The 56,928-nt window shown below is 60.6% G+C and carries 48 protein-coding genes, 6 tRNA genes and 1 riboswitch (1 of these 55 only partly in view); of the genes, 24 read left to right on the top strand and 30 right to left on the bottom strand.

What is annotated here, in order from left to right:
• The 11 genes from ACB034_RS14285 to ACB034_RS14235 all read right to left on the bottom strand — a co-directional run.
• Positions 1-1,071 carry the 5' portion of a ferric reductase-like transmembrane domain-containing protein gene (locus ACB034_RS14285; RefSeq protein WP_371173100.1) on the bottom strand. The gene continues 213 nt to the left of window position 1, outside the view, so only the first 1,071 of its 1,284 coding nucleotides appear in the window; its start codon is at positions 1,069-1,071; its stop codon lies off the left edge, out of view.
• Between the two features lie 237 nt (positions 1,072-1,308).
• Positions 1,309-2,652 carry a M12 family metallo-peptidase gene (locus ACB034_RS14280; protein WP_371173099.1) on the bottom strand — a complete coding sequence of 448 codons (1,344 nt, stop codon included), beginning with the start codon at positions 2,650-2,652 and terminating at the stop codon, positions 1,309-1,311.
• A 21-nt stretch (positions 2,653-2,673) separates the two neighbouring features.
• A complete protein-coding gene (locus ACB034_RS14275) occupies positions 2,674-3,336 on the bottom strand; it encodes a hypothetical protein (protein WP_371173098.1) in 663 nt (220 codons plus the stop codon).
• 462 nt (positions 3,337-3,798) lie between these two features.
• On the bottom strand, positions 3,799-4,113 hold the full coding sequence (locus ACB034_RS14270) for a hypothetical protein (RefSeq protein ID WP_042070494.1): 315 nt from the start codon (positions 4,111-4,113) through the stop codon (positions 3,799-3,801).
• Positions 4,100-5,350 (bottom strand): poly-beta-1,6-N-acetyl-D-glucosamine synthase, encoded by a 1,251-nt coding sequence (gene pgaC, locus ACB034_RS14265; protein ID WP_223379840.1) that lies wholly within the window; start codon positions 5,348-5,350, stop codon positions 4,100-4,102. Before pgaC ends, ACB034_RS14270 begins: the two co-directional genes overlap by 14 nt.
• Positions 5,347-7,305, bottom strand: coding sequence for a poly-beta-1,6-N-acetyl-D-glucosamine N-deacetylase PgaB (pgaB, locus tag ACB034_RS14260; protein WP_371173097.1), 1,959 nt, complete (start codon positions 7,303-7,305; stop codon positions 5,347-5,349). Before pgaB ends, pgaC begins: the two co-directional genes overlap by 4 nt.
• Entirely contained in the window at positions 7,305-9,692 is a 2,388-nt protein-coding gene (gene pgaA / locus ACB034_RS14255; protein WP_371173096.1) for a poly-beta-1,6 N-acetyl-D-glucosamine export porin PgaA, read from the bottom strand. Before pgaA ends, pgaB begins: the two co-directional genes overlap by 1 nt.
• A gap of 802 nt (positions 9,693-10,494) precedes the next feature.
• Entirely contained in the window at positions 10,495-11,544 is a 1,050-nt protein-coding gene (locus tag ACB034_RS14250) for an HlyD family efflux transporter periplasmic adaptor subunit (protein WP_342010931.1), read from the bottom strand.
• A complete protein-coding gene (locus ACB034_RS14245) occupies positions 11,544-12,884 on the bottom strand; it encodes a glycosyltransferase (RefSeq protein ID WP_342010932.1) in 1,341 nt (446 codons plus the stop codon). The genes ACB034_RS14250 and ACB034_RS14245 overlap by 1 nt, the downstream gene beginning before the upstream one ends.
• Positions 12,877-14,220, bottom strand: coding sequence for a diguanylate cyclase domain-containing protein (locus tag ACB034_RS14240; RefSeq protein ID WP_342013311.1), 1,344 nt, complete (start codon positions 14,218-14,220; stop codon positions 12,877-12,879). Before ACB034_RS14240 ends, ACB034_RS14245 begins: the two co-directional genes overlap by 8 nt.
• A gap of 460 nt (positions 14,221-14,680) precedes the next feature.
• Positions 14,681-16,534 (bottom strand): M3 family metallopeptidase, encoded by a 1,854-nt coding sequence (locus ACB034_RS14235; protein WP_371173095.1) that lies wholly within the window; start codon positions 16,532-16,534, stop codon positions 14,681-14,683.
• A 281-nt stretch (positions 16,535-16,815) separates the two neighbouring features.
• Here ACB034_RS14235 and ACB034_RS14230 point away from each other — a divergent pair, with 281 nt between their 5' ends.
• Positions 16,816-18,504, top strand: a complete 1,689-nt coding sequence (locus tag ACB034_RS14230; protein WP_371173094.1) for a methyl-accepting chemotaxis protein — start codon at positions 16,816-16,818, stop codon at positions 18,502-18,504.
• A 265-nt stretch (positions 18,505-18,769) separates the two neighbouring features.
• A riboswitch (cyclic di-GMP riboswitch) is annotated at positions 18,770-18,854 on the top strand.
• 64 nt (positions 18,855-18,918) lie between these two features.
• Positions 18,919-20,343, top strand: a complete 1,425-nt coding sequence (gbpA, locus tag ACB034_RS14225; RefSeq protein ID WP_371173093.1) for an N-acetylglucosamine-binding protein GbpA — start codon at positions 18,919-18,921, stop codon at positions 20,341-20,343.
• 61 nt (positions 20,344-20,404) lie between these two features.
• On the opposite strand, the gene cbl is transcribed toward gbpA, so the two are convergent.
• The 6 genes from cbl to ACB034_RS14195 form a co-directional block, all read right to left on the bottom strand.
• Entirely contained in the window at positions 20,405-21,352 is a 948-nt protein-coding gene (gene cbl, locus ACB034_RS14220; protein ID WP_224210939.1) for an HTH-type transcriptional regulator Cbl, read from the bottom strand.
• A gap of 96 nt (positions 21,353-21,448) precedes the next feature.
• Positions 21,449-22,507 (bottom strand): sulfate/molybdate ABC transporter ATP-binding protein, encoded by a 1,059-nt coding sequence (locus tag ACB034_RS14215; protein ID WP_371173092.1) that lies wholly within the window; start codon positions 22,505-22,507, stop codon positions 21,449-21,451.
• 22 nt (positions 22,508-22,529) lie between these two features.
• Positions 22,530-23,420, bottom strand: a complete 891-nt coding sequence (cysW, locus tag ACB034_RS14210; RefSeq protein ID WP_371173091.1) for a sulfate ABC transporter permease subunit CysW — start codon at positions 23,418-23,420, stop codon at positions 22,530-22,532.
• The gene (gene cysT / locus ACB034_RS14205) at positions 23,417-24,256 is read right to left on the bottom strand and encodes a sulfate ABC transporter permease subunit CysT (RefSeq protein ID WP_371173090.1); all 840 of its coding nucleotides are present in this window, start codon (positions 24,254-24,256) and stop codon (positions 23,417-23,419) included. The genes cysW and cysT overlap by 4 nt, the downstream gene beginning before the upstream one ends.
• Positions 24,257-24,516: 260 nt before the next feature.
• Positions 24,517-25,092 (bottom strand): RBBP9/YdeN family alpha/beta hydrolase, encoded by a 576-nt coding sequence (locus ACB034_RS14200; protein ID WP_371173089.1) that lies wholly within the window; start codon positions 25,090-25,092, stop codon positions 24,517-24,519.
• Positions 25,093-25,147: 55 nt separating this feature from the next.
• Positions 25,148-26,146: a sulfate ABC transporter substrate-binding protein gene (locus ACB034_RS14195; RefSeq protein WP_371173088.1), complete on the bottom strand. Its 999-nt coding sequence runs from the start codon at positions 26,144-26,146 to the stop codon at positions 25,148-25,150.
• 207 nt (positions 26,147-26,353) lie between these two features.
• On the opposite strand from ACB034_RS14195, the gene ACB034_RS14190 reads away from it, so the two are divergent.
• From ACB034_RS14190 to ACB034_RS14175, 4 genes are all read left to right on the top strand, one after another.
• On the top strand, positions 26,354-27,616 hold the full coding sequence (locus ACB034_RS14190; protein ID WP_026458095.1) for an MgtC/SapB family protein: 1,263 nt from the start codon (positions 26,354-26,356) through the stop codon (positions 27,614-27,616).
• A gap of 77 nt (positions 27,617-27,693) precedes the next feature.
• Positions 27,694-28,284: a sugar O-acetyltransferase gene (locus ACB034_RS14185; RefSeq protein ID WP_061476502.1), complete on the top strand. Its 591-nt coding sequence runs from the start codon at positions 27,694-27,696 to the stop codon at positions 28,282-28,284.
• Positions 28,281-28,616: a DUF1294 domain-containing protein gene (locus ACB034_RS14180; RefSeq protein ID WP_026458094.1), complete on the top strand. Its 336-nt coding sequence runs from the start codon at positions 28,281-28,283 to the stop codon at positions 28,614-28,616. The genes ACB034_RS14185 and ACB034_RS14180 overlap by 4 nt, the downstream gene beginning before the upstream one ends.
• 122 nt (positions 28,617-28,738) lie before the next feature.
• Complete coding sequence (locus ACB034_RS14175) at positions 28,739-28,951, top strand: hypothetical protein (RefSeq protein ID WP_026458093.1); 213 nt, start codon at positions 28,739-28,741, stop codon at positions 28,949-28,951.
• A gap of 69 nt (positions 28,952-29,020) precedes the next feature.
• Here the strand turns inward: ACB034_RS14175 and yrfG are convergent, their stop codons facing one another.
• The gene (gene yrfG, locus ACB034_RS14170; protein WP_223379825.1) at positions 29,021-29,689 is read right to left on the bottom strand and encodes a GMP/IMP nucleotidase; all 669 of its coding nucleotides are present in this window, start codon (positions 29,687-29,689) and stop codon (positions 29,021-29,023) included.
• 146 nt (positions 29,690-29,835) lie between these two features.
• On the opposite strand from yrfG, the gene nudE reads away from it, so the two are divergent.
• From nudE to ACB034_RS14155, 3 genes are all read left to right on the top strand, one after another.
• Entirely contained in the window at positions 29,836-30,444 is a 609-nt protein-coding gene (gene nudE, locus ACB034_RS14165; protein ID WP_026457221.1) for an ADP compounds hydrolase NudE, read from the top strand.
• Positions 30,445-30,485: 41 nt separating this feature from the next.
• Entirely contained in the window at positions 30,486-31,307 is an 822-nt protein-coding gene (gene cysQ / locus ACB034_RS14160; RefSeq protein ID WP_371173087.1) for a 3'(2'),5'-bisphosphate nucleotidase CysQ, read from the top strand.
• A gap of 402 nt (positions 31,308-31,709) precedes the next feature.
• On the top strand, positions 31,710-32,981 hold the full coding sequence (locus ACB034_RS14155) for an aromatic amino acid transport family protein (protein WP_371173086.1): 1,272 nt from the start codon (positions 31,710-31,712) through the stop codon (positions 32,979-32,981).
• 62 nt (positions 32,982-33,043) lie between these two features.
• Here the strand turns inward: ACB034_RS14155 and ACB034_RS14150 are convergent, their stop codons facing one another.
• Both ACB034_RS14150 and metJ read right to left on the bottom strand, forming a co-directional pair.
• On the bottom strand, positions 33,044-33,382 hold the full coding sequence (locus tag ACB034_RS14150) for a tRNA-binding protein (protein WP_026457224.1): 339 nt from the start codon (positions 33,380-33,382) through the stop codon (positions 33,044-33,046).
• Positions 33,383-33,625: 243 nt separating this feature from the next.
• On the bottom strand, positions 33,626-33,949 hold the full coding sequence (metJ, locus tag ACB034_RS14145) for a met regulon transcriptional regulator MetJ (protein WP_026457225.1): 324 nt from the start codon (positions 33,947-33,949) through the stop codon (positions 33,626-33,628).
• A 205-nt stretch (positions 33,950-34,154) separates the two neighbouring features.
• On the opposite strand from metJ, the gene metB reads away from it, so the two are divergent.
• Entirely contained in the window at positions 34,155-35,318 is a 1,164-nt protein-coding gene (gene metB, locus ACB034_RS14140) for a cystathionine gamma-synthase (RefSeq protein WP_371173085.1), read from the top strand.
• Positions 35,318-37,789 carry a bifunctional aspartate kinase/homoserine dehydrogenase II gene (locus tag ACB034_RS14135; protein WP_371173084.1) on the top strand — a complete coding sequence of 824 codons (2,472 nt, stop codon included), beginning with the start codon at positions 35,318-35,320 and terminating at the stop codon, positions 37,787-37,789. The genes metB and ACB034_RS14135 overlap by 1 nt, the downstream gene beginning before the upstream one ends.
• A 79-nt stretch (positions 37,790-37,868) precedes the next feature.
• Here the strand turns inward: ACB034_RS14135 and ACB034_RS14130 are convergent, their stop codons facing one another.
• Both ACB034_RS14130 and ACB034_RS14125 read right to left on the bottom strand, forming a co-directional pair.
• A complete protein-coding gene (locus tag ACB034_RS14130) occupies positions 37,869-39,134 on the bottom strand; it encodes an inorganic phosphate transporter (RefSeq protein WP_042026730.1) in 1,266 nt (421 codons plus the stop codon).
• Between the two features lie 25 nt (positions 39,135-39,159).
• Complete coding sequence (locus ACB034_RS14125; RefSeq protein ID WP_026458279.1) at positions 39,160-39,840, bottom strand: TIGR00153 family protein; 681 nt, start codon at positions 39,838-39,840, stop codon at positions 39,160-39,162.
• 169 nt (positions 39,841-40,009) lie between these two features.
• Here ACB034_RS14125 and ACB034_RS14120 point away from each other — a divergent pair, with 169 nt between their 5' ends.
• Complete coding sequence (locus ACB034_RS14120) at positions 40,010-40,975, top strand: inorganic triphosphatase (RefSeq protein WP_371173083.1); 966 nt, start codon at positions 40,010-40,012, stop codon at positions 40,973-40,975.
• A 74-nt stretch (positions 40,976-41,049) separates the two neighbouring features.
• Here the strand turns inward: ACB034_RS14120 and dapA are convergent, their stop codons facing one another.
• Entirely contained in the window at positions 41,050-41,922 is an 873-nt protein-coding gene (gene dapA, locus ACB034_RS14115) for a 4-hydroxy-tetrahydrodipicolinate synthase (RefSeq protein ID WP_042026733.1), read from the bottom strand.
• Positions 41,923-42,223: 301 nt separating this feature from the next.
• Here dapA and rsmC point away from each other — a divergent pair, with 301 nt between their 5' ends.
• From rsmC to ACB034_RS14075, 8 genes are all read left to right on the top strand, one after another.
• Positions 42,224-43,252, top strand: a complete 1,029-nt coding sequence (gene rsmC, locus ACB034_RS14110) for a 16S rRNA (guanine(1207)-N(2))-methyltransferase RsmC (RefSeq protein ID WP_371173151.1) — start codon at positions 42,224-42,226, stop codon at positions 43,250-43,252.
• A 151-nt stretch (positions 43,253-43,403) separates the two neighbouring features.
• Complete coding sequence (gene glgC, locus ACB034_RS14105) at positions 43,404-44,621, top strand: glucose-1-phosphate adenylyltransferase (protein WP_371173082.1); 1,218 nt, start codon at positions 43,404-43,406, stop codon at positions 44,619-44,621.
• A complete protein-coding gene (gene glgA, locus ACB034_RS14100; protein ID WP_371173081.1) occupies positions 44,611-46,071 on the top strand; it encodes a glycogen synthase GlgA in 1,461 nt (486 codons plus the stop codon). The genes glgC and glgA overlap by 11 nt, the downstream gene beginning before the upstream one ends.
• A 128-nt stretch (positions 46,072-46,199) precedes the next feature.
• Positions 46,200-46,285, top strand: a tRNA-Leu gene (locus ACB034_RS14095).
• Between the two features lie 55 nt (positions 46,286-46,340).
• Positions 46,341-46,426, top strand: a tRNA-Leu gene (locus tag ACB034_RS14090).
• 45 nt (positions 46,427-46,471) lie between these two features.
• A tRNA-Leu gene (locus ACB034_RS14085) sits at positions 46,472-46,557 on the top strand.
• 71 nt (positions 46,558-46,628) lie between these two features.
• Positions 46,629-46,714, top strand: a tRNA-Leu gene (locus ACB034_RS14080).
• 109 nt (positions 46,715-46,823) lie between these two features.
• Positions 46,824-47,096: a late competence development ComFB family protein gene (locus ACB034_RS14075; protein ID WP_042070529.1), complete on the top strand. Its 273-nt coding sequence runs from the start codon at positions 46,824-46,826 to the stop codon at positions 47,094-47,096.
• On the opposite strand, the gene ACB034_RS14070 is transcribed toward ACB034_RS14075, so the two are convergent.
• Positions 47,091-47,300, bottom strand: a complete 210-nt coding sequence (locus ACB034_RS14070) for a hypothetical protein (RefSeq protein WP_124238699.1) — start codon at positions 47,298-47,300, stop codon at positions 47,091-47,093. The two genes, ACB034_RS14075 and ACB034_RS14070, sit on opposite strands and share 6 nt — an antisense overlap.
• Positions 47,301-47,599: 299 nt before the next feature.
• On the opposite strand from ACB034_RS14070, the gene nhaC reads away from it, so the two are divergent.
• Entirely contained in the window at positions 47,600-49,009 is a 1,410-nt protein-coding gene (nhaC, locus tag ACB034_RS14065) for a Na+/H+ antiporter NhaC (RefSeq protein WP_026456435.1), read from the top strand.
• 115 nt (positions 49,010-49,124) lie between these two features.
• Here nhaC and erpA read toward each other — a convergent pair whose 3' ends face one another.
• From erpA to clcA, 3 genes are all read right to left on the bottom strand, one after another.
• On the bottom strand, positions 49,125-49,475 hold the full coding sequence (gene erpA / locus ACB034_RS14060) for an iron-sulfur cluster insertion protein ErpA (protein WP_026456436.1): 351 nt from the start codon (positions 49,473-49,475) through the stop codon (positions 49,125-49,127).
• Between the two features lie 84 nt (positions 49,476-49,559).
• Positions 49,560-50,261 carry a DUF6776 family protein gene (locus ACB034_RS14055; protein ID WP_026456437.1) on the bottom strand — a complete coding sequence of 234 codons (702 nt, stop codon included), beginning with the start codon at positions 50,259-50,261 and terminating at the stop codon, positions 49,560-49,562.
• 87 nt (positions 50,262-50,348) lie between these two features.
• Entirely contained in the window at positions 50,349-51,740 is a 1,392-nt protein-coding gene (gene clcA, locus ACB034_RS14050) for a H(+)/Cl(-) exchange transporter ClcA (RefSeq protein ID WP_371173080.1), read from the bottom strand.
• Between the two features lie 241 nt (positions 51,741-51,981).
• Here clcA and hemL point away from each other — a divergent pair, with 241 nt between their 5' ends.
• Both hemL and ACB034_RS14040 read left to right on the top strand, forming a co-directional pair.
• Positions 51,982-53,268 carry a glutamate-1-semialdehyde 2,1-aminomutase gene (gene hemL, locus ACB034_RS14045; RefSeq protein WP_225633453.1) on the top strand — a complete coding sequence of 429 codons (1,287 nt, stop codon included), beginning with the start codon at positions 51,982-51,984 and terminating at the stop codon, positions 53,266-53,268.
• A gap of 182 nt (positions 53,269-53,450) precedes the next feature.
• The gene (locus ACB034_RS14040; RefSeq protein WP_371173079.1) at positions 53,451-54,263 is read left to right on the top strand and encodes a hypothetical protein; all 813 of its coding nucleotides are present in this window, start codon (positions 53,451-53,453) and stop codon (positions 54,261-54,263) included.
• Here the strand turns inward: ACB034_RS14040 and ACB034_RS14035 are convergent.
• Together ACB034_RS14035 and ACB034_RS14030 are read right to left on the bottom strand one after the other, a co-directional pair.
• Complete coding sequence (locus ACB034_RS14035; protein WP_026456441.1) at positions 54,181-55,080, bottom strand: sulfite exporter TauE/SafE family protein; 900 nt, start codon at positions 55,078-55,080, stop codon at positions 54,181-54,183. The two genes, ACB034_RS14040 and ACB034_RS14035, sit on opposite strands and share 83 nt — an antisense overlap.
• Before the next feature lie 287 nt (positions 55,081-55,367).
• Positions 55,368-56,117: a DsbA family protein gene (locus tag ACB034_RS14030; RefSeq protein ID WP_042070538.1), complete on the bottom strand. Its 750-nt coding sequence runs from the start codon at positions 56,115-56,117 to the stop codon at positions 55,368-55,370.
• 196 nt (positions 56,118-56,313) lie between these two features.
• Between ACB034_RS14030 and ACB034_RS14025 the strand changes: the two genes are divergently transcribed.
• Positions 56,314-56,401 (top strand) — tRNA-Ser (locus tag ACB034_RS14025).
• Positions 56,402-56,837: 436 nt separating this feature from the next.
• On the opposite strand, the gene ACB034_RS14020 is transcribed toward ACB034_RS14025, so the two are convergent.
• Positions 56,838-56,914 (bottom strand) — tRNA-Asp (locus tag ACB034_RS14020).
• Positions 56,915-56,928: the final 14 nt, after the last annotated feature.

Genomic DNA, 56,928 nt, shown 5'->3' with positions numbered 1-56,928 from the left:
GGCTCCTACCTTGTCGGGTGCACACTGGATCAGGGTGATCCCCTCGCCGCGCTCACCGCGGGCCACCATCGCCTCCAGCCAGGCGACGAAGGGGGTGATGCCGATCCCGGCTCCCAACCAGAGTGACCGGCCGCGGCCAAGGGGGGCGACGAAGGCGCCGTAAGGGCCGGTCACCCGTACCGGATCCCCGACCCGGGCCGCCGCCACCAGCTCGCGGGTATGATCCCCGAGCGCCCGCACCGCGATCACCAGTTCGCGCCGATCCGGCGAGACCCGCACCAGGGTGAAGGGGTGCGGCCCCTCTTTGACATCGAATTCGAAGAAGGCGAACTGGCCGGGGCGATAGTGGGCGAGTGGTGTCTCAAGGGCCATGGTCAGCTCACAGATCTGATCCGCCAGCTCCCGCACGGCAACCAAGCGGCCGGCATGTCGATCGCTGGCCCCCACCCGTCCCAGCAGGGAGTAAAACGCACCGAGGGCCGCCACCCCGCCGGGCAGCCAGATGGCGATGCCGAGCGGGCTCAGCCAGCCAATGTTGGGCAGCAGACAGAGCCCGTGGATCCAGCCCGCCAGATAGATGAGGGGCGCCAGCCGATGGATCAGGCGAAAACGCCCGTAACTCACCAGCGCCAGCAGGCTCACCACCACCAGGGCGATCAGCAGATAAAAACCCCACTCTCCCAGGTCATTGCCCAGCGCATGGAGGGAGGCCCCCCCACCGTTGCCACCACCCGCGCCACGGCGGGCGGGGCGCGTCAACCAGCCGGCCGAGACCGCCCACTTGGGGGCCTCCACCAGCAACCAGTGGCCGGTCAGGGTCAGGGCCGCCGCAATGGCGCTGTGACGATGCAGTCGCAGCATCCGATCCAGCCCGCCACACCAGGCTTCCAGCTGCGGCAGGCGCAGCGCCAGCACCAGCGAGATCGCCATGTATCCCATCCCCAGCAGGCCGGTCAGCAGCAACATCTCATGGCGCCAGGGCCAGAAATTGCCGGCATCCCCCCCATAGCCAAGCCACCAGATGGCCACCGCCAGCAGTTGCCATCCCCACAGCATCTGTTTGCCCGTCATCACATGCTCCTTGGTTTGCATACCACAGGGCCTCGTCTCCCTGTCCATGGTTTCATTACAGACCCATCAGGTCACAAGACTTTGCCAGCAGGGGGAAAGTTTGTGGCAATGTGTGACAAGCACAGACAACGAAGGGGCCCGCAGGCCCCTTCCCCCAGAGATCGAACTGCCCACGGGGCGGTTCGGTCTCCCGGTGTCAATCACCATGCCCGGGCCGGCAAGCCCGGGCATGCCTTGTCAGGCTGGCAACACCTCGGCCGGCTGGCGCAGCAGCGCCAACTGGTATCTGTGCTCGGCCAGCTCCACCTCGCGGCGGGCTTCCTCCACCTTGCCATCGGCACTCTTCACCGCCGCAATCAGCTGGTTGTAACGATCCCAACTGCCGTTGTACTCCTTCACCTCGTCGTTATAGCGCTGGCTGATCCCGTTGTACTGGCGGATCAGCTCGTTGCTCTCGCTGCGCAGCTGGTTGATCTGCGCCAGCAGGTCGTTCTGGATGACGCGGATCTTCTGGTACTCGGCGAGGCTGTAACGGCCGTTGTAGCTGTTGTACTGCTGCACCAGCCGGTTGCTCTCCTTGATCGCCTTGTTGCTGCGCTGGTTGAGATCCGCCTGCTCGCGCTGGTAACGCTCGAAGTTGGCCAGCAGCGTCTCCTGCCGCTCCTTCAGGGCAGTCTGGGCCGCCAGCTGCTCACTATAGTGAGTTCGTGCCGTCTCCAGCTCCTGACGACGCTGCTCGAGGGTGCGCTCCAGCTCGCCCAGATCCGGCACCTCCTCCGTCACCATGGTGGGATAGAAGGCGGCGATCTGCGGCGTAGTGACCTTCAGGGCTCGCACCGCGTCGGCTCCATTGGCCGCATCGAGGTGATCCACGCCGCAGGGTTGGCCCTTGCAGACCAGGTCGGGGCTGGAGAACTTGTACTCGTGGCTGAAGACCCCGAAGCTGGAGGGATAGGCCATCACGGTGGCGAACGATCCCTTCACTCCGTGGCCCAGCGCATAGTGATAGGTGCCACCCGTGCCATCCTGCAGACGGGAGTGGTTGAGCCCCATGTTATGGCCCAGCTCGTGAGCCAGCACCACATCCCCGCAACCGGTGGCGGTGACATGGCTGAACATCTTGCCCGCTTCCTTGGAGAGATCCCCGTCGGCGTAGACCTTGCGACCGTCGGCATAGGTCACCGAACCGCCGACCCAGGCCAGACCGCAACTACCGTGATTACCGGTATCGGGACGCAGCAGCGCCACCATGTCGGCGCCATAGCGGGTGCGCAGGGTCGGCACCTCCTTGAACGCCTTGTGGGTCTGTTTGGTCACGGCATTGAGCGCCGCGTTGTCGGTGCCACCATCCGGATAGTCCACCTCGACGCTGTGCACGGCGCGCACCGTCAGATCCAGGCCGCTGGCAGCGTAGATCTGGTTGGTGACGTTCACCATGTGCTGGATCCGGGTCTGGGCATCCCCCTGATAGCGGGCGGCCAGCCCGGGGGTGTGCAGCACCATCAGATCGATGGTATTGGCCACTGCCGGTGTAGCACCCAACAAGCCTGCGACCACGATTCCCAATGTGGTTCTTTGCATGTGATTTTCCTTTTTCTGTTGTTATTGATGTGTCGGGATCAGGCCGTCATTGTCACCATGACCCCGATCCAGTGGCGGGTTCTTGTAAACCCACCCTTTGCCCCCCAGGGTTTCGACGGAATAACTGCCTTGCGGCGTGCCGATAAACCCGAAGGTGGCCTGCTTGCCGACGGTGAAATTGACCGGATAGCGGCCACCGTCGATCTGCACTTCACCCTGCCAGTTGCGCTCACCGCCCCGTTGCAACTGCACCTTGGTCACCCTGGCTTTCAGGGTGCTGCCATCGGGCAGCGGCAGGGTCACGCTGTCACCGATCTGGGCCCGTCCCAGCTCGTCACCCTGCAGGGCGATGGGTTGAAGCAGCTCAACCCCCTCGCCCGGCTCAGCCAACGGGAAGTCGGCATCTACCTCGGCGGCCTGCCAGGGCTCATCCAGTTCATAGCCCCCCTGCGCGCCGAGCCGACCGGGCTTCTCTGCCACCGGCATGGGTTTGATCTCCGGTACCGGCAAGGCAGCCGAAGCCACGGGTTCGGCCAATACCAGAGGCTCCATGGCGGTTTCTGCCTCCACACCGATGGCAACAGTGTCGTTTGTCTCTTTGGATTGCGGTCCCCTGACCCACCAGGCCAACCCCGCCATCAGAGCACACACAACCAGCACACCAACCCATCTCTTTCGGTTCATACTGATATCCATGTCAAAAACAACCTATAAAACAATGACTTAAAAAATTTAGAGCTGGGATACTAAACATGAACCACAAGGGATGGCAATAGTCTTTTGAAACCCTTTCTAGATGGGGTGTCGCCACAACACTGAGCGAGATGACAAAGAAACAGGGTTCAAGAGGAGCTTTTTAAAGGAAGGAGATCCCCTCGCGGCACTGACCAGGACAGGAGAGTAAGCGGGTTGCAATCGGGTGCCGGGAGCCACCATCAGCGCCTCGCTCGCGACAATCTGCGTCGGCAGCTTCAGCAAAGACGCCATCAGCCCCTGATGGCCCTCAGGTTTATCAACGTGAATGCGCCGGGCGGCGGACTGGCATTTTCTCTGGTCACATCCACGGGAGATCCCGGCACCGGCAACTTTTATGGATGGCCCTGTGCGGCTACCAGAAACGGCAGAGGGGCCCATGGCCCCTCTCGCTTACTTGTCCTGTTGCGCCGCCCGCTTTCGCATCAGGCGGTACAACAACTTGTTGTATTTGGCCCAGGAGTGGATCAGCAAGAAGATGCCGAACAGCAGCGCCAGAAACAGCTGCCCTACCTCCACCATATCGAGCGAGCCGATGAAGTTTCCCTCCGCCCCCGTTTCCAGGTAGCTGAACCAGGGCTGCAACACCAGAAACAGCCAGCCACTCCAGGTCACCAGCAGGATCAACATATCCCGCATACGGTAACGCCAGCTACGCCGGGTGCCATTGCGGATGATCATCTCCTGCGCCAGCTTATGCTTTGTCACGGAACGACTCTCCTCTGTCGGGGCTTTCCCAGACCGCCAACTGACCACGGCGGCGCAAAATGGCCTTGGGCACGGCGACGATCACAGTCACCAGGTTGAGCAGCCAGTAGATCAGGGGATACCAGACACACCAGATGAAGCTGCGGGCCATGCTCTTGTCGTAGTGGCTGTCGATGAAGATGCTGACGGAGAACTGCAGCAGGCAGATGCCGGTCATCATCACGCCTGTCCACTGGAACAGGTGCCCCCTTGCCAACCCCTCCAGCTCGGGGTTGAGCAGCCAGCTCACCGCCAGCATCAGCATGCTGTAACACCAGGTGACGCTGGAGAGATACTCCAGCAACAGCAGCCAGAAACGGCGATTGCGCCAACGCAGCGCCTGCAGGCCATAACGCAGAAACACCTCGGCCCCGCCCTGGGCCCAGCGCAACCGCTGCTTGTAGAGACCCCGCACCGTTTCTGGCATCAGCACCCAGCACAGCGCCTGGGGCTGGTAGTGGATGAGCCAGCCCGCGAGCTGCAGCTTCCAGCTGATGTCGATGTCCTCGGTCACCATGTCGGTGCTCCAGCCGCCGACTGCCTCCACCGCCGACTTGCGAAACGCCACCACCACGCCGGAGACGGTGAAGACGGTGCCATAGATGCGCTGGGCCCGCTTGATGAGGCCTATGATGGAGCTGAACTCCCCGGTCTGGATCTTGCCGATGATGGTGGAGCGGGTGCGCACCCTGGGGTTGCCGGTGACGGCGCCGACCTTGGGACTGTCGAGAAAATGCTTCACCATCCAGCGAGCGGCTTCATGGTCGAGCACCGCATCGCCATCGATGCCGATCAGTATTTCCCCTTTGGCCAGTGCCAATCCGTTGTTGAGGGCCATGGCCTTGCCCTGGTTGGGCTGATGCAGCACTGTGAGGCGCTCATCTTGCCTGGCCAGCCGATCCAGCCGTTCGCCGGTGTCATCCTTGCTGCCGTCATTGATGGCCAGCACCTCGAAGTCGGGATAACGCTGGCGCAGCAGGTGACCTATGGTCTCCTCCACATTGGCCCCTTCGTTGTAGCAGGGCACCATCAGGGTCACCTTGGGATAGCGGGGCAACTCGAGCCCCTTTCTGGCCAGGGCGATATCCCGCCGCTCCCACTGGAAGTAGTAGTAGAGGCCGCCACAGATCCACACCAGCGCCATCACGCTCGGATAGGCCAGGGTGAACATGGCGATGCCCGTCAGCAGATCACTCACCGCGTCACCTCCGTGGTCGCTGCCCCCTGGCGGATTGAGCCGCCTTGTGCCCCTCCCTGCAATTCAGGTTGCGGCTGTGTTTGTACCGAGAAGACGGGCCTCAGCACGGCGGGATCCGGTTGATTGTTGTGAAAATCATCCGGGTAGTAGCCGAAGTTGTTCACCCCCTTGCTTTGGATGATCTGCATCCAGCGCGCCAGTTCGGCGTCGGGTATGGGCTGTTCGGTGCGCCAGTTGCGGCTTTGCAGCTCGAACACCAGGCGCTCGGCCGGCACCTGAGCCAGTGAATCCTCCGCCAGTCTGGCCAGCCACTCGTCGGGATTTTTCGCCTGCTCCATGTAGGGCATGGCCATCACGGCGGTGTAGTCGTAAGCCTTGGCAAACGCGGCCATGCTCTGGGCAAACCACTGCTGGGACTCGGGCTCGGTCACCAGGGTCGCGTAGATGTTGCGGGCTGTCTTGAGGCCATCCGCGCCCCCCTGACGGTAACGGGCGGCGGCATCACGCAGCTCCATGGTGAAATCGATCAGCAGGTCGGTCTTGCGCTCTCCCTGTGCCTGCAAGGCCGACGGCGTACGCTCCAGGGGGAAGGGGCCTTCGTAATCGCTGAGGAAGGCATCATCGTGGAACAGCAGGCCATCGAACTTGGTGTAGAAGCCGAGATCCTCGTAGATATCCAGCAGGATCCGGCGGCTGGCCGGATCCCAGGGTGAGAGGCGCAGATACTGCCCTTTGGCGGGTTTACCGGTGCGGCTGTCGGTCACATAGGCATGGTTCGGCCCCATGTCGTAGGCCATCACTGGCATCCAGGCATACACCTTGACCCCGGCCCGGGTCTTGAGCTGCCAGGCCACCCGGTTGAACAGATCCGCCTTGACCGGCATATGGCGATTGGGGAAGTAGAGCGCCTCCGCCACCCCATCACCGTTGTCATCGGCATAGGCCTGTAAATAGACGGTAGTGATGCCGTAGCCCTTGATCCTGTCCAGCAGCATGTCGATGTTCTTGTTCATCTGGCGGGGATCCGGGTCATAGACATAATCGAGATCCACATGTACCAGCCGCTCCACCTGCCGCTCCCAGGTATTGCCTCCCATGATCTCGTCCAGGGTCTCGAGACTGGTGTCCTCATCCAGCAGATAGCGACGCACTGTGCTGCCCGTGTCGTTCACCTTGTTGAGTCCTTCGGCCAGGGTGAAGGTGTAGGGCATGCCCGCCTCCCGGGCCAGATCCAGCGTCGTCTCGTTGAAGGCGCCATAGGGCCAGACCATGATGCGCGGCGCCTGCCCCGTCTGCTGCTTCAACTGGCGAGCCGATGCGTCGAAGTCGGCCTTCACCCGCGCCCGGTAATCGGCCATGGACTCGTAACCCGCCTGGCTCCAGCCCGCCGTGGTCACCGCCGGTTGCACGTTGCCTTGCGGGTTGGCCAGCAGCCCGTAATGGGAAGCGAAGGTGTGGGAGGCGATCTCCACCAGCCCGGAGGCCTGCATCTCGCGGATCTGCGGCCAGTTGACGAAATAGCTGCGGGGCAGTTTGTCGTTGCCATAAGAAACCATCTGGTCATCCGCCACCTCCAGCCAGCTGCCCACCAGCGCAAAAACGGCCGGATAGTTGTAAAGCTTGAGCAGGGGGTAAACCAGCCGGTAGAAACTCTCGTAACCATCGTCGAAGCTGAGCAGGATCGCCTTGTCCGGCAGCGGCGCCTTGCCCGCCCTGGCGTCCAGCACCTGCTGGAAGCTGACCGGATGGTAGCCCTGCTGCTTGATCCAGTTGAAGTGGCGGATCAGGGTGTCGCGCCGGATCGTCTGGGGATAGAGCTTGAGGTTGGGGGTCAGCTTGAGATCGACGATGTCGTGATAGCAGAGCACCACGTAATCATCCGGTTTGCGGGCCGCCTGGGTGAGACCGGGCAACAGGGTCAACAACAGAAAAAAAGGAGCAAGCCAGCGTCTCATCACATGAAACTCCATTGCAGATTGGCGAAGACAAAATTTCCATACTCGCGGTTGCCGTCGTAGACGGCCTGACGACGGCCCAGACCATAGCCAAGGCTCAATGCAGGTGAGAGCACCCAGTCATGGCGATAGCTGAGCTGCCAGCCCTGATCGCTGCCATAGCTCTCCTGCCAGTAGTGATTGCCGCTCATGGTGAGGCTTTGCAGCAGGGAGCGACGGCCATCCAGCGGCAAGCGGTAGCGCGCCGCCAGTTCCAGCTCCAGATTGCGATCACTCAAGGGGTTGAAGTAGTCCGCGTCCACCTCCTCGTTGCGGGAGGTGGCGGCCCGCAGGGTGCCGTCAAACCACCAGCGATCCCGGCGCCAGAGATCCTGGCGCAGCCAGCCGGAGGCGGTGAGCCGCCGGTTGCCATCGTCGATGTCCATGCGCTCGAGACGCAGGCCACCCTCACGGGTTTCGTCCTGGCGCCAGCCAAGATCCAGCAGATATTGATCGGCATAGTGGCCCCTTGCCAGGGCCCGCAGCGGGGTGTCGGCACTGTTAAAATTGACGGCAGCCCCCAGTTGCCACTGATCGTCCAGCCGCCAGTCGAGACGGCTCCACAGGTAGCCCTTGTGGTTGAGCTCGCTGCCCGTGCCCCCTTCCAGGGTCAGCAGCAGCAGCGGATAGAAGGAGAGTTCGGCCCCGACTCCGGTGTAGGCGGCTCTCTCCCCTTGCTCCTCATAGTCACCAAAGCTGCCCTGACGACGAACAAACAGACGATCACCACCATCACTGCGGCCACTATAGAGACGGCTGTCATAACGCCAGTCGCGGCTGGCCTGCACCGAGCCTCCTTCGTTGCGGCCGTGGGTCAGCTCGGTCGTGAGCATGGGGGCCTGCTCCAGAGCCAGCCGTTGTTGCAGCTCCTGACGATCCCGGGTCAGGTTGCCAAGGGCTCGCACCGCTTGTGGCGTCTGCTGCCACTCCCCCCGATCGAGCCGGGCATTGAGGCGACCCGGCTCGGCCTGCACAGTGCGTCCAGTGGGCAACCAGCGCATCGCCTCCCTGTAGGCCTGTTCGGCCCCGTCAGGATGACCGCGCCAGCGCCGGATATCTCCCAGTTGCAACCAGAGCCAGGGATTGGCCGGTGCGGTTTTCAGCCAGGACTCCAGCTCTGCCTCCGCCTCCCCGGCCTGACCACGCCAGGCCTGCAGCAGGGTTCGCAGTTGCAGCAGCTTCTCGTAGTCGTCGTTGGCCATGCGCTGGTTGCCGGTAAAATCCCAGCGGGTCGCCGGTTCCTGCCAACCGGCCAGCATCGCCTGGGCGGCCTCGTAACGTTCCGCATCCGAATAGGCGTAGAAACGCTTCTCCAGCAATGCCTTGTCTCTGGCCCGTTCGGGAGTGGCCAGCCGGTCATAGAGCGCAGATGCCTCCGTCGCCCGCCCCAGCCCGGCCAGGGCATCGGCCCGCGCTTCGAGCAGATAATCCGGCAATGGCCCTTCTGCCTGCAAAGTGGCGGACGCCTTTTCTGCTTGGGCAAACTCGCCGAGGGCGACCAGGGTCACCACCCGATCCCGCCGGGTGCTGAGGTAGAGCACATGATCGCGGGGAGCGCGCGCCAGGATCTTGTCCTGCAGCGCCAGGACCTGGGTCAGAGAGGTACGAACCTGGGCGGGATCCTCGATCTTGGACGACATCCGCAGCAGATTGACGGCCTGATAGTAATCGAGCCAGAGCCTGTCCACCGGCTTGAACAGCAAGGGATAACGGGCCATCAATTCGCCGGCCGCAGGCCCGGCCCCCAGCCCGACAGCCACCCGATAGAGCGCCAGCACCTGCTCGGCATTATCCGGCTCGAGTTCAAGCCACTGCTGATGCACCAGCAGTTCACCCATGGCATCTTCCGCCTGGCGGGCGGCGTAGAGACGGGCATCGAGGATGGTGCGATCACGGCCGAAACGCTGTTCGTACTCGCTGGCTGCCTGACGGGCCAACGTCTGGTTGCCCTGATCGCTGGCGGTGAGAAACAGCCCGATCCAGCCGTTGGGATTGGTGGGGACGCGCCCCTGCAGGACGCGGTAGTAGCTGATTGCTTCCGGATAACGCTTCTCGTCCCGGGCGGCGCGAGCCACCTCTTCCAGCGTCTTGTTCGAGATGGGACTGAACTCGCAAGGTGTGCAGGCAGCCAGCGCCCCCTTGCGATCGCCATGCCAAAGCCGCACCGCGATCAGATCGTCGAGCACCTTGCCATCATTTGTCTGTCGATAAAGGGCATCCAGCCCCGCTATGGCAGCCTCAAGCTCCCCCGCCCTGGCCTTGATGACCCAGGCTTCGCGGGCGTTGTCCACCCCACCGGCCCATGCCAACGACGGCAGCAGCACCAGTAACCAAAAGATGCGATTCATTCGCAACATACCACCCATAACAAACGCGGGTCGTATCGTCCTTGAACTCCCACACGGATATACACACGCGTCCGCTCCTGCCCGATGGGCAAGATGGCTTCCTGACCTGTGTGCTGATTTGAGGGTGAAAGGTGGGCAGCAAGACCGGCACCTTTCCTATGTGCGGCCCAGCCATCTCCGGGAGGAGACCTGTAACTTTCCGAACCCGATTCACATCGGGAGTGGCGAGGACGACAATTTTGGTTCTGTAGAGAATTTAGTCAATCCGGGGGTGTAACGAATTTATGCTCATCGACGAGTCGTGGAGACATGCAAAACCACAAAATTCAGGAGGGAAAATAGAATTGGAGGACGCAATTGATGTGCCAATTATAAGGGTTTTGGGGCTCATTCCCCTTTTATCATCACACTCACTTGATTGACCGTTTTCCTCAGGAGCAGAGAGCGGGCCCAAACCAGCAATACGACACAAGTTGTCGTAATCGATGACCCGCATAATAACTGTCACATGCTTGGTTGAGTGACGCTCCTTTTTCGCCAGAAAAAATTAACTGACGAATAGCAAAAGAAAGTGTTCGTATCTTGTGGTCGCCAAGCCACGCAGATCATCAGAACCTCTGAACGACAGAGACAGCTTCAACTTGCCGGCCTCTTGCCTCTCAAAACGGCAGTATCTTCAACGCGAGTCGAACAGACCCGGCAACGTGACAATATTCATGATACGCAAACGGGGCTCAATGGCCCCGTTCGTATTCTACTTTGCTCTTTTACTGGCTCTTTAATGCCTTTTTCGAACAGGACATCAATCGAACAAGACAGTGACTGGCAACCCCTCAACTTGCAGATTGGCAGGGAGTTTCTCATCCAGCGCCAGAGCCACCTTGAGGGTCGCTTTCTCTCCTTCAAACGGCGCAGCCAGCTGGGCTGGCAATTTGTCCGCCAGCTCCACCGGTCTGGCAATCCGTGCAGCCAAACGCTCGCCACTCGGCAACTTGACGGTGGCTTTGTGTCCAGTTTCCATCGAGGTCAAGTACTTGGGTTGCACATAGGCAATGACCAGGGGATCCATATGTTTGGATATCAGCGCCAAAGGCGCGCCCGAGAAGACCCAGTCCCCTTCCTGCACCAGCACGTCAGACACCTTGCCGGTGGCCGGAGACAGGGGCTGTTGCTGTCGCATAATGGCTTCCATCTCGGTCAGCTCCTGCTCCAGCTGGTGGCGGGCGCTGGCCAGCGGTCCCGTCAGGTGATCCTCTTTGATCTGCAACTCTTGCTGCGTTTTTTCAGCCCTGGCCTTCTGCAGGTCGATGCGAGATTGAGTCCAGCTCAGCAAAGCGCTGGCATATTCAGCGCTGGAAACCAGCTTTTCCTTCCTGTACCCAGCATACTCCTGATAGATCCCCTCCTGTTCACGAGTGCCCCGCTCGGCGATGCTGATCTGCTCGTCCAGATTGTTCAATATCGCCTGTTCGTCATTCCCCTTGTCCAGCTCAAGCGCTTTCAGACGAGCCTTGCGACCTTCAATGTTGGCCTTGAGGGTCGGCGATTCGAAACGCATCAATGCATCACCTTGCGAGATGGATTGGCCGGGGGACATATAAATGCTGCGAATGAAACCATCACCATTGGCCACCACCAGCTGAGGTTCCGTCGTGATGATCGCTGGCGCCTGAGTCAGCCACCACTCTCGTCCAAGGTAGCCGAGCAAGATGATGACCGGGCTGAATGCCAGCAGCAAGATCAGATACCAGCGAGCCTTGAACGCGATGCGCTTGGCAGGGGCATACAACACCCGGATCCCGTCATCCGAGGTAGCATCCTGCTTCTTGGGGGGATTGAATGTGACTTTCATCAGAATTTATTTCCTCGTTTTAATACCCACCAGGGCGCCATGCTGCTCTCTTCATGACCACGCCGGAATATTTCATTGAGTAGAGCCACGGCGCACCACAAGCGCATCAGCAAGGTATAGACCGGGTACAGCAACAACCATGGCAGCATGTACAGATCTGCTTTGGGCCGCTCCGAGATGGCGAGCAGAAACACCAAAAAATTGACCAGAGTAAGAAACAGATAGACCAGATAGAGACATAACATCAGGGCTGTCACGAACGGGCCCGGATAACTGAGCACCAGCCACCAGCTGTATCCCATCACCAGCAGCGGCAGCACTACGTTTTGCGCCACGCCGTAAATCAAGGTAAACAGAAAGGTCTTCCAACCCAGGATGCGTGGAGTCAGCGACAACTTGTGCTTGCGCAGGTAGAGAAACAGCAGATCCCCATCCCAGCGCAGACGCTGGTTGGCCAAGGTCATCAGATCCGCAGGGGCATCCGTGTGGCCTATGGCCCAGGGAGCAAACCCTATCTTCAGATTGGGGTGACGCTTGAGGTAATGTTTGATCCTCACCGTCAGATCCAGATCTTCAGCCGTGTGGGTATCCCAGCCGCCGATCTGGCGCAAAAAATCGCGGCGAAATGCCCCGAACGCACCGGAAATGTTATTGATCAGGTTCCATTCGCTCAGGCCCGTCTTCCCCCCCTGCATGGAGATCATGTACTCGATCCCCTGCATGCGAGTGATCAGGCCATCGCGCAAGTTGCGCACTCTCAGCGCCCCGCCGACGGCCGGCACGTTCGGATCATCGAAACAGGCCACAATCTCGTCGATCATGTTGTTGTCGAAGGAGGTGTCCCCGTCGGCATTCATGACTATTTCACCGGTTGCCGCCGACAACCCGGCATTGAGGGTCGATACCCGCCCACCACGCTGCCACTTGGGCAGCAGCACCAGGGTTCGCGTCTCGCATCCCTGGAACTCGGCGACGCAGTTCAAGGCTGCCTGATAGGTATGGGCGTTGGCCTTGGCACCATCGATCACCGCAATGATCTCCAGATGACCACGATAAAGCTGCTCCTTGAGGGTCAGGATGGTCGAGCGGATCGCCTCCCCCTCCCCGTAGCAGGTGATGATGCAGGAGACTTTGGGACAACGGCGTGATAGCGGCAGATCCGACGCCTTGGGTACCTGACGGGAAAACCATTTTAGGATCCCGGTCAGGGTCAGCGCCATCAGTGGTACTTCCATCAACAGCAACATGGGTAGCAGCAACAGGATCATCCTGGGTGAAAACTGCAGACTGCCCAGGATCTCGGTCAGGATGTAACGGACCGTACTCATCCACTCAGGCATCCTGGAGGCTCCCATCCAGCCAGCGACTCAACCATAGACTGGTATCTTCACCCAGCGTGGTAGGCAACGGCTCTACCTTCACATTCAGCGTCAGGGCATCCAGACCCTCGACATTGTTGAGCGCCAGGATCCGCCCCTGCAGAATCTGCCAATCCTCCACATTGGTGTGTGGCAACAGCAGTAACAACTGATCGTCGGCATACTGGCAAACCACATCGGTATCCCGAAACAGCGCCTGCAGACGAGCCAGCAAGGCCCCCAGTCGCTGCTGGGTTTTCAACAGTCCCAACTCGGCTCGCAGTTCGGCAAGATGTTCAACCCGGATTGCCAGCAGGGTATGGCTGCCACCATGACGTTGCAGCAGACGATTGCTCCATTGCAGCAGCCAGGGAAAGTGATCCATGGCCATAGGCGCCCCCCAGGTCAGGGGAAGATGCAACTGTTGGGTACCCTCGCGGGCAATATGGCGAGCCAGCTTGCCAATGCGGTACTCATAGATGGGAGATACCACCAGATCATCTGGCTTGTGGGCCTGACCACACTCGTGGCATCGAGCCTGTACTGCCGCCTCCATGAAACGGGCATGGCAGGAGAGGCAGCGGTACTTCTCCAGCGGCCTGTCGTAGTCTACCCCGATATGACGCAGGGTCGTCACGCACTTGGGGCAACGCAGCACGCCTTGTTGCATGAAGGCATCCTGATCATCCACATGACCGCAGGTGAAGCAGTGCACCGCAGGCTTGGCCTGGATGGCGATATGGGAGCATTCCGGACACACGTCGACAAAATTGAGGTGGGCCGAGTTGCAGCTGTTGCACAGGCGCACCCGATCGACCAGTTGTTCGCTCTGCAGCAATCGTTCGGAGACCAATTGCGGCAAGGATGTCCCGGCATCGGCACCCAGCAAACAATCCAGCAACGGATAGCTGTACCCCTGGCGACAGCCCGCCTGCCAGCGGGGCAATAGACGGAAATGGGCACGGGGCCAGCTGTACCAGGCCAGCTTTTCCATGTCATCGGGGTGTTCGCGCGGAGTCAGCAGTGCCAGCCGCTCCAGCATGTCAGGAACTCGCTCATCCAGCTGGGACGCCAAACCATCTGCCAGCATGGGCGAAAGCGGACTCTTCTCTACGCAAAACACCGGATAAAGATAACGGGAAGGATCACGACGGATTGCCAGCAAGATCCGATCCTGCTCTTCACTTGGCAAGTTGAGCAGCAATACCGGCTGTAATGCTGTCTGCCACTGGGACAAATCATCGAGAGACTGGGTGTTTCGCTCCACCGGCGCCCCCAACAGGGATATCTGGCAGAGTTGTTCACTTGTGCTCGTCATGGGGAGATTACCTCTTTCCACAGGCAAAAACAGAGACGGCCCAGTGGGCCAATGTTCAGTACCAACCGGAATGGGAAAAGCGACATACGCATTTCTCATCATTGTCGATACCAACGACGCGGTCGACGAAAGCGACCCATGTTATGGATATGGTAGGAGCAGGAGGATAATCAACAATGACCAGTGCCATATTCCATATGCGGCACAGCCATCTCCGGGAGGAGATCTGTAGCTTTCCGAACCCGATTCACATCGGGGGTGGCGAGAGCGATAATTTTGCCAAAGTATAATAATTAGTCAATGACACAATTAGCAATATAAATAGTATGCATGGCGCATCTTTATCAGCATAAGGCTTTACCCATAACTAACCAGGCAGCATTTTATCAAATGAGATTTATTCGAATATAAAATAACCCCGCCAAGCTGGCGAGGTCATTGACACGGATCACCGTGGTTATCAACGCCTCAGTGCTGTACTGTCGCGACCGGACAAGGTGCGGATCCAAGCCTCGAAATCGGCCAGCATGCGTGCCTCTGATTCGCTGTTGTCGGCGATGAGCTCGGCGCCGTGTACCACCCGGATGTGAGCGTCTAGCGGCATTCCTTCCCCCGCCGGCGGACGTTGCTGTGCCGCATCCATACACTCCTGCGCCTGCTGCCACGCCTCGGCCACGCTCCGGTTGCACGCCTCGGCCAGCGGCGCCGCGCTAAAGCCCTCGCCGGTGAGGCTGCGCAGCGTCTCATCATGGCTCTTGCCGTTGCCCGGCCCCCAGTAGTGGGCGGCCAGATCCGGTCCGATGCGCGGGTTGTCGGTGAGGTAACCGTCGCGCTTGAGGAAAAAGGCGCGGGTCTGCTCCACCGCCATCAGCGCCAACAGGTAGCCGTGATAGGCGCAGGCTGATTCCTGGTTCAGCAGGTGCGGAATGGCCAAGAGCGGGCGCGGGCTCTCTACTCCCAGGATCTTGCGTTCCCACTGGCGGGCCAGCGCCAGCACGGCGGCCGGGGTGCGATCGCCATCGGCCATGGCGTAGAGATCCCGTTCGAAGTAGGCCACCAGCGCGATCTGGCGCTCGTTGAAGGCACGAAACGGCTGGCGCGCCTCGATCATCGCCTTGATGAGCGCGTCGGGGATCGCCTCCCCCGCCGCATTTCTGGCATAGCGTTTGAGCCAGTCCGCGTCATCCAGCAGGCTGTCGCAGAACATGGACTGGGTCTCGGCATAGGCCATGGAGGTGGGCGGAAACTCCTGGGAGAAACAGGGGGCGTTGCCAGTGACGTTGGCAAAGTGGGCCGCGTGGCCGCCCTCGTGGAACAGGGTGTTGAGCCCGCTCCAGCCGCTGCCCACCTGAGCTGGGTTGGCCAGGCTGGTGAAATTCACCACCGCCGGTACCCACTCCCCCTCCTGCCAGAAGCTCGGCACCGGGCCGTGGCAGAAGCCGTTCTCGTATTTCCCCTCCCGGGTCAGCAGATCCAGAGTGAGGGTCGCGCCGCGATACTGGATGCCGAGGCGGCGGAAGCTCTCGACCCAATCCTTCAGCGCCCGGGAAAACGGCACGTAAGGATCGAGCTGGCGGGTCACGTCGCCGCTCACGCTGTAGCGCAGGTTGTGGGGCAGCAGGGCCTCCTCCCCCTTGGCCGCCTTCAGCTCGGCCAGGCTCTGGTGCAGCCGCTGTTCGGTGCGGGCGATAAAATCGTCGAGGATGGCGAACAGCTGCTCCGGGCTCATCTGCTCGTTCTTGTGCACCTTGTAGTCGAAGTAGTCGCGATAGCCCATGGCGCGGGCGAAGCGGTTGCGCAGCGCGACTATCTCCAGATAGCCGTTGTCGACCACCCACTGCTCAAGGGTGTGAAACATGGCGAGCGCGCTCTGGCGTACCGCTTCATCGGCGCTGGCGACCAGCGCCGTGCTGGCGGCGGGCAGGCTGCCTGCCACCTGACGGCCCTGTTCGTCCAGCAAGGTCAGCTTCAACCCCTTGCGGCGGGCAAACAGCGCGGCCTCGGCAGCCACCAGCTCATCCATCAGGACGGCGGCAGCAGGATCTTCGATGACGTTGCACTCGAAGAAGGCGAGCCAGCCCTTGAGCCCCCGCTTGAGATCTTCTTCTTGTGCCAGTGCGAGCATCTCGCGCAGCTCGGGCAACCGTGCCGGATTGGCACAAAAGCCCTTGTAAGCCTGCTCGGCGGCGGTGAAGCCGGCCTGATCGTCGCTGGTGCCCATGTAGGTGGACCAGAAGAGATCCTCCTTGCGCCTGTGTACCTGCAGGTAGTCGGCATTGAGCTGGTTGAAGTAATTCCTGGCAATGGAACTCATAAATTCCCTCTTTTTAATGTGGTCACCCGCACGGGGCCCACTCCTTATTGGTGAAATGCCATCTCATTCATATGTGTTGGCAAATAATGCGCCGGGATGCGCATAAACAAGCTACCAAAAAGTGGGGAGAGCTGTCTGCTGACTATACTGTTGTTGAAATACTCAATTAGCTCTCGCTAGCGGCAAGCTTTTGAAAGTTGATTAAATGTTAACTGCAAAATAATCTGGAGCACGGGAGTGGCTGAGCACAGCCAGACCCATAAGGAAATCAGGGAGATACCATGTTCAAGCTCGGTGATATCGCCGTGAGCCGCAAATTGATGCTGCTGCTCACCCTGGCGCTGGCCGGTTTTATCGCACTGCTGCTGATCTCGGCCAGTGCCCTGCATCGCAACCTGATGAGTGAACGGGAGGCGCGGCTGCAGGCGGTGCTGGATCTCGCCATGAGCCGGATCCAGGCCCTCGCCACCAGCCTGCCTGCCGACCAGGCACAGGCCGAGGCCAGGGCCATGCTCAACAGCATGCGTTTCGATGGCGACAACTACCTGTTCGTGATCGATGAGACCCGCCACATCATCGTCCACCCTGCCAAGCCGGAACTGGTCGGCCAGCAGATGGGGGAACAGCGCGCAGCACATACGGAGGACCACTGGCAGCGCATGGTGGATCTCGGCAAGGGGGGGCATCAGGGTCGGCTGGAATATCTCTGGGCATCCCCTTCCGGCGAGTCCGCCCGCAAGATGTCGCTGGTCGCCGGCTACCAGCCCTGGGGCTGGATCCTGGGCTCCGGCATCCTGCTGCAAGACATAGAAGCGACCATCTGGTCCCAGTATGAGTTGATGGGGGGCGCGACCCTGCTGGCTATCCTGCTGATGGGCCTGCTGGGATTTGCCATCAGCCGCTCCATCGTCAATCCTCTCACCCGGATCAATCACGCCATGCAGCGGGTCGCCAAGGGGGATCTGGTGGTCAGCATCCCGGTTGAGAGCAAGGATGAGCTGGGGATGGTGGCGCACTGCACCAATCAGGGCCTGGATGCCATCCGCCACGCCCTGCTCGAGGCAAGCCTGGGGGCCCGCAACGTGGCGGATGCCGCCCTGCGCATCGCGGCCTCCGCCGAGCAGACCAACCAGGCGGTGACCAGCCAGCGGGATCAGCTGGCCCAGCTTGCCACCGCCATGAACGAGATGAGCGCCACCATCTCGGATGTGGCGGGTCACGCCGAGAATACCGCCCGCGATACCCAGGATGCCACCAGCGAAGCCGGCCTCGGCAATCAGGACGTACACGCCAGCGTGCACGGCATCCAGGCGCTGGCGACCGAGGTGGAGCAGGCCACCCTGCAGGTCAATCAGCTCAAGGAGGGGGTGATGCAGATAGGCGAGGTGACCGCCGTCATCAGCGCCATCTCGGAGCAGACCAATCTGTTGGCCCTCAATGCCGCCATCGAGGCTGCCCGGGCTGGCGAACAGGGGCGCGGGTTTGCCGTGGTCGCCGACGAGGTGCGCCAGCTGGCGAGCCGTACCCGCCAGTCCACCGAAGAGATCCAGGGCACCATCGCCCAGTTGCAACAGCGGGCGGTGAGTGCGGCCGACGCCATGGACACCAGCCGCAAGCTGGCGGAGAGCAGCGTCAACCAGTCCGAGAAGGCAGGCCAGGATCTCTCCCTCATCGTCAACCACATCCAGCACGTGAGCGACATGGCAACCCAGATCGCCACCGCCGCCGAACAGCAGAGCATGGTGGCCGAAGACATGAACCGCAACGTCAGCGGCATCAACGACTCGGCGCTGGAGATGTCGCAGTCTGCCTCCCAGCTGGCTCAGGAGAGCGAGCTGCTGGCTGGTCTCTCCCGCAGCCTGGACGAACGACTCGCCGTGTTCAAACTCGGCCACACCAGCGAACAGAGTCCGTTGCCCATGCAGATGCCGTCACCGCGCCAGAGCGAATCCCCCCGGGTTCCCCACTGATCCGTCTTGCACTGTCGCATCCTATCCCCTGACCACGAAGGTGGCAGGGGATTTTTTTATTGATGAAAAATGCCAAATTTTCGCATCTTATCGACAGGATTGGCGATCTTAAGAAGACCAGGCTGATTATTTATACATTTAAAAACATATAGTTGAGTGAAAAACCAACTCCAGAAAGGTCAAGCTGTAAAGATTTACACTTAATAATTTAATCAAAATTAGTCATGATGATTTTGTCGCCAAACGCGACACCATGACCCTTTCTGTAGTCATTTGGCAAACTGGCTGAAAAGTCAGGACGCAAAACTTCCGGTCTAAAGACGTTCGTCCAGGATAGCGGGGTTGCCACACTCAGGTGTGCCCGGGGATTCCCCTGCCAACGTGACTGCCCACATCGACCGATCAGAGGAATGTATGGCAGCAACCATCCGATTCAACCACATCGCCGCCGCCCTGACGCTGCTCGCCAGCGGCAGCGTGCTGGCCCACGGCTACATCAGCCAGCCGGAATCGCGCAACGCCCTGTGCAAGACCGGCGGCAACAGCCAGTGTGGCGCCGTGCAGTGGGAACCCCAGAGCCTGGAGGCCTCCTCCGGCTTCCCGGACGGCGGCCCGGCAGATGGGCAGATTGCCGCCGCTGGCCATCCCCAGTTTGGCGAGCTCAACGCCCAGACCAGCGACCGCTGGACCCGCCGCGACGTGCAGGCCGGCCCCTTTTCCATCAGCTGGACCTTCACCGCCAATCATGTGACCCGCAACTGGCGTTACTACCTGACCAAACAGGATTGGAACCCGAACCAGCCGCTGACTCGCGACGCCTTCGAGCTCACCCCCTTCTGCGTCATCGACGGCAACATGGTGCAACCGCCCAAGCAGGTCACCCACCAGTGCATCCTGCCGGAGCGCACCGGTTACCAGATCATTCTCGGGGTGTGGGAAGTGGGTGATACCGCCAACAGCTTCTACAACCTGATCGATGCCAACTTCAAGGGCGGCACCCAGCCACCGCTGGCGTGGAACCAGGGCGGCACCATCTACCCCTCCATCGATCTGGCGGCCGGCGACAAGGCCAGAGCCCGGGTATTCGATGCCCACGGCGAGCGCACCGATCTGCAGACCGAGCTGACCATCGCCAGCGCGGAGCAAGGCCAGAAGAACAATTGGGCCCACGCCCTGGCCGGCAAGATCAACTCTGAGCAGAGCCTGATCCGTGCCGGCCAGCAGGGGACAGATGGCCAGTTCAACCCCGTCTACGGCCAGAACCCCGTCTACCTCAAGGCGGGCAGCGCTCTGGAGCGGGTCGAGATCCAGCTTGAGCAGTTGCAGCCGCCGGTTGGCAACGACATCAGCGTCAGCGGTCTGGCGAGCGAATACCAGCTCGACAACGGCAAGGCGATCCTCGCTTTCACCGTCACCGCCCAGGGCGATCTGACCGTCACCAATACCCTGTATGACCATGATGGCGTTGCCAAAGGCCAGTCCAGCGCCGACATCAAGGACAGCAGCCAGGGCTTCACCATGACTCTGGAAGGGCTGAGTGCCGGTCACCACCAGCTGGTGATCAAGGGCACCCCGAAAAATGGCGGTACCCCGCTCCAGCAGACTCTGGATCTGATGTTCAAGGATCCCGCTGCCGGCGGCGCTCATGACTTCACCTTTCCGGAGGGGCTCAAGTCCTACACCGACGGCACCAGGGTGCTGCAACCCAAGAACGGCAAGGTCTACCAGTGCAAACCCTTCCCCTACAGTGGCTGGTGCAGCCAGTGGTCTGCCAACGCGACCCAGTATGAGCCGGGCACCGGTTCTCACTGGCAGGATGCCTGGATTGAGTTGAACTAATCGTTTCACCGCGACATGAAAACAGGGAGCCAGTGGCTCCCCGTTTGGTCTGGTGACAGGCTCAGATCTGGTAATCGATCTGGGGCTCGCCACCCATGGCACGGGCCTGGATGTCGGCCAGTGCCAGCTCGGGGTTGCAGAGCTGGATAAACTGCCAGGCGAAATTGTGCTGGAACTGCCCCTGCTTGAGGCCAATCCAGGCGGTGTGCGGCGCAAACAGATGGCTGCCGTCGAGTTGCACCAAGGTGTGATCGCGCCGGGCATCGAACGCCATGTCCGCCAGTATGCCGACCCCCATCTCCAGCTCGACATAGGTCTTGATGACATCCGAATCCTGGGCTGTCAGCAGGATCTGCGGCGTGATCCCCGCCTCGGCGAACGCTTCGTCTACCCGCACCCGCCCGGTCAGCCCCGCCTGATAGGTGATGATGGGCCAATCGGCCAGCGCCGCCAGGGTCAGTTCGGACTCTTGCGAGAGGGGATGGCGCTCCGGCACCACTATGTTGTGATGCCAGCGGTAGTAGGGAAAGGCCACCACCCCTTCGCTCCTGTCGAGCTGCTCGCTGCTGATGCCGATGTCCACCTCGCCGGTCTGCACCAGCCGCACTATCTCTTCCGGCCCTCCCTGACGCAGCTCCAGCTGTACCAGTGGAAACTGTTCGCGAAACGCCTTCACCACCCGGGGCAGGGCGTAACGGGCCTGGGTATGGGTGGTCGCCACCAGCAGGCGTCCGGAATCGCGGTTGGCAAAGGTACTGGCCAGTTTGCGGATGTTCTCGGCATCCCCGAGGATGCGCTCGGCGATCACCAGCAGCTCCTTGCCCGGCTCCGTCATGCCGAGCAGCCGCTTGCCGTAGCGGATAAAGAGTTCCACCCCCAGCTCCTCCTCCAGCTCGCGAATATGGCGGCTGACTCCGGACTGGGAGGTAAACAGGGCATTGGCCACTTCGGTCAGGTTGTAATCCCGCCGGGCCGCCTCTCGGATAATACGTAACTGCTGAAAGTTCACTCATCGCCTCCTGCGTCGAGTCACGGCGGTGTCCACCGCCATGCGTTGTGGGTGATGCGGGCAGGCCGATGACTCGCACCCAGCCTGGATAGCCCATCAAATCTGGTAATCGGGGTAGAACTGCGCCTGTCTGGCTACCAGCCGTACCTCCTGGTCCGGCGTGAAATGGCTGGCCGCCTCCTTGCCAAGTTCTACCTCGTAGTGGACGCCCCCCTCGCCACGCAGCTCCACTCGGATGCGCGGCCCCATGGGCAGCAGCCGGGTGATGGTGGCGCTGATACCGCCGCTGGCCTGTGCCGGCAGAATCTCCAGCTCGTGGGGACGCACATAGGCGATGGCGGCACTGCCCGGGGCCAGATGGGCGGTCGAGGGGCCGCCGAGCAACTGCTCACCGATGCCGAACCCCTGTTCGGCCACCCGGCCGCGGAACTGGTTCACGCTGCCGAGGAAACTGTGTACGAAGGCGCTGGCGGGATGGTCATAGACCTCGGCCGGGGTGCCGATCTGCTCGACCCGGCCGGCGTTCATCAGCACCACCCTATCCGCCACCTCCAGCGCCTCCTCCTGATCGTGGGTGACGAACAGGCTGGTGACGTGCAACTCGTCGTGCAACTCCCGCAACCAGCGGCGCAGCTCCTTGCGCACCTGGGCATCGAGGGCGCCGAAGGGCTCATCCAGCAACAGCACCCTGGGCTGCACCGCCAGGGCACGGGCCAGGGCGACCCGCTGACGCTGGCCACCAGAGAGCTGGGTCGGGTAGCGCTCGGCCACGTGGCTGAGCTGCACCAGATCCAGCAGCTCCCTGACCCGGGCACGAATGGCCACCTCGCCCGGGCGTTCGTTGCGCGGCCTGACCCGCAGGCCGAATGCCACGTTCTCGAACACCGTCATGTGGCGGAACAGGGCGTAGTGCTGGAACACGAAGCCGACGTTGCGCTCGCGCACGTGCAGCGCCGAGGCATCCTCGCCGCGGATAATGATCCGGCCAGCGTCGGCCTGCTCCAGCCCGGCGATGATCCGCAGCAAGGTGGTTTTGCCGCAGCCGGAGGGGCCCAGCAGGGCCACCAGCTCACCGTCGTGAAAATCGAGGTTGATGTCGGCCAGTGCCGCGTACTGGTTGAAATGCTTGTTGAGTCCTTGCACCTGAATGCTCATGGCTGCCTCCTTGAAACTGTGATCAGTGAGAGTAGGTGGGTTGGCCACGCAGCCGGGCCAGCAGGGTTTCCCCCAGCAGGGTGAAGATCCCGAACAGCGCCAGCAGGCTTGCCACCGCGAAGGCGGCGCCGGTCTGGTACTCGTTGTAGAGGATCTCGATATGCAGCGGCAGGGTGTTGGTCTGGCCGCGAATATGGCCGGAGACCACGGAGACGGCGCCAAATTCCCCCACCGCCCGGGCAGTACAGAGCAGCACACCGTACATCAGGCTCCAGCGAATCCCGGGCAGGGTAACCCGCCAGAACATCTGCAATCCGCTCGCCCCCAGCATGATGGCGGCCTCCTCCTCTTCCGGGCCGCGCGCCTCCATCTGGGGCAACAGCTCGCGCACCACGAAGGGCACAGTGATGAAGGTGGTGGCCAGAATGATGCCCGGGGTAGCAAAGATGACCTTGATGTCGTGCTCACTGAGCCAGTCGCCAAACCAGCCGTGGCTGCCAAACAGCAGCACCAGCATCAGGCCCGCAATCACCGGCGAGACCGAAAACGGCAGATCGATGAGGGTGACGAGCAACTGCCGGCCCGGGAAGCGGAAACGGGCGATGGCCCAGGCGGCCGCGAGGCCGAACAACAGGTTGAGAGGCACGGCGAACAGGGTCACCAGGGCGGTCAGCCCAAGGGCGCTCAGGGCATCCGGCTCGCTGATGGCCTGCCAGAAAAATGCCAGGCCAGGGCTCAGCGCCTGGATAAAAACGGTCACCAGCGGCAGCAGCAACAGGGCGGCAAACCAGCCCAACCCCAGGGTGATGAGCAGCCACTTGACCCACTGCGGCTCGCGGATCACCGGCGGCGCCTTGCGCTGGGTCTCTGTCACCACGGGGACGACATCCATGGCGATGGTCGATGCATTCATATCCGGCTCCCTCCGATGCGGGCCCAGCTCCAGGCTTGCAACTTATTGATAAGCAGCAATAAAACAAAAGAGAGCAGCAGCATGACCACGGCGATGGCGGAGGCGCCGGCGTAGTCGTACTCCTCTAGGTGGCTCATGATCATCAGGGGCGCGATTTCAGAGACCATGGGCAGGTTGCCGGCGATAAAGATGACGGAGCCGTACTCCCCCACGCCACGGGCAAACGCCAGCGCAAAACCGGTGAGCAGGGCCGGCACCAGGGTCGGCCACAGCACACGCAGGAAGGTCTGCCAGCGATCGGCACCCAGGCTGGCGGCCGCCTCCTCCTGTTCGGTCTCGGCTTCCCGCAGCACAGGCTGCAGTGTGCGCACCACGAACGGAAGCCCGATAAAGGTGAGAGCGATGACCACTCCAATCGGGTTGTAGGCAAGCTCGATGCCAAGCGGGGCAACCCACTGACCGATCCAGCCATTGGGAGCGAAGATGGCACACAGGGCGATGCCGGAGACGGCGGTGGGCATGGCGAATGGCAGGTCGATCAGCGCATCCACCAGGCGGCGGCCGGGAAAGGTGTAACGCACCAGCACCCAGGCCAGGATCAGGCCGAACAGGCTGTTGAGCAGCGCCGCGACAAACGCCGCCCCGAAACTCAGGCGAAAAGAGGCCTGCACCCGGGGCGACCCTATCACCTGCCAGAACTCGGCAGCAGTCAGGTTATTCAGCGCAAACAGCACCAGTGCCGAGAGGGGCAGCAGTACCAGCAACCCCAGATAGAGCAGACTGAAGCCGAGGGTCTGGCCAAAGCCAGGCAGAACAGAATAAGAACCAAATCGCATAACAAATCCATGTATTATAAATTAATTTCGACATAGTGATTCTGCTGGCTCTCATTCCCCGTCACAAACACCAATAACACCTTTGCTAATCACTTTTTTGTCTAACGGCGTGAAAACAGGGCGTTGCGGGCAACTCAGATAAAAAAGGTCTTTCATATCAACAAAAGACCTGAAAAACGGAGCCTTGTGCAATTGAGCCAGTGAACAAAATCAGATAGTTATCATCTCGGTCGGCATCTCTCCCCGTTGTCATCCAACCATCAGCGAAACCCCAGTGCCGGGCACCCTTTCCACGCCACCGGAGCTGGTTCGATCACCATCTCGGCCCGACGGTGAAGGTTGCCGAGCAGATGCAGTCCCTGATGCCACTCCCCGTGACCGGACTGAGCGTTGATATGACCCGCCTCACCGGCATCAAACAGCGGCACCTGCCACTGCCGGCTCCAGTGTTCGGCCCGTTCGAAACTCATCCAGGGATCGTTGCGGCTGGCCACCATCTGGGCCGACACGAGCAGGGGGCCGGTCAGTCGCTCGTCTGCAATGCCGAAACGGGTCGGATCGGCCGGCGCCACCAGCAGGATGGAGGCGATCTTGTGGGGTTGCAGCCGGGCGGCGGCAATGGCGGTCAGGGCGCCGAAGGAGTGGGCCACCAGGTGCACCCGGCCGCGACGGCTTTTGAGCTTGCTCGCCAGCTTGGCGCTCCAGACCGTCAGGTTCGGCTTGTCCCACGGCAACCCCCTCATGCGCTGCCAGTGGGGAAAGTGCAGGTGCCAGCGGCTCTGCCAGTGATCCGGCCAGCTATCGTGCAAACCGGGAACCAGGAGGATCTTGTCCATCTTGTTACTCCTATCCGTTGGCGCGCTGGCCAGTGAGTGATGGGGGACGCGCAGCTCAGCGGCCCGGCTGGTAGATCTGGTCGAACAGGCCACCCTGGGCGAAGTGCTTCTGCTGGGCCTTGTTCCAATCCCCTTCCAGCTCCTTGACGGTAAACAGGGTCAGTTTCGGGAACTGGGCGGCCGTCTCCTTGAGGATCGCCGGATTGCTGGGGCGATAGTGATACTTGGCGATGATCCGCTGCCCCTCGTCGGAGTAGAGGTACTTCAGGTAGCCCTTGGCCACCACCTCTGTGCCGTGCTTCTTGGCCACCTTGTCCACCACCGCCACCGGTGGCTCGGCCAGGATGGAGACCGACGGCACCACCAGCTCGAACTTGTCGCGGTTGCCGGCCTGGCCGAGCACCAGCAGGGCTTCGTTCTCCCACGCCAGCAGCACGTCGCCAAGGCCCCGTTCGATAAAGCTGGTGGTAGCGCCACGGGCGCCGGAGTCCAGCACTTTCACATTTTTGAAGAGATCGCCGACGAACTGCCTGGCCCCCTCTTCACTGCCGCTCTGCTTCAGGGCATAGCCCCAGGCGGCCAGATAGTTCCAGCGCGCCCCGCCGGAAGTCTTGGGATTGGGGGTTACGATGGCCACATCCTTGCGCACCAGATCCCCCCAATCCTTGATCTGCTTGGGATTGCCCTTGCGCACCAGGAAGACGATGGTGGAGGTGTAGGGGGCGGCGTTGTTGGCCAGGCGGCTCTGCCAGTCGGTGGCGATCAGCCCCGTCTTGGCAATGGCATCGACGTCATAGGCCAGTGCCAGCGAGACGACGTCCGCTTCCAGTCCGTCCACCACGGCGCGGGCCTGCTTGCCGGAACCACCGTGGGACTGACTCACCACCACGTCGTCACCGGTTTTCGCCTTCCACTCTTTGGCGAAGGCGGCGTTGTACTCCTGAAACAGCTCGCGGGTCGGATCGTAGGAAACGTTGAGCAGGCGGATCTCGGCGGCCCCCGCCTGGAAGGCCAGCAGAGAGAAGATTGTCAGGGCGGTCGTTCGCAGTGTCATGGTGATGCTCCTTATCGTTGGGTTAAGGACAGCATGCCGCGAAGCAGTTATGCCAAGAAGAAAGAAATAACGCTTTGCTTATCTCTTTTACTCATATAAATCCCCCAAAGGGCGTCATTCGTACACTCTGTGAGCCAGACCCCTCTGCCCGTCAGCCGGCTGTGCCATCATGGGAGCAAGGCAGACACAGGCGAAAAGGAGGTCGTTATGTGGATCAATGCAGAACCGGTCAATGGCGCCCTGGTGTCGCTGGCCATCGGTCTTATCATCGGGCTGGAGCGCGGCTGGCAGGTACGCCAGCTGGGGGACAACCAGCGCATCGCCGGGATGCGGACCTACGGCCTCATCGGCCTGCTCGGCGGGGTCTGTGCCCTGCTGCTGCCGACCCTTGGCCCCTGGCTGCCGCTGCTTGGCCTGCTGGCGGTGGTGATTGGCTGCGGCCTCTCGGTCTGGCTGGCCCAGCGCTGGCAGGGGGAGTTCGGCCTCACCAGCTCGGCAGCCATGCTGCTCACCTATCTGCTGGGCCTGATGTCGGTGCTGCTGAGCCCGAGCGAGGCGGTCGCCTGCGCCGTACTGGCGGCCCTGCTGATGGGGCTCAAGGGCAAGATCCAACAGGGCATGCTGTTTTTGAGCGAAACCGAATTTCACGCCACCCTGCGCTTTTTGCTCATCACCCTGGTACTGCTGCCGGTGCTGCCCAACGAGGAGATAGGGCCGCTCGATGCCTTCAACCCCTTCAAGATCTGGCTGATGGTGGTGATCATCGCGGGCATCTCGTTTTGCGGCCACTTCGCGGTGCGCCTGCTCGGTACCCGCGCCGGGCTGGTGCTCACCAGCATGCTGGCAGGGCTCGCCTCCTCCACCGCCCTCACCCTGCAGTTTGCCCGCCTCAACAAGGAGCAGGGCGGGCTGGAGCGGCTGCTGGCTACCGGCATACTGCTGGCGGGGGCCACCATGTGGCTGCGGTTGCTGGTGCTGGTGCTGCTGATCCACAACGAGCTGGCGATGCGCCTCGCCGCCCCCCTGCTGCTGCTGGCGGTCACCGTCTACGGCTTCGCGTTCTGGTTCTGGCGCCAGCGCGAGGAGCTGACCGACGGCCCGGTGCAGCCCCAGACCAGCAACCCGCTGGATCTCGCCACCGCCATCAAGTTCGGCCTGCTGCTGGCGCTCATCGGCTTCATGGCTACTTTCCTGCAGAGCAAGGTGGGCAACTCCGGGGTCTATCTGCTGGCACTGGTCTCGGGGATCACCGACGTGGACGCCATCACCCTCTCCCTCTCCCAGCTCTCCCACAAGGAGCTGGCGCTGGAGGTGGCAGCCCGCGGCATCCTGCTCGCCGGGCTGGTCAACTCACTGGTGAAGGGGCTGCTGGCACTCGGCATCGGCGGTCGCAGGCTGGGGCTGCGGGTGCTGCTCCCCTACTTCATCTCAGCCCTGCTGATCCTGCCGCTCATCTGGCCCGGCACCTGATCTTGCAGCAAGTGACAGCCTGACGCCCTACGGCCGGTCACGTATACTGGCCTCTCTTGCATCTTGTGGAGGTAAACATGGCAAGCGACTGGGACAAGGTTCTGGCGGGGGGCGCCCTCGATAGCCAGAGCCAGGAGATAGCGAACGACCGGATCCGTGGTCAGGCGCTGCTGGCCGAGCTCAACGCCTCTTCGGCCGGCGACGAGGCCCTGCGACAGCGATTGTGCCGCGAGCTGTTCGGTCACTGCCCCGACTCCTGCTGGATCAGCACTCCCTTCACCTGTGAATTCGGCCGCAATATCCACATCGGCGAGAAGACCTTCTTCAATTTCAACGTCACCATACTCGACGTGGGTGAAGTGCATATCGGCAGCCATGTGCTGCTGGCCCCCAACGTGCAGATCTACACCGCCACCCACACCATGAACTACCTGGAGCGGCGCAACTGGACCGCCTACAACAAGCCGGTACACATTGGCGATGACTGCTGGATCGGGGGCGGTGCCATCATCTGCCCCGGCGTCACCATAGGTCCCCGCTCCATCATAGGAGCCGGCGCCGTGGTGACCCGCGACATTCCGGCCGACTCGGTGGCCGTGGGCAACCCGGCCCGGGTGATCCGCACCCTCGAGCAGGACGAAGAGCGCTGCTGGGAGCTGGCCCAATGATGGCGCTGGCCCTGCTGCCGCTCGGCTCGGCCCTGTGGCTCGGTCTCGACGGCCAACAGTGGTGGCCGCTGGCGGTGCTGCTGGTAATGAGTATGCTGACCGTGGCCGCCTACGCCTGGGACAAGCGCCAAGCGGTGCGCGGCGAGTGGCGCATTCCCGAATCCCGCCTCCATCTGCTGGAGCTGTGCGGTGGCTGGCCCGGTGCCCTGGTGGCCCGCCAGTGGCTGCGTCACAAGACCCAAAAGCGCAGCTACCGGCTGGTGTTCTGGTTTATCGTGCTGCTGCACATCACCCTGTGGGGGCTCTGGATCGGCAGGCCACTCTGGCAATAAGGCATCTATTGCTACCGCCATCACAAAGGGAGTCTGCGCCCCGTTGCGACGGACTGGTGACTGTGAGAAAACGGGGTGATCCCATTCAGTGATCGCCGTTAATGACGACAAGGAGTCGTGACATGACCATGTGGACAGGCATAGTCCTGATCGTGTTTATCAGCGTGCTGTTTGGCTATCTCGGCAAGCGGGCCCGCTACCAGATGGGGGATGCCCGCATCACGGATCGCCTCGGCAAGCAGGATCAGGTCATCAGGGAGCTGCAGGAGCGGGTGGCCAACCTGGAGGCCATCGTCATCGAAGAGGAGAAGCGCCGCCCGTTCAAGGAGCTGTGAAACACTCTCCCCATCCGTCTCCCAAACACAGAGGGCTGCACCATGCAGCCCTCTGTCGTGTTAGTCCGTTCAGACTGCCAGCGGCAACAGCTCGGCGTAATCCCGGATTGCCGGGAAAGCGGTGATCTGCTGTTCGGGCTGGCGGCTGTCCGGATTCTGGATGGCGAGCTGAAAACCGATACCGTAGTCGGCGGCGGCGCGCAGGATCCGCTCGCTGTCATCGACAAACAAGGTGCGGGCCGGGTCAAACGCCAGCCGCTGCGCCAGCGCCTGCCAGCAGTGCTGACTCTCCTTCGACCAGCCCAGCTCATGGGTGCTCACCAGTTGATCCAGATGTTCCCCCAATCCGAGCCGCGCATCCTTGACCGACAGGCTGGCCGGATGGGCGTTGGTAAACAGCACCAGTTTTTTGCCTGCCGCCCGCAGCTCGGCCAGAAAGGGGATGGCGTGGGGCCGCCACTGGATCTTCTCCAGGATCTCCTGCTTGAGGGCGCGAATATCCAACCCCAGGGTCTGGCTCCAGTAATCGACACAGTACCAATTGAGAGTGCCGTTGACGGCGTGGTAGTGCGCGTCTATCCGCTCCCTGGCCTCGGCCAGCGGCAAGCCGTGCTGCTCGGCGTAGCGCTCGGGGACCAGCTGCTGCCACAGGTGGTTGTCGAAATGCAGATCGATCAGGGTGCCATCCATATCGAGCAGAACGGTATCTATCTGGTGCCAGGGCAGTCGGGTCGGCATGGGGTCTCCTGAAGCGAGCGTCATGAAAAAAACCGGGGGGTAGTATAACGATTTTTCCATCCCCTTTCGCGCCCTTGTCCCGTGGTGTTCGGGGTGGGAGTCGTTTACTCTTGAAGCACGATTTTTTAACGAGCAGCCCGCGGTCGATGAGCAACCACCACAAGAACAAACCCGAACACATCCGTGTCGAGATCCTGGACCACGACAAACCCAAGCCGGAGATCCTCAAGGCCGAGCTGGTGGCCGAGAGTCGCCTGTTCAAGGTGGAGTCCCTGCACCTGAAATTCACCAATGGCGAAGAACGGATCTACGAGAGGATGCGCGGCGGCAACCGGGGTGCCGTCATGGTGGTGCCCTTGTTCGATGCCCACACCCTGCTGCTGGTGCGCGAATACGCGGCGGGCACTCACTCTTACGAGCTCGGCTTTCCCAAGGGGTTGATCGACCCGGGCGAAGACGCCCTGGAGGCGGGCAACCGCGAATTGATGGAGGAGGCTGGCTTTGGTGCCCGCACCCTGATCCCCCTCAAACAGGTGTCGCTGGCACCGGGCTACTTCTCCAGCCGGATGGAGATACTGCTGGCCCGGGATCTCTTCCCCGAGCAGAGGATCGGTGATGAGCCCGAGCCTCTCGAGGTGATCCCCTGGCCGCTGAACCGGATCGACGATTTGCTGGCGCGCCCCGACTTTACCGAGTCGCGCAGCATCTGCGCCCTGCTGCTGGCCCGCAAGTGGCTGGCGGAGCAGGAAAACTAGCCCGCTTGCGGGCATCGGCAATAAAGATAGAGGATAACGAAATGCAGGAGTTGTTGGCCTGGGTGCCAGGGGTCAAGGAGATCGCCCGCGAAGCGGGGCGGATCCTTCACGAAATCTATCACGGCGGTCAGTTCGAGCGTCAGCTGAAGGAGGATGCGACCCCGGTCACCAGTGCCGACCTTGCTGCCGATGCCTACCTCAAACAGGCGCTGTCGGCGCTCACTCCCCATGTGCCTGTGCTGACCGAGGAGGCCGCCGACATCCCCTTCAGCCTGAGATCAAACTGGCGGCAATACTGGCTGGTGGATCCCCTCGACGGCACCGGCGAGTTCATCGCCGGCAGTGGCGACTTCGCCACCCTGATCGCCCTGGTACGGGATAATGTGCCCGTGCTCGGCGTCATCTATGCCCCCGAGTCCGACGTACTCTACTGGGCGGTACGCGGCCATGGCGCCTTCAAGGAGGTGGATGGCGAAGTACATCTCATCAGCGCCATGCACCACGAGCACGATCAGCCCGACTCGCTGGTGGTGGCCATCAGCCGTCGCCAGAGACTGGAAAACCTGACCCGTCGCCTCAACCCGGCCATCAACTACGAGTTGATCCCGCTCGGCTCCAGCTCCCTCAAATCCTGCCTGGTGGCGGAGGGGGCGGCCGATTGCTACGTGCGGCTCGGTCCCACCGGCGAGTGGGATACTGCTGCTGCCCAGTGCATCGTCGAGGCGGCCGGTGGCCGCATCCTCAGCCTGACGCTGCAACCGCTCAGTTACAACGAGACGGAGTCGCTGGAGAACCCTGACTTCATCGTGATGGGGGATCCGGATCTCTCCTGGAACAAGATCCTGGTTCAGCAGCCTGGTTGATATGTCATCGGACAGCGCAAAGAGGCGGCCACCAGGCCGCCTCTTTGCTTGGTGTGATCCGCTGGCTATATCGACAATGGGTAGGGATATCCTCTGGCAAACGGCGAGAATGATAGTGAATCATCACAACCGAATCCGGCGTAGTGGCATGATTTTCATGTAATTCCGAAAACACTCAGTTAGCCGAGACAAAAAATCAATTATGAATGAAAATTCGGATTTATATACCGATATTTTTTACATTTCCAGTTTTACTCAATTTCGCGAACCCGATTCTATTCCCAATTTCACTGGCTTTCGCCCATTATGGTAGTGATATGTTTCACCCCGGCTTTTTGAGAATTAAATCCCGATAAACCACAATAAGCTCAGATTAAAACACTAACAAAAAGTGAATTATCAATGAGTTTATCTGCAGAGGCATCTCGGGAGCTCTCCGGTTCCCAATCCACCCTTGCCACCGCCAACAGCTGGCGCCGCCACGACACCCACTGGGTCATCAGCCTGTTTGGTACCGCCGTCGGTGCCGGCATTCTGTTCCTGCCCATCAACCTGGGTCTGGGCGGGATCTGGCCCCTGATCATAGTCGCCGTGCTGGCCGGCCCCATGACCTTCCTGGCCCACCGCGGGCTGGCGCGCTTCGTGCTGTCCTCTTCCCGCCCCCACGCAGATTTCACCGATGTGGCCGAGGAGCACTTCGGCAAGATGGCCGGTCGCCTCATCTCGACGCTCTACTTCCTCTCCATCTTCCCGATCCTGCTCATCTACGGCGTGGGACTGACCAACACGGTGGAGAGCTTTATGGTCAACCAGCTCGGCATGGCCTCCCCGGATCGGGTGATGCTCTCCGGCATGCTGGTGTTCGCCATGATCGCCGTGATGCTGGCGGGGGAGAAGGCGATGCTGCGAGCCTTCGCCTTCATGGTCTACCCGCTGGCGGCCATACTTGCGGCCCTCTCCTGCTATCTGATCCCTCAGTGGCAGTGGCCACAGATGAGCGCATTTGAGGGCGGCAGCTTCCTCAACACCGTCTGGCTGGCGCTGCCGGTGACCGTGTTCGCCTTCAGCCACGCCGCCGCCATTTCGGGCTTTGCCAATGTGCAGCGCCGGGAATATGGCGAGCAGGCCGAGGCCAAGAGCGGCCAGATCCTGCGCAACACCACCATCATGCTGGTGGGCTTCGTGCTCTTCTTCGTCTTCTCCTGCGTGCTGAGCCTCACCCCGGCCCAGCTGGCGCAGGCCAAGGCCCAGAACGTCTCCGTGCTCTCCTATCTTGCCAACATCACCGACAACCCGGTGATCGTAACCCTGGGGCCGCTCATCGCCTTCATCGCCATCAGCTCCTCCTTCCTCGGCCACTTCCTGGGGGCGCGGGAAAGCCTCAAGACCTTGATCGCCAAGCCCACCGGCCTGTCGCTGGCCAGGGCCGACAAGCTGGGCATCGCCCTGATGTTCTTCTCCATCTGGGGCGCGGCCGTGGTCAACCCCGGCATCCTCGGCCTGATGGAGACCCTCTCCGGCCCCGTCATCGCCATGATCCTCTTCATCATGCCGGTAGTGGCCATCTACAAGGTGAAGTCGCTGGCGCGCTTCCGTCACCCTTGGACCAACGGCTTCATCCTGCTGACCGGTTCCCTTGCGGTTTCTGCACTGCTCTTCAGCCTGCTGAAGTAACAGGATGCAAAGAGAAAAAGGCGACCCCGGGGTCGCCTCTTTTGTCTCTGTCTCGCACCGGTTTACCCCAGCCTGGCACCGTTCTCCACCGCCTGCTCCGGGATGGCCATCACCACGGCGCCATCCGCCCGGTAGAAACCGGTCAGCAGAAATTCGGACTGGAAGGGGCCAATCTGTTTGGTCGGGAAGTTCACCACGGCGATGATCTGACGGCCAACCAGCTCCTCTGGCTGGTAGAGATCCGTTATCTGGGCACTGCTCTTGCGCACGCCGAGCTCGGGACCAAAATCCGCCCACACCTTGTAGGCGGGCTTGCGCGCCTCGGGAAAGGGTTCGACCCGCACCAGGGTGCCCACCCGCAACTCCACCATCTCGAAATCCTGCCAGCTTATGGTCTGCATTCCGGCTCCTCGTCTCGCCAATGTCTCATGAGACTCAGCATGCCCCGAAACACCAGCCCTTGTCTTCGGCAAACGACCGCTTCGTGACGGCTGTCGGTCACCGGGCAACACAAGAGAGGAGAGCGCCGGTCAGGCGACAACAAGAGTGGCGGCGAGAGCCAATGTGCGCTGGTAGCGGCGAAGGCGGCAATGGGGGATGGCAGATAGCAATGACGCGGCCATCAGCCGCGTCATTGAAAGGAGTTATTCCTTGTCGAAATCTTCGATTTCCTTGCCCAGCGCCTCCATGATGGCACGCGCTTCGGCAGGCACGCTGTCCGGATGATCCTTGCGAAGATCGTCGTCGCAGGGCAGCGGCTGACCGGTGAAGGCATGCAGGAAAGCTTCACAGAGCAGCTCGCTGTTGGTCGCATGACGCAGGTTGTTCACCTGACGGCGGGTGCGTTCATCGGTCAGTACTTTCAGCACCTTGAGCGGGATCGAGACGGTAATCTTCTTGACCTGTTCGCTCTTCTTACCGTGTTCCGCGTAGGGGCTGACGTAGTCGCCGTTCCACTCTGTTCCCATGACTCACCTGTTCTCATTTGGCCGTGAGGGCGGATTTTAACCCTTAAGGAAATCAATGGCAATCCAACGGCAAAGCCATTTAGACGTCTAGAGCTATTGACGGCTTTTTCTTGCTCGCGTAGTGTGAATCACCATAGGCCAGCAATGGCGGGATAACGCGTAACAGCAAGATGCCTGCGTTCGAAGAGACATCAAGGAGAGTGATATGACCCACAAGGCCACCCTGGCGGTACGCACCGGGATTGAGACAGACCAGCAGCACGGTGCCGTGGTGCCACCCATCTACCTCTCCAGCAACTACACCTTTGCCGACTTCGGCGAGCCTCGTCAATACGATTATGCCCGCTCCGGCAACCCGACCCGCACCAATCTGGCGGATGCGCTGGCAGCGCTGGAAGGGGGCGCCGGCGCCGTGGTCACCGGCACCGGCATGGGTGCCGTCCACCTGGTCACCACGGCCCTGCTCAAGGCTGGAGATCTGCTGATCGCCCCCCACGACTGTTACGGCGGTACCTGGCGCCTGTTCGAGTACCTGGCGGCCAAGGGTCACTACAAGGTGCTGTTCGTCGACCAGGGGGACGAGACGGCGCTGACCGAGGCGCTTTCGCAAAAACCGGCCCTGGTATGGATAGAGACCCCCTCCAACCCGCTGTTGCGGGTAGTGGACATCGCCGCCATTGCCAGGGCTTCCCACGAAGCGGGCGCCAAGGTAGTGGTGGACAACACCTTCCTCTCTCCCCTGCTGCAACAGCCGCTGGCGCTGGGAGCGGATCTGGTGGTCCACTCCACCACCAAATACATCAACGGCCACTCGGACGTGGTGGGCGGCGTGGCGATTGCCAAGGAACAGGCCGCTGCCGAGTCGCTGGTGTGGTGGGCCAACTGTCTGGGTCTCACCTCAGGGGCGTTCGATTCCTACCTCACCCTGCGCGGCTTGCGCACTCTGGCTCCTCGCCTGCGCACCCACCAGGAGAACACGGATCGCATCCTCGCCTTCCTGCAGCAGCAACCCCTGGTCAAACGCATCTATCACCCCAGCCTGCCGAGCCATCCGGGCCACGAGATTGCGCGCCGTCAACAGTCGGGATTTGGCGCCATGCTAAGTTTTGAACTCGATTGCAACGAGGCGGGCATTCGTGCCTTCCTCGCGGCCCTCACCCTCTTCTCGGTAGCGGAGTCACTCGGCGGGGTGGAGAGTCTGGTGGCCCATCCGGCCAGCATGACCCACAGGGCCATGACCCCGGCGGCGCAGCAAGCGGCAGGCATCAGCGCCCAACTGCTGCGCCTGTCGGTCGGTATTGAACACGGTGAAGACCTGGTGGCCGATCTGGCCCAGGCATTTGCACAGGCAGAACAGGCGGCGAAGTAATGGAACAGCAACAACAGCAAGGAGAGATCGCGGTGGCAACAGAAGCAGGATTGAAGCGGCGCCATGTGCACAAGTTTGGTGGCAGCAGCCTGGCAGATCCGGTCTGTTACCGCCGGGTCGCCAGCATTCTCGAACAACAAGCCGAGCAACAAGGGGGCGGGAGAGAACTCGTCGTGGTCTCCGCCGCCGGCAAGACCACCAACCGGCTGATCCAGCTGGTGGAGCTGGCCGAGGCAGGCGACGAAGCCGCCGGTGAAGCCATCTCCGCCCTGCAAGCCTACCAGCAGAGCCTGATAGATGGCCTGCTGGAGGGGGAATTGCAGATCGCACTCAGCCAGCAGCTGGCCGACGATATGCAGCTGATCGCCAAGACCCTGGAGGGGAAGTTTGACCGCTTCGAGCGCAACGGCTTGCTCGCCTTTGGCGAGGTGTGGTCGGCGCGCCTGCTGGCGGCCCTGCTTACCAGCCGCGGCGACAAGGCCATCTGGCTTGATGCCCGCAGCTTCCTGCGCGCCGAGGATGGCGCCCTGGTCAAGGTGGATGCCTTGCTCTCCAGCGAACTGCTCAAGGCGCGGCTGGCCGAGCACGCCGGCCGCATCGTGGTGACCGGCTTTATCGCCGCCGACCTGGAGGGGCGTTCCCTGCTGCTCGGCCGCAACGGCTCCGACTACAGCGCAAGCCTGCTGGCCCAGCTGGCGGATGGTGAATCCACCACCATCTGGAGCGACGTGGCCGGGGTCTACAGCGCCGATCCGCGCCGGGTGAAGGAGGCGCGCCTGCTGGAGCGCCTGAGCCTGGCCGAGGCCAACGAATTGGCCCGCCTCGGCTCCTCGGTCCTCCATTCACGCACCCTGCAACCGGTGGCCGACAGCCGTCAGCGCCTCACCCTGCGCTGCAGCTACAACCCGGACGAGGGCTGTACCCATATCCTGCGCCGAGCCCCGCGCTCCGGTGGCGCCCGCATCGTCTCCTCGGTGGATCAGATCGCCCTCATCGAGCTCAAGGTGCTGCCGCAGACCGACTTTGATCAGACAGTGGCAACCATCGAAGCCTACCTGGCCCGTCATCGCCTCAACCCGCTCACCCTGCAGCGCCAGCCGGATCGCCGGATCCTGCGTCTCGCCTACACCCTGGAGGTGGCGCAAGGGGCCTTCGAACTGCTGCGCGACTTCCAGCTGCAAGGCAGCTTCACCGGCCTCATCCAGAAAGAGGGGTACAGCCTGGTGGCCCTGGTGGGCGCCGGTGTCACCGACAACGCCGAACAGTGTCACCGCTTCTACCAGCTGCTGGCGGATCAACCGCTGGAGTTCGTGCAGGTGGCCAGGGACGGTCTGAGCCTGGTGGCCGTACTGCGCCAGGTGGTGCTGGAGCCGCTGCTCATCGCTCTGCACAGCGCCCTGTTCAGCCGCCCGACCCGGGTCGGACTGGTGGTGTTCGGCAAGGGCAATATCGGCGGCCACTGGCTCGGCCTCTATGCCCGCGAGAAAGCGCGTCTCGAACACGAGCTCAACCTGGCGCTGACCCTCTATGGAGTATTCGATTCCAAGGGAGGCCTGCTGGATGAGGAGGGGCTGGATCCGCTCAAGGTACAGGACAAGTTCGACCCCAAACCACTGATCTGGCCCGAGCTGCTCGGCCAGCTGGAGCAGCACGGCTTCGATGCGCTGATTACGCTGGATATGACCGCCAGCGAGACGGTGAGCCGCTACTACCCGGACTTTGCCCAGCTCGGCATCCACATCATCGCCGCCAACAAGTTCGCCGGCGCGGCCGAGAGCGAGTTCTACCAGCGCATCAAGCAGACCTGCCGCGACCATCAGGTGCAATGGCGCTACAACGCCACCGTGGGGGCCGGCCTGCCGATCCAGTCCAGCATCCAGATGCTGCGCCAGAGCGGCGATCGCATCCAGGGGGTTTCCGGTATCTTCTCCGGCACCCTCTCCTGGCTGTTCCAGCAGTATGATGGCAGCCGCCCCTTCTCCGAACTGGTTGACGAGGCGTGGCAGCACGGTCTGACCGAGCCGGATCCCCGCGAGGATCTCTCCGGCCAGGATGTGCGCAGAAAGCTGCTCATCCTGGCGCGGGAGGCGGGTTTCGAGCTCGACTCCGCCGACATCGAGCTGGAGAACCTGGTACCCGTCGCACTGCGCAAGGTCGATACGGATCAGTTCATGGACCGGCTCACGGAGCTGGACGGCCCGATCCAGACCGCCTTCGAGGGGGCCAGACGCCTTGGCAAGGTACTGCGCTACGTGGCCCGCTTCGAGCATGACGGCAAGGCACGAGTTGGCCTCGAGAGCCTCGAACCCCACCATCCGTTTGCCAACCTGTTGCCCTGCGACAACGTGTTCGCCATCGAGAGCGACAGTTACCGCACCAACCCGCTGGTGATCCAGGGCCCGGGGGCGGGGCGCGAGGTGACGGCCGCCGCCATCCAGTACGATCTGTGGCAGATCTGCGCGGCGCTCTGAACCGGTAGATGCAAGCCAGCCATGGCGCAATAAAAAAGCCCGAGTCGATGACTCGGGCTTTTTGCTGGCAGTCTCCTCCTTAAGAGAAGAAGGCCTGCAGCACGTAGAAGATGGCGATGGCCAGAATGGCGCCTGCCGGCAGGGTGATGACCCAGGAGACCACGATGTTGCGCAGTACGCCCAGGTTCAGCGCCGCGATACCGCGCGCCAGACCCACCCCCATGACGGCACCCACCAGAGTCTGGGTGGTGGAAATGGGCAGACCGGTACCGGAGGCGATCACCACGGTCGCGGCGGTCGCCAGCTGCGCGGCGAAACCACGGCTCGGGGTCAGGTGAGTGATGCCGGTACCGACAGTCGCCATCACCTTCTCGCCCATGGTCGCCAGACCGATCACGATACCGATGCCGCCGAGCGGCAGGATCCACCAGGCGATGGAGGCCTGGCTGGCGATCTCACCACCGGAAGCCACGATGGAAGCCACCGCAGACAAGGGGCCGATGGCGTTGGCCACGTCGTTGGAGCCGTGGGCAAAGGCCATGGCACAGGCGGTGATCACCATCAGGATGCCGAATACCTTCTCCACGTTGGCGAAGTGCATCTTGCTGTCATCCTGCGGGTTGTATTTCTGGCCGCGAATGTAGACCCAGCCCGCGATCGCTACCGCAATGGAGATGACCACTGAGAGCAGGACACCTTCCCCATTGGTCAGGTGCAGACCGACGTGGGTCAAGCCCTTCTTGATGGTCACCAGGCAGATCACCAGGGAGGTCAGGAACATGTAAAACGGCACATAGCGCTTGGCGTTGTTCAGGGGATCATCGGTGTTGAAGATAAGCTTCTGTACGCTGATGAACATGAAGTAGGCGATGACGCCGGAAAGGGCCGGGGTCACGACCCAGGAGCCGACAATGCCACCAAACTTGCTCCACTGTACCGCCTCCGGGCCAATGCTCACCACGGCGAAGCCGACGATGGCACCGATGATGGAGTGGGTGGTGGAGACGGGCCAGCCGAAGTAGGAGGCCAGGATCAGCCAGGCGCCCGCCGCCAGCAGGGAGGCGATCATGCCAAGCACCAGCAGATCCGGGCTATCGGCAAAGGCATTGCTGTCGATGATGCCGTTGCGGATGGTGGCGGTCACTTCACCACCGGCCAGATAGGCACCGGCAAATTCGAAGATCATGGCGATGATGATCGCCTGACGAATGGTCAGGGATTTGGTACCAACCGATGTCCCCATGGCATTGGCCACGTCGTTCGCACCAATGCCCCAGGCCATCAAGAAGCCGAACAAGGCCGCCACGAGCACCAGAGTGGTGCCGTAATTCGCGATAATGTCCATTAGTTGTGTTTACTCAGTCAGTGGATTACGAACGAGCCAGCATCAATTCCAGACGGGCGCCTACACGCTCGGCCTGATCTGCCAGGTCACCTACCCATTCGAGGATCTTGTAAAGGAACATCACATCGATCGGATTGTAGTTCTGCTCAACTGCTTGCAGCTGTTGGCGCAGACCGATCTGCATGGTGTCTGTATCGTCCTCGATCAGATCCAGCTGATGGATCATCTCGGCAACCATTTCAACTTCCCGTCCCTTGAAGCCGGTCTCGAGCAGCTCGTCGAGCTCCCCGATCGCTTTCTCGGCCTGAGCGGTCGCATCAATACAACGTTTGAGATAGGCCATGAAATCCGTCCGCATTTCGGCCGGGAATTCCATGCGACGACCAAGCATGCGGCCGGAGATGTCCTTGGCACGATTGGCAATCTTGTCTTGCTGAGTCAACAGTTCCAGCAGGTCGGTACGTGCAACCGGCAGGAACAGGCCGCGCGGCAGTTTCAGACGGATTTCACGCTTGAGGATATCCGCCTCTTTTTCCAGCTGGGAGATCTGCTGCCGGATCTTCTCGGCATCTTCCCAACGGTCTTCGGCTACGGCGTCAAAGAAGGGAATGAGCTGCTCGCAGCACACGTGAACCTTGACGATATGCTTCTGCAGCGGCTTGATGGGGGACTTGGCAAAAAGCCCCAAAATAGTATTTACTGGCATGGCCAAACCTGTGTCGGTGAAAAAACACTCGATACGATTTTATGAGGCGCGCATGTTAACCGAACTGCGCCCTCAATAAAACCGCGAATTAATCTAGTTGTCTCGCGGGCATTATATCCTCGCGACCCGATTCCTGCCCCCCAAAGTTGCCTCCCAGCCTGGAATGACTATGCAAACTGAGATCGAGATAAAGTTTTTCGTCGCCAATGACGTCGCGACAGCCTTATCCAACCTTATGAATTCATTGGATATTAAAGAGGCATCGCAACAGCGCCTTGGCAACGTCTATTTCGATAGCCCCGATCTGGCACTACGCCGCCTCGAGATGGGATTGCGGATCCGCCGCTGCGATGAATTTGCCGAACAAACCATCAAGTGCCGCGGCCAGGTCGTGGGTGGACTGCACGCCAGACCCGAATACAACGCGCCCATCGACGGCGATCTGCCCACCCTCAACGCCTTTCCCGACGACATCTGGCCCACCCTGGCCGAGCGTGACCGTATCCAGCAGCAGCTGATTGCCCAATTCCGTACCGATTTCCTGCGCCGCCACTGGCTGATCGCCTTCGACGGGGCCGAGATCGAGCTGGCCTGGGATCAGGGGGAAATCGTCGGCAGCCTGGGTAGCAGCCGCATCGACGAGCTGGAACTGGAATTGAAATCCGGCGACACGGCAGCGCTGTTTGCACTGGCCGGGCGTCTTGCCCGACTCGGCGGCGTGCGCCTCGGCGCCCAGTCCAAGGCGCAGCGTGGCTATCAGCTGGCGGGGCTTGGCAAACCGCTGGCACGGCAAGCACTGGCAGACGACAAAGCCATGAGTGACACTGCCGCCATCGGCGAAGGGCTGCGCCACTGGCAACATCACGAGCAGCTCTGGCTGGAAAGCCGGGGAAATGACGAGGTGCAGCAACAAGCCTTCACCGCCTTGTGTGAAGGCGTGGCCCTCATTGAGCGCCGCGCCACCGGCGTGACGGCACCATGGCGACCCCAACTCATAAGCCTTCAGGCGCACCTTGCCAGAGAGGAGCGACAGAACGACCACTGGCCCGCCGACTTGTCAGCCCTCTTCCTTCATCCGGATTATGTGGCGCTGCAACTGGCCATTGCGGCCTGGTTGCATCAAACAGCCCGCTGACTCTCTCTTGAGGCCCTGTAAACAAAGCGGGTGAGCCAAGGCTCACCCGCTTTGTTCTGACTATTTGCGATAACTTACAGCAGGTTCAGCTGCTGCATGGCACTGCGAATGCGCTCACGAGTGGCCTCAGAGAGCGGCATCACCGGCAGGCGGCACTCTTCGCTGCAAAAACCGAGCAGGGAGGCGGCGTACTTGGCACCGGCGGGGCTAGGCTCGGCGAACATGGCCTGATGAAGCGGGATCAGCCTGTCCTGCAGCTCGCGCGCCTCCTGCCACTTGCCGGCCAGCGCCAGATTCTGCACCTCGGCCACCAGCTTGGGCGCCACGTTGGCAGTTACCGAGATACAGCCCTGACCGCCACCTATGTTGTAGGCCACGGCGGTAGCATCTTCACCGGAGAGCCAGGCAAAGGGCTTTTTGATCAGCTGACGCTCGACCCAGGGACGGGCCAGATCGCCGGTGGCATCCTTCACCCCGGCGATGCGCGGCAGTTCGGCCAGGCGAGCCAGAGTCGCCGGTTGCACATCGACGATGGCGCGGGGCGGGATGTTATAGACGATGATGGGCTTGGCGGTGGCATCATGCACTGCCTTGAAGTGATGGTAGAGTCCCTCCTGATTGGGGCGGTTGTAATAACCGGCCACATGCAGGGTCGCATCGGCCCCAACCCGCTCGGCATGGAGGGTGTACTCGATCGCTTCGACCGGATTGTTGGAACCAGCCCCGGCGATCACCGGAATGCGCCCCGCCACCTGCTTGACCACCAGCTCCACCACCCGGCAGTGCTCGTCGTGAGTCAGGGTCGGGCTCTCGCCTGTGGTCCCGACCGGCACTATGCCATGGGTACCCTGCTCGACATGCCACTCCACCAGACGCAGCAGCGCCTCTTCATCCAGCTTGCCCTGTCGAAACGGGGTAATCAGGGCAACGATTGAACCTTGAAACATGGGATCTCCTTCTCCTAAATGGCACGCATATGGCAATAAAAAACCCCGGTACGATGTGCGCAACCGGGGTTTGAATGTTCTCAGGGATGAGAGGTTACGCGCGAACGTCGGCAGGCCCGGATTTCAGGCTTTTTTTATGCTTTCGTTTCAACTCGTTGAACCGCATTTCATCATCTCTGGTCAAAAAATGGTGTCTGGGCATATTTCGGGAACACGGCAAAAATGTCAAGGCGAAACCGGCTATGTATAATGGCCGCCCAAAATAGCGTGGAGAGAACCGATGAGCAGCTCTGCTGGAGCCATCAGCCATAAAAATAGTGCCGTCAGCCAGATGCTGGAACGAAACCAAGCCCTCTTTGTCGGCAAGCGGCTACTGGTGTGCGGCGCCCTGGAGGATGACTATCCCCGCCAGCTGGCCACTCTGGCCGACTCCCTGACCGTCTTCACCACGGATTACTGCTACTACCGCAGCCAGCAAAGCGCGCTCAAGGATGCCATCCTGTTCGACCACCAGCTGGGCGGCGCTCCCCGCTTCGATGCCCTACTGCTGCTGATGCCCAAGGCCAAGGCCGAGGCCCAGTATCTGCTGGCCATGATTACACCGCTGCTGGAGGCCGGTGCCGACCTGTTTCTCGCCGGCGAGAATCGCGGTGGCATCAATGGGGCCGACAAACTGCTGGCCCCCTATGGCGAGAAGCCGCTCAAGCGCGATTCGGCCCGTCGCTGTTCCCTCTATCACGGAGAGCTCAGCAAGCCGGTTGCCCCGTTCGAGCTGGATGCCTGGTTCAGCCGTTATGAGTGCAAGGCGGGTGACACCGAATTGACTGTGATGGCGCTGCCGGGTGTGTTCAGTGCGGACGAACTGGATCTGGGCAGCCAGATGCTGCTGGCGACCCTGCCCCCCATGGGCGGCGAGCTGCTCGATTTTGGCTGCGGTGCCGGGGTGATAGGCTCGGTGCTGGCCAAGCGCAATCCCGGCCTTGAGGTCGCCATGGTTGACATCAATGCCTTGGCACTGGAATCGAGCCGCCGTACCCTGGCCATCAACGGCCTGCAGGGCAAGGTGCATGCTTCCGATGTCTACTCCGACATCAGCGGCAAGTTTGACCGGATCGTCTCAAACCCCCCATTTCATGCCGGGCTCAAGACCTTCTACGCCGCTACCGAGACGTTTCTCGCCAAGGCGCCGGAATATCTGCGCCCTCATGGCAGCCTGACCATAGTGGCCAACGCCTTCCTGCGATACCAGCCTATACTGGATACGCACTTCAAGCAGACCGAAACAGTGCGTAGTGATGCCAAATTCAAGGTCTATCTGAGCAAAGTGTAAATAAGTGTAAGTCTTGTCCCGAAAGCGCTAGAGAGCGTCGCACGGGATCTGATAAGGTACTTGAATGGAAACAAAAAACACCCCTTAAGGGGTGTTTTTTTGAAACGAATTGAAAACCTTTTCATCTTGTTTATTCAGGGAGAGACATACGATGGCCGGCATTTTGACCATGATCCTGGCTGGAGGCGAAGGAACCCGCCTGCAGCCTCTCACCACCACCCGCAGCAAGCCCGCAGTCCCGTTTGGCGGGAGTTACCGGCTAATCGACTTTGTCCTCAACAACTTCGTCAACGCCGATTTCCTGCGGATCTACGTCCTGACCCAGTTCAAGTCCCAATCCCTCTACCTGCACATGAAGAAAGGCTGGAACATCGTCGGCATCACCGACCGTTTCATCGACCCCATTCCGGCCCAGATGCGCATGGGCAAACGCTGGTACGACGGAACCGCCGATGCCATCTACCAGAACCTGGGCTTCATCGAACGCGCCGAACCGGACCACGTCTGCATCTTCGGATCCGATCACATCTACAAGATGGATGTGAGCCAGATGGTCGCTTTCCACAAGCAAAAAGCCGCCGCCATGACGGTCGCCGCCCTGCGTATGCCCATTGAGGAGGCCAGCGCCTTCGGGGTGATCGAGGTGGATACCGAGGGACGCATGATAGGTTTTCAGGAAAAGCCCAAGCATCCCAAACCCATTCCTGGCGACTCCACGCAGGCGCTGGTCTCCATGGGCAACTATATCTTCGAGACCGAGACCCTCTGCCGTGAGCTCAAACGGGATGCCACTGAAGAGAACTCCAGCCATGATTTTGGCAAGGATGTGATCCCCAGTCTTTACCCGCGCGCCCCCGTCTATGTCTACGACTACAGCACCAATCTCATCCCGGGCGAGAAGCCGGATGTCTACTGGCGTGACGTGGGAACCCTCGACTCCTACTGGCAGGCACACATGGACTTGGTGGCTGACAATCCCCCCTTCTCCCTCTATAACCGCAAGTGGCCGCTGCATACCCACTATCCGGCCCTGCCGCCCGCCACCTTCATCGACAGTGAAGAGTGCAAGGTCAAGATCGCCAACTCACTAATCTCCGCTGGCTGCTTCATTCAGGGCAGCCAGATCCAGCGCTCCATCCTGGGATTTCGTTGCAACATAGGCCCCTGCAGCCATATCAGTGAATCCGTCCTGCTGGGGGATGTGAAGATAGGGGAAGGTTGCTCCATTCGGCGCGCCATCATCGACAAAAACGTTGAAATTGCACCCGGCACCGTTATCGGTGAAAATCTCGACCACGACAGAGAGCGATTCACCGTATCCGAAGGCGGTATCGTCGTGGTACCTAAGGGAGCAAGAGTTGGCTATTAACCCACTGAAAATCCTGTTTGTTGCCTCGGAAGTTGAGGGGCTGGTCAAGACCGGGGGCCTGGCCGATGTTGCCAGAGCCCTGCCCATGTACCTGGCCCAGAAGGGGCATGATGTCCGGATCATGCTGCCCTTCTACAAGACCATAAAACGGCGGGATGAGGCCAGACTGCTGGCATCCCGCTGGCTGCCAACCCATCCGGGTCTGCCGGATATCGGCTATCGCATCTACCAGATGGATCTGGACGGTGTCTGTGTCTATCTGCTCGACTGCCCGCAGTACTTCGATCGCCCCCAGCTCTACGCCGAAAACAATCAGGCCTATGGCGACAATGGCGAACGTTTTGCGTTCTTGTCTGCGGCCGCCCTGCATGCCTGTGAACAAATAGGTTTTGCCCCCGATATCGCCCACTGCAACGACTGGCACACAGGTTTGCTGCCGCTGCTGCTGAAGACCCGACATGCCCACAACCCCTTCTTCCAGCACACCCGCAGCGTGATCAGCATTCACAATGCGGCGTTTCAGGGAGGTTTTGGTCGCGAGCAGTTCTGGGCTATCCCCGAGATTGCCGATTACGAACGCCGCATCAATTACGACTATGGCCACGTCAACCTGCTCAAATGCGGGGTGCTCTACGCTGACAAGATCAATGCGGTCAGCCCCAACTATGCCCAGGAGCTGTTGACCCACCTCGGTGCCCACGGCATGGCCCACATCTTCCAGCAACGGGCGGCCGATCTGTGCGGCATCCTCAATGGCTGTGATTACAAGGATTGGGATCCCGAATTCGACGAGCTGTTGCCTGCTACATACAGCATCGACAATCTCGCCGGCAAAGGGATCTGCAAGCAGCGCCTGCAACAGGAGGTGGGCCTGCCCGTCTCGGACTTGCCCATCTATGGCATGGTGTGTCGCCTGACCGAACAGAAGGGTGTGCCACTGCTGCTCCCGGCGCTGGAGAAGTTTCTCCACCATCAGGTACAGGTGGTGATCGTTGGCTCCGGCGATCCCGTGCTCGCGGCCCAGTTGCAGACCATGGCCCAACAGCATGCGGACAAGCTGGCCTTCATCAACGCCTATGACGATAGGCTGGCCCATCTGGTGGAAGCGGGTGCCGACTTCTTCCTGATGCCCTCCCTGTTCGAACCCTGCGGTCTCAACCAGATGTACAGCCTGGCCTATGGTACTCTGCCGCTGGTACGTGCCGTGGGTGGCCTGAAAGATACTGTGGTGGACTGGGATGCCAATCCCGAGCATGCCACCGGCTTTTGCTTCAACGATCCGACGGCGGCCATCCTGCTCGATACCATGCGTCGCAGCCTGCTCTACTTCCTGCAGGACAAGGAGCGTTTCGCCAAAGTGCAGCGCAATGCCATGAGCACTCGCTTCAACTGGGCCGACTCGGTGACCCAGTATGAACAGATGTACCAGAGTGCCCTTGGACGCCACTGAGCCATCGGCGTCGGAGAATTGCTGAAGTTTTGTCCCTTTGGCATGGCTTTGAGCGTCAACAGTGAAAAAAGTCCCCTCTGGCTGTTGACGCTCCCCCAAAACTCTATAGAATCCCCCTCCGCAGTGATGCGAAGGTGGCGGAATTGGTAGACGCGCTAGCTTCAGGTGTTAGTGTCCCACGGATGTGAGGGTTCGAGTCCCTCTCTTCGCACCATACTGCAACATGCTCTTATCAGACGGCATGTAAATTCAGACTGATAACCCGATGTGCGAAGGTGGCGGAATTGGTAGACGCGCTAGCTTCAGGTGTTAGTGCCCCCCGGGTGTGAGGGTTCGAGTCCCTCTCTTCGCACCATGCTTTTATCAGACAGCATGTAAATCCAGAATGATAACCCGATGTGCGAAGGTGGCGGAATTGGTAGACGCGCTAGCTTCAGGTGTTAGTGCCCCCCGGGTGTGAGGGTTCGAGTCCCTCTCTTCGCACCATGACTCTGACATGTAAAAACAGAACGATGCGCTCCATCCGCATGTAAAAACCAGCTGGAAAAAATCAGTGTGCGAAGGTGGCGGAATTGGTAGACGCGCTAGCTTCAGGTGTTAGTGTCCCACGGATGTGAGGGTTCGAGTCCCTCTCTTCGCACCATTCATTACGCAAAAGGCCCATCACGAAAGTGACGGGCCTTTTGTTTTTACTCCTTGTTATGACTATGCTTTTGACGATTCCCCGCCTATCGCCATGCCAAGGAACCGTTATGATACTGGATACCGATATTCACAATTTCTACGAACACCTGATGCTCAAGGAGATTGAGAAGCAGGGACTGCAACAGACCCTGAGCAACGATCAGATGGCCGATCTCTGCTGCCTCACCCTCAACCAGCTGCCTGCCCACTACATTCGCCACGATGTCGATATGATCTACTTCCTGACTGACGCCAAGCGGGCCGAGATGGAGAAACAGGTCATCGAGTCCCTCAAGCTGGCCCAGCAGACCATCAAGCAGGCCCCCACCAAGCAATCATAGCCATGGCTGCTGCCAGAGCAGGGTGACGGCCCCCGCCGCCCCAGCCACTGGCAGCAAGATCAACGCAGGCTTCAACCTGGGTTCGAGCATCACCCAGGCCGCCAGCACAAAACCGAGACTCCAGAAGCCATACTCTTTCCCCTGCCCCCAATAAAGCACGGCCAACGCGGCCAGCAACAGGACCCCTCTCAACCCCCAGCGCATCTCTTCTCTCCCCACCAACAATTGATAATAATTATCATCTTCATTTGTTAGTGGTGCAAGCCATTTCAATGGAGTCTCGAATGTCACTCAGCTTGCCAACAGGGCGCTCAAAAATGGGTTATGAGATCAACTAAATTGTGATTTTTTCAATCAATCTTGTGTTTTTGCCAATTCAGTTGGGATTTTATCCCCCCGGATTGTGATAGATTGCGGCCTCTTTTTGGGTTGGCCCCTCGGGATACAGATATCCACAGGACGAGAGGGACCGACCTTGGCGAGCAAGAGTTTAGGAAGTATCTATGCAAAACCAACACAACCAAATCCGACTGCCGAGCATGCTGCAGGTATTTGCCTGCCTGGCCATTTTCCTGGCCCTGGCCTTCTCCTTTACCAGCGTGCTCGACCTGCCGATCCAGCTGGCCCTGTTCATCGCCTGGTTCGTCATCATGGGGCTTGGCATCAAGCTCGGCCATGATTACAAATCCCTGGAACAGGCTGCCGTCGACGGCGTCTCCAAGGGGATGGGGGCCATTCTGATCCTGGTTTCCGTCGGTGCCCTGGTCGGCACCTGGATCGCAGGCGGCATAGTGCCCAGCATCATCTACTTCGGCCTCAAGGTGATACACCCCTCCATCTTCCTGCTGGCGACCCTGATCATCTGCTCCCTCACCTCGCTGGCCACCGGCACTTCCTGGGGCTCCGCAGCCACCGCCGGTATTGCCATGATGGGCATAGGCCACAGCCTGGGCGTTCCGGCACCTCTGGTGGCCGGTGCCGTGCTCTCCGGTGTCTACTTCGGTGACAAGCTCTCCCCGCTCTCCGACTCCGTGGTACTGGCCTCCACCATGTCCAACGTCGACGTGATGGAACACATCAAGGGGATGCTGCCCATCAGCCTCTTCTCCTACATCATCACCGCCGCCCTGTTTACCGTGGTCGGCATGCAGTATTCGGGCAATGTGAGCCTGGAGCAGGTCAACCTGGTGATGGAAGCGCTCGACAAGCAGTTCAACATCACCCCGCTGGCCATCATTCCGGTGGTGCTGGTGCTGGGCCTCCTGGCCAACCGCAAGCCCGCCTTCCCGGTGATCAGCTTCGGCGCCCTGTTGGGCCTGGTGTGGGCCATCGTTTTCCAGGACATGGATCCGGTCAAGGCGATGCACTCCGCCTACAGCCCGTTTGCCATCACCTCCGGTGTCGACTTCATCGACAACATCCTGGGCCGTGGCGGTATGGAGTCCATGTTGGGCTCGGTAGCCGTCATCATCTTCGGTCTGGGTTTCGGTGGCCTGCTGGAGAAGGTCGGTATTCTGGAAGTGATCGCCAGCGCCTTCGAGAAGCGCATCAACGGTGCCGGCAGCCTGACTACCCACACCATAGGCACCGCCTTCCTGGCCAACGTGTTCGGCTCCGCCATGTATGTGTCGCTGATCCTGACCCCCAAGATCATGGCCAAGAACTACGACCGGCTGGGACTGGCGCGCAAGAACCTCTCCCGCAATGCCGAGTTTGGCGGCACCCTCACCTGCGGCATGGTGCCCTGGAGCGACAACGGCATCTTCATGGCCGGGGTACTGGGGGTGGCTACCCTCGATTACCTGCCCTACATGTGGCTCAGCTTCACCTGCATCATAGTGACTATCACCCTCGCCTATCTGGGCAAGGCTGTGAACCGGGTACCGCTGGTCGAGGCGGCCAGCTCCCGCTAATCCAGCACTTTGAACAGGATAAAGGCGCCCTTGCGGCGCCTTTATCGTTATTACCACTCAACCAACAAAAACGGCCCTCGTTGCCGAGAGCCGTTGCATCGAACCGGATTCGTGGTCAGATGGAGAAGCTGGAACCACAGCCACAGGTCGTCGTGGCGTTGGGGTTGGTCACGGTGAAACGCGAACCTTCCAGACCCTCGGTGTAATCCACACTGCCGCCCACCAGATATTGCAGGCTCATGGGATCGATCACCATGGTAACGCCGTTCTTCTCGACCACGGTGTCGCCATCGTTGATCTTCTCATCAAAGGTAAAACCATACTGGAAACCAGAGCAGCCCCCACCCGTGATGTATACCCGCAGCTTGAGCTCCGGATTTTCTTCTTCGGTGATCAGGGTCTTCACCTTGTTGGCTGCCGCATCCGTCATCTGGATTGGCAACGGGGCTTCTGCTACTGCACTCATCACTGACCTCACAACCATTAGATCCACAAACATGGAAACCGCGAAATTATCCAATACCCGACCATTCAGTTCAAGTATTCACCACTACTCTTGTCCGGTGGCGGGCACAGGAGCCGGTGGCGCCGCGACCAGCGGTTTGATCACTTCGCCCCACTCCACCAGCAACTCCTGCGCCGGCTGCCGGCCATCCTTGTTGATAGTGACCCGGATCCGATCCGGCACGAACCCTTCGGGCAACTGCCAATTCCCCTCAAGCAGCTGGAAATAACGCAGGGCATAGCGCCATTCGCTCACCTTCATCCCCAGATCCCGTCCGGTCAGCACTCTGGGCTTGTCACCCTGGCTGCCTTCGACCCGGATCTGCACCTGACCGCGAAACAGCTCGCGCTTCTTGGCAGGCTGCGTCAGGGCCAGACGATAGTGATAACGACCGGGAATGCTGGTCTCCTGCAGGGTGAGGTTATCGATCACCACCCCGACCTGTTCACCGGTGGGGCGCATGATCCGCTCGAAAAACGCCAACTGGCGCTTGAGCTCCTGTACTTGAGCCTCCTGGCTCTTCAGGGTGGTCTGCAACTGCTCGAAGGCGGCCTTCTGGGTCGCCAGCTGGGTATCCTTCACGCCCAGCTCGGTCTTGAGCTGACCGATGGCCTTGCCCTGGCGATCCAGCGTCTCCTGCTGCACCACCAGCAGACTGCTCTGTGCCAACTCTTGTCGGTTACCGACAAAATATCCGATGAGCGCCCCCACGATCAGCACCGCCAACAACTTCAATATCTGGGACATAGGGCCTCTTCTGTTACCACGCCATACGGCTGCCACCTTCCCTTCACTATACGCGACCCAAGCTGAACCGCGATGATATACAAGGAGTTAACTGGTGGTGGCGCCGCTCTCTCCCCGCTTTTGACGCGCGGCGAGCCGTAAAGTTCGCTCCAGGATCTGGGAATAGATGGGGCGACCACCCAATCCCTGCGCCACCAGGGTCGCGCCGACGGTCGTGATCATCATGGGCAGGATCAGCTGATAGTTGTCAGTCATCTCTGTCACCAGCACTATGCCGGTGATGGGCGCACGCACTGTGGCGGCAAACAGCGCCCCCATGCCCGCGATGGCGAAAGCGCCGGGCTCAATGCCAAGATCCGGAAACGCGGAGTGAAAAAGATGGCCGAACACCACGCCAAAGAGAGTGCCGAGGGCCAGGGTAGGGGCAAATACCCCACCAGGGGCGCCGGAGCAGAAGCAGATCAGGGTCGCCACCAGTCGCACCGAGAAGATGAGGAACAGGGTAGCCATCGCATATTCCCCTCCCATCAGGTGGGGGATCAGTTCGGTACCGCCCCCCGTGACAGCCGGAGCAAACAACGACAAGACGCCAAAGGTGCCAGCCACCAGCATGCCAATGGCGACAAAGCGGTGACGTTTGTTCTGGTGCAGCGCCAGATAGCCATCCTGACAGGCCAGCACCAGTTTATTGAAGACAAAGCCGAGCACCCCGAACATGCCCCCCATAAAGAGGAACAGCCAGAGTGCCTTCAGTGCCGGGGCATCATAGTGCGGTAGACTGATGACGGGAGCTTGCCCCTTCATGTTCTGCAGCATCAGGGTGGCCATGATGGCAGAGATCCCCACCGCCTTGATGGCCAGGAAGGAGTAGCGAAACTGCGGCCGCATCTCCTCCATCACGAACAGGATCCCAGCTAGCGGCGCATTGAAGGCGGCGGCAAGGCCGCCAGCCGCCCCGGCGGCCAGCAGAGCATGGCCATGCTCCTTGGGCAGCCGAAAGATATCCGCCACCATCTTGCCAAGGTTGCCACCAATCTGGACCGACGGCCCCTCACGTCCCAGCACCATGCCGGAGCTCAGGGTACAGATGCCGCCGAAGAACTTGACCGGCAACACCCGCCACCAGCGCACCGGGCGCAGATCGTCCATCGCCCCTTCGATTTCGGGAATGCCGGAGCCGCCCGCCTCGGGGGCAAAGGCATGGGTAAGAAAGTAACCGACCAGCCCCAGCAGGGCGCTGAAGCCAAAGCCTAGCAGCCCGAGCTGCCACCATGGGCGATCGGCCAGCAGATCCAGGCGTTGCCCGACCAGCCAATACACCCCAGATTCAAAAAGGCCGCATACCAGTCCCGCCAAGGTGCCGACCAAGGCTGCAAGCAGCAGTACCAGCAAGGGGATCTTGTCTTGCCGGATGATTCGAGAGACGGCTCCCCGAGGAGCTGCATCCGGTTCAGAAGAGGAGAGAGCTTGTTGCGCCATCTTGTTACACCAACTTGAAAAACGACATCGTCAGCGAGCTGAGATCAGGATCACCCGGCGCATTGCTCGGCTGCCCAGGGCTGGGGCTTTCTGCTATAGTCGGCCCGTTAATTTTGTCACGGGTGCAGACCGAGAGTCCGGGTGGCGAGAGCGCAAAGCATACTCCTCATGCCACAACCTGCCGAGCCTCAATCGGCTGCTTTCCCCTGTGTGACGACCAAAATCCCATTAAGGATGATCCATGTCAAAATCAGATCAGCTGTTTGAACAGGCCCGCCAGACCATTCCGGGCGGCGTCAACTCACCGGTCCGCGCCTTCAATGGGGTCGGCGGCACACCCCGCTTCATCGATCACGCCGATGGCGCCTACCTCTATGACGTGGACGGCCAGGCCTATGTAGACTATATCGGCTCCTGGGGTCCCATGCTGCTGGGTCACAATCATCCGGTCATCAAGGCCGCCGTCATCAAGGCCGTCGAGAAAGGGCTGAGCTACGGTGCCCCCACCGAGATCGAAGTGCTGATGGCCGAGAAGGTGCGCCAGATCGTCCCCTCCATGGAGCAGGTGCGGATGGTCAACTCCGGCACCGAGGCCACCATGAGCGCCATTCGCCTCGCCCGCGGCTACACCGGCCGCGACAAGATCGTCAAATTCGAAGGCTGCTACCACGGCCACGCCGACTCCCTGCTGGTCAAGGCCGGCTCCGGCGCCCTGACCCTGGGCCAGCCCAACAGCCCGGGCGTGCCGGCCGACTTCGCCAAGCACACTCTCACCTGTGTCTATAACGATCTGGACTCGGTGCGCGAGGCCTTCACCCAGTACGGCAGCGAGATCGCCTGCATCATCGTCGAGCCGGTGGCTGGCAACATGAATTGCATTCCGCCGGTCCCCGGCTTCCTGGAAGGGCTGCGCGCCATTTGTGACGAGTTCGGCGCCCTGCTGATCCTGGACGAGGTGATGACCGGTTTTCGCGTCTCCCTGCGCGGCGCCCAGGGGCACTACAACATTGATCCGGATCTGACCACCCTCGGCAAGATCATCGGGGCCGGCATGCCGGTCGGCGCCTTCGGCGGCAAGAAGAAGGTGATGCAGCACATCGCCCCGACCGGCCCCGTCTATCAGGCGGGCACCCTCTCCGGCAACCCGGTGGCCATGGCCGCCGGCCTGGCCATGCTGGATCTGCTGCTGGAGCCGGGTCTGTATGATCAGCTGAGCGCCAAAACCGCCCAGGTGGCCGAGGGGCTCAAAGCCGCCGCTGCCAAACACGGCATCCCGCTCGCCATCAACTATGTCGGCGGCATGTTCGGCTTCTTCTTCACCGACGAGCCCGAGATCACCCGCTACGAGCAGGTAACCCGCTGCGACATGGAGCGCTTCAAGCGCTTCTATCACCTGATGCTGGAGGAGGGCGTCTATCTGGCGCCGAGCGCCTACGAGGCTGGCTTCCTGTCGCTGGCTCACGGCGACAAGGAGATAGCACACACCCTGGCAGCCGCCGATCGCTGCTTCGCCAAGCTGGCCGGTTAATCCCCTGCCGATACAAAAAGGGCCCACGAGGGCCCTTTTTGTATTCTTCACCTTTGCGGTGCAATCCTTCCTGACCCGCCCCTCTCCTGCCGCCTTCTGGTGCAATTCCCTCTCCTATCCCTGTCATAAAGCAGGCCCACAATTTGCACATCCAGCTCAGGCCCCATGCAAACGAGGTTCTCATGGCAGAGATGAGCCCCATCGACGTGTTGCGACGCTATCAGGAGTTTGGCGACGAACTGCATCCTCTGTTGCAGGGATTGCTCGAAGCCCCGCTCGCCTCGCTCAAACGCTACTCCTTCATCGTCAGCATCGAACAGTGGCAGGGGGCTGCCGGGATCTTGCCCCCCACGCCTGCCGAATCGGACCGGCTGCATCTGGTCATCCGTGGTCAGGGACGGGCAGTCACCGTCTGCCTGCACCAGCTTATCGCCTGGTTGATGGGCGATGGTGGGCGGCGGCGCGCCATTCCCTGGTTCAAGGGTGTCTACGTGGTATTGAGTGCGGCCCTGTTCCTGATCGTCGCCACCCTCATCTGGCACGGATTGGAGCAGCTTTATCTGCTGTTGTGCGGCACCCGGCAGAATCGGCTTGGCGCCTTCAGCGCCATCATCTTCCTGACCCTGGCGCTGGCGGTGTTCGATCTCGGCAAAACTATTCTGGAAGAGGAGGTGCTGCTGCATAAGGACATCTTTCGCCACAGCGCCATTCGCCGCACCATTACCCGCTTCATCGCCGCCATCCTGATCGCGGTCTCCATCGAGGGACTACTGCTGCTGTTCAAGGGCTCGCTGGGCCAGAGCGAGCTGCTCTGGCCTGCGGTCGGCGTGATGGGATGTGCCGTGGGTCTGCTGCTGGCACTCGGGCTTTATGTTTTTCTCGGGGCCAGAGCCGAGGCCGCCCTGGTGCAGGCTAGCTTGCGTCCGCAACCAGTTGTGGGGAAGGTTGACGACCCGCCCGCCATGAGGCGTACATGGTCCAGGAGGTATAGATGACGATGAAGGCGACCAGCCACTTCAGCATCTCCACATCCATCGACTTAACCAGCATGGCCGCCAGCACCACCCCGATGGGGCCAAAGATGGCAACCGCCAGCACGGCCTTGGCATCAAAGGCCCCCTTGCGGATAAAGGTACCCGCCGAGAAGACGCTCAGTACGGCGGTAGAGCCCATCATGATGGGAAACGCTGCCAGCGGGTTCATGCCAAGCAGGTAGACGAGAGTCATGCAGGGTGCAAACAGACCGATACCGACATTCATCAGTACTCCGAAGAGGAAATTGCCGAGCAGAGCGATCACCAGCTTGTAGCCGCTCAACCCCATCGCCTCTCCCCCCACGGGGAAAAGGCCCAGGAGACCGGCGAAGATGAATCCGGCGACTACGAGAAGAGAGATAGCCATCACCAGCCGCACGGTTTGCCGATCAAACGAGGCAACCCGCCGTGCGCCCCAGGCGGCGCCTGCCGCAGCGGCGACCATCATGCTGAGCAAGGTCAGGGGGTCGACGGCCACTGCGCCGATGAAGATGAGTGATTGGGTCACCGCAGGCAACACACACTGACTGTTGAGGGTGCCGGGCAACAGACGATCGTCGATCAGCTTGAACTGCTTGTAGCAAGCCGTCTTCACCGCGAAGCTGCCAATCCCCAAAGTATCGAGGAAATTGGCAATCCCCCCGATCGCCGCCACAGGCCAGAAGGGGGTGGGCTCGATCGTCCCGTTACGCTTCATTCGCCAACAGGCCTGCACCAGCATGATGACGTATGCCAGACCGCCGACTATAAAAATTAACCGTAAAATTTCAACTAACATATGGGTTTCTCCTGCCACGGGCGGCGATTCTAAGGCAGGCAGCAGGAAAAATCTTGACTGGAATTAAGCAATCCCCCAAATACGCGGCAGTGGGAGCAAATATTCCCGGATAGACGTCGAACGACTCTGCTAATACTTGTTACTGGGGCGAGAGGCCCATCCCGTCGGACGCTGTTATGGTCCTTTCGCGACGACCACCTGTTCCGATGGGCATAATAAAAAGAGGACCGGTAGCAATACCGGCCCTCTTTTTCTATTTCTATCACGGCTGAAGGTGCAAACAGAGCTTACTGAATGCTCTTGCCTTCACGCACATCTTTGATGAAGCCTTTCAGACTCGCGAGATCCCGTGGTGCGCCACGCAGGATCTGATCACCGATAATAAAGGCAGGGGTGCCCGAAATGGCAAGCGCTTCCGCCAGTGCCCGGTTGGTACCCAGATTCTGATCGATGCTGCCATCCTTGAGCTTGGCCTCAACCTTGCTCCAGTTCACGCCTGCCGCCTCAGCCACCTGTTTGACCTGTGACTCATCGGTCAATGGACCCTTGTGCGCATAGAGCTTCTCATGGAAGGCCTGGTACTTGTCTGGCTGTCCCAACTGGACTGCCAGTGCAGCGCGTGCGGCAAAATAGGAGGTTTCGCTCAGGATGGGGAACTGCTTATAGATGTAACGGATATCCTTGTCTTCCGCCATCAGCTGTTTGACCAGCGGGTGGGCGCGCTTGCAGTAGCCACAGTTATAGTCGAAGAACTCGACCACTGTCAGCGAGCCTTTCGGATTACCCATCTCGGGGTCATTGTTACCATAGAGCTGCTTGGCATGAGCCTTGATAAGCGCCTTGTCACTTTCGGCTTGCTGCTGCTCCTGCTTGGCGCGCAGGGCATTGGACATCTCAACCAGTATTTCCGGATTCTTGACCAGATAGTCACGCACGATTTGCTCGACATCGGTCTTGGTCAACTCGCTTGCCTGGGCCGGAGCCGCCAGCAGGGTTACGCCCGCCAAGGCGCAAAACAGGGCATTTTTAATAGTCATAACATTATCTTGCAGAGGATATGATGGTGGCCACTATAGTGGTTGAGTCTGTATTCAAGTCAAGTTATCTGGCTAAAAATGCGATAACCCTACCCTTTTCATCCCTTTTGTCGTGATTTCGTGCAATTAACCAGCGATCAGGCAAGCCAGGGATTTACAAGCAGAAACAGCATGGTAATATTCGCCGCACTGCTGCGGAGGGGTGGCAGAGCGGCTGAATGCACCGGTCTTGAAAACCGGCGATGGGCGACCATCCGTGGGTTCAAATCCCACCTCCTCCGCCATCAATTCGAAGCCCATGCAACTTTGGTTGTGTGGGCTTTTTTGTATATGCTGATACGCTCCCTCTCTCATCTATTTCCCCTTGCCTCAGCAACACCAAACGCAGCAGGCTGCATATCCCATCATTGATGCCCACCACATATCCTCTTCCGAATAATCCATTACCGTTCCCCAGATACACTGCGACATTGACGTAGATAAAGCACTGAGAAGAAGCTTTGTTCACCTAACCCTGCAAGAGAGGAGGCTACTCACGAGCGTGACGGTTCCAGGCTGGAGAAAATAGATCCGCAACGGGAGAAGATAAATTGATAGGGGAAAAACTGCCCAAGGCAATGCTGAATATGACCCTAAGGGCCAGAAGCGAAAAAGGCCTTCCCGTCAGGGGAGGACTTAAAAACAAAAAAAGCCCAGTCAATCGACTGGGCTTCTTGTTAGTGGCGGAGCGGACGGGACTCGAACCCGCGACCCCCGGCGTGACAGGCCGGTATTCTAACCGACTGAACTACCGCTCCGCATTCGGTTAGCT

Origin of the sequence: Aeromonas sp. S18(2024) (assembly GCF_041402525.1) — a bacterium.
GTDB lineage: Bacteria > Pseudomonadota > Gammaproteobacteria > Enterobacterales > Aeromonadaceae > Aeromonas > Aeromonas enteropelogenes.
This window is presented reverse-complemented; position numbering and strand designations above follow the sequence as displayed.

What these genes read in the sequence shown, in the direction of transcription:
- ACB034_RS14280 (WP_371173099.1), bottom strand. Translation starts at nt 2,652, where the DNA reads ATGCAAAGAACCACATTGGGAATCGTGGTCGCAGGCTTGTTGGGTGCT.
- ACB034_RS14275 (WP_371173098.1), bottom strand. Translation starts at nt 3,336, where the DNA reads ATGAACCGAAAGAGATGGGTTGGTGTGCTGGTTGTGTGTGCTCTGATG.
- pgaB (WP_371173097.1), bottom strand. Translation starts at nt 7,305, where the DNA reads ATGAGACGCTGGCTTGCTCCTTTTTTTCTGTTGTTGACCCTGTTGCCC.
- pgaA (WP_371173096.1), bottom strand. Translation starts at nt 9,692, where the DNA reads ATGAATCGCATCTTTTGGTTACTGGTGCTGCTGCCGTCGTTGGCATGG.
- ACB034_RS14250 (WP_342010931.1), bottom strand. Translation starts at nt 11,544, where the DNA reads ATGAAAGTCACATTCAATCCCCCCAAGAAGCAGGATGCTACCTCGGAT.
- ACB034_RS14245 (WP_342010932.1), bottom strand. Translation starts at nt 12,884, where the DNA reads ATGCCTGAGTGGATGAGTACGGTCCGTTACATCCTGACCGAGATCCTG.
- ACB034_RS14240 (WP_342013311.1), bottom strand. Translation starts at nt 14,220, where the DNA reads ATGACGAGCACAAGTGAACAACTCTGCCAGATATCCCTGTTGGGGGCG.
- ACB034_RS14235 (WP_371173095.1), bottom strand. Translation starts at nt 16,534, where the DNA reads ATGAGTTCCATTGCCAGGAATTACTTCAACCAGCTCAATGCCGACTAC.
- ACB034_RS14230 (WP_371173094.1), top strand. Translation starts at nt 16,816, where the DNA reads ATGTTCAAGCTCGGTGATATCGCCGTGAGCCGCAAATTGATGCTGCTG.
- gbpA (WP_371173093.1), top strand. Translation starts at nt 18,919, where the DNA reads ATGGCAGCAACCATCCGATTCAACCACATCGCCGCCGCCCTGACGCTG.
- ACB034_RS14215 (WP_371173092.1), bottom strand. Translation starts at nt 22,507, where the DNA reads ATGAGCATTCAGGTGCAAGGACTCAACAAGCATTTCAACCAGTACGCG.
- cysW (WP_371173091.1), bottom strand. Translation starts at nt 23,420, where the DNA reads ATGAATGCATCGACCATCGCCATGGATGTCGTCCCCGTGGTGACAGAG.
- cysT (WP_371173090.1), bottom strand. Translation starts at nt 24,256, where the DNA reads ATGCGATTTGGTTCTTATTCTGTTCTGCCTGGCTTTGGCCAGACCCTC.
- ACB034_RS14200 (WP_371173089.1), bottom strand. Translation starts at nt 25,092, where the DNA reads ATGGACAAGATCCTCCTGGTTCCCGGTTTGCACGATAGCTGGCCGGAT.
- ACB034_RS14195 (WP_371173088.1), bottom strand. Translation starts at nt 26,146, where the DNA reads ATGACACTGCGAACGACCGCCCTGACAATCTTCTCTCTGCTGGCCTTC.
- ACB034_RS14190 (WP_026458095.1), top strand. Translation starts at nt 26,354, where the DNA reads ATGTGGATCAATGCAGAACCGGTCAATGGCGCCCTGGTGTCGCTGGCC.
- ACB034_RS14185 (WP_061476502.1), top strand. Translation starts at nt 27,694, where the DNA reads ATGGCAAGCGACTGGGACAAGGTTCTGGCGGGGGGCGCCCTCGATAGC.
- ACB034_RS14180 (WP_026458094.1), top strand. Translation starts at nt 28,281, where the DNA reads ATGATGGCGCTGGCCCTGCTGCCGCTCGGCTCGGCCCTGTGGCTCGGT.
- ACB034_RS14175 (WP_026458093.1), top strand. Translation starts at nt 28,739, where the DNA reads ATGACCATGTGGACAGGCATAGTCCTGATCGTGTTTATCAGCGTGCTG.
- yrfG (WP_223379825.1), bottom strand. Translation starts at nt 29,689, where the DNA reads ATGCCGACCCGACTGCCCTGGCACCAGATAGATACCGTTCTGCTCGAT.
- nudE (WP_026457221.1), top strand. Translation starts at nt 29,836, where the DNA reads ATGAGCAACCACCACAAGAACAAACCCGAACACATCCGTGTCGAGATC.
- cysQ (WP_371173087.1), top strand. Translation starts at nt 30,486, where the DNA reads ATGCAGGAGTTGTTGGCCTGGGTGCCAGGGGTCAAGGAGATCGCCCGC.
- ACB034_RS14155 (WP_371173086.1), top strand. Translation starts at nt 31,710, where the DNA reads ATGAGTTTATCTGCAGAGGCATCTCGGGAGCTCTCCGGTTCCCAATCC.
- ACB034_RS14150 (WP_026457224.1), bottom strand. Translation starts at nt 33,382, where the DNA reads ATGCAGACCATAAGCTGGCAGGATTTCGAGATGGTGGAGTTGCGGGTG.
- metJ (WP_026457225.1), bottom strand. Translation starts at nt 33,949, where the DNA reads ATGGGAACAGAGTGGAACGGCGACTACGTCAGCCCCTACGCGGAACAC.
- metB (WP_371173085.1), top strand. Translation starts at nt 34,155, where the DNA reads ATGACCCACAAGGCCACCCTGGCGGTACGCACCGGGATTGAGACAGAC.
- ACB034_RS14135 (WP_371173084.1), top strand. Translation starts at nt 35,318, where the DNA reads ATGGAACAGCAACAACAGCAAGGAGAGATCGCGGTGGCAACAGAAGCA.
- ACB034_RS14130 (WP_042026730.1), bottom strand. Translation starts at nt 39,134, where the DNA reads ATGGACATTATCGCGAATTACGGCACCACTCTGGTGCTCGTGGCGGCC.
- ACB034_RS14125 (WP_026458279.1), bottom strand. Translation starts at nt 39,840, where the DNA reads ATGCCAGTAAATACTATTTTGGGGCTTTTTGCCAAGTCCCCCATCAAG.
- ACB034_RS14120 (WP_371173083.1), top strand. Translation starts at nt 40,010, where the DNA reads ATGCAAACTGAGATCGAGATAAAGTTTTTCGTCGCCAATGACGTCGCG.
- dapA (WP_042026733.1), bottom strand. Translation starts at nt 41,922, where the DNA reads ATGTTTCAAGGTTCAATCGTTGCCCTGATTACCCCGTTTCGACAGGGC.
- glgC (WP_371173082.1), top strand. Translation starts at nt 43,404, where the DNA reads ATGGCCGGCATTTTGACCATGATCCTGGCTGGAGGCGAAGGAACCCGC.
- ACB034_RS14075 (WP_042070529.1), top strand. Translation starts at nt 46,824, where the DNA reads ATGATACTGGATACCGATATTCACAATTTCTACGAACACCTGATGCTC.
- ACB034_RS14070 (WP_124238699.1), bottom strand. Translation starts at nt 47,300, where the DNA reads ATGCGCTGGGGGTTGAGAGGGGTCCTGTTGCTGGCCGCGTTGGCCGTG.
- nhaC (WP_026456435.1), top strand. Translation starts at nt 47,600, where the DNA reads ATGCAAAACCAACACAACCAAATCCGACTGCCGAGCATGCTGCAGGTA.
- erpA (WP_026456436.1), bottom strand. Translation starts at nt 49,475, where the DNA reads ATGAGTGCAGTAGCAGAAGCCCCGTTGCCAATCCAGATGACGGATGCG.
- ACB034_RS14055 (WP_026456437.1), bottom strand. Translation starts at nt 50,261, where the DNA reads ATGTCCCAGATATTGAAGTTGTTGGCGGTGCTGATCGTGGGGGCGCTC.
- clcA (WP_371173080.1), bottom strand. Translation starts at nt 51,740, where the DNA reads ATGGCGCAACAAGCTCTCTCCTCTTCTGAACCGGATGCAGCTCCTCGG.
- hemL (WP_225633453.1), top strand. Translation starts at nt 51,982, where the DNA reads ATGTCAAAATCAGATCAGCTGTTTGAACAGGCCCGCCAGACCATTCCG.
- ACB034_RS14040 (WP_371173079.1), top strand. Translation starts at nt 53,451, where the DNA reads ATGGCAGAGATGAGCCCCATCGACGTGTTGCGACGCTATCAGGAGTTT.
- ACB034_RS14035 (WP_026456441.1), bottom strand. Translation starts at nt 55,080, where the DNA reads ATGTTAGTTGAAATTTTACGGTTAATTTTTATAGTCGGCGGTCTGGCA.
- ACB034_RS14030 (WP_042070538.1), bottom strand. Translation starts at nt 56,117, where the DNA reads ATGACTATTAAAAATGCCCTGTTTTGCGCCTTGGCGGGCGTAACCCTG.